Raw genomic sequence first — 57,522 nt, forward strand, 5'->3', positions numbered from 1 at the left:
TTTAACAATTGTAAGTTAAAAGAACTTTCTGCCCTGCGTTTTGCAAAACAGAAAGTGAAGTATATAGAAGTGATGCTTAAATGCAGATAAAAATCAGGCTAATTTTTTAAAAACCCATAAAGAAATTTTGAAGTCCAACTTTTTCATTAAATATAATATCTTTTTTGTTTGGATCATATTTAAATTCGCTTAGCACTTTTTTGCCCTCTTCTTTAAAATATCCAGCAGATATCAAAGTAGGCTCAACAAAAGCTACTTCTGGCACTAGTGTATCAAAAAAATTCGTCAGACTTTCATCGACACTTATTTTTCCACTAAGAGACAATTTATCAAAAATTTCTGACTGATTTGTTCCCTTCTTAAAGCCATTTACTGCTGCATCCAAATTTAGCTTTAAAGTCTTATCTCCTTTTTTAAAGCTTAATGTATCTATTTTTATGCTTGGATTCTTTTCTAAGATTTGATCTATTATCTCATCAAAATTTAATCCAGCTAAAACATTATAATTTTCTTCATTATTTAAATTATTAAGCTTGTTCAATACATTATTTAACACAGGTACATTGATATTTGCGATTTTGCTATCAAAGACAAAATCTGTATATTTTACTTTATCAACTGCTACTATACCTATTTTTATAACATCGTCTGATCTTCCAAGATCATTTGAGATTTCAAATTTTGAGTCATACTTAAAGTCATCTATCAAGATATTACTTACATCATTAGATGCGAAAGACACCCTTTTAAATTTAACTTTTGCTAGATAAGGTACAAGCTGGCTCTCTAAAATTTTTGAAAACTTAACCGGCTCTTTATAACTTGAGTCAATATAAAACCCTTCGATATTTAGATCAACTTTATTGTATTCACTAAAATCTTTCAAAAAAATCTTATCTGCTTCAACTTTTAAGCTGTTTATACTATCTTTTGAATCAAGCGTCATACCAATTTTTATATCTTTTGTATTAACGGCAGTTTTTTGCTTATCATTAAATTCAATATTGCTAAATTTAATATCCATATCTTTATCACCAGTTAGGCTAACTTTTGTTTTAGTTGTTGCAATAACATTTGATCCCATAAATGTTGCGATAATATTTTTAATCATATCGTTTTGGATAGAAATTTTTGAGTCTATTTCAAAGCCATCTATAAAAGCAAGCACTGTATGAGAAATTTCATTTTCTACTTTAAAAACCAAATCCTCATTTACATTTTTACCAAATATATTTTCCAAAAGATCTTTTGAAACACTAAAATCAAATGATCCTTTTGAGCCAAAAAAACCTTTTTTGTAATTGTTATTAGAAATTTTAAAGCCCTTAATATTGTTTAGATCATTCACTATTCTTTGATAGTTTTTCTCCACCTCATTTGAAGCAAAATAAACCGCTCCAATGGCCACCACGATAACCACGATTAAAGCAGATATCACCTTTTTCATGCTTTTCTCCTTTTTGTAATATGTTGTAAAAAAAACCAAATTCCAAGCAACAAACAAACCATGGCAAGAGGCATAATATATCCATGCTCGCCAAGATAGTCGCTTGCACCTACAAAATAATCACCCGCTTTAAAGCTGGCAAATCCGATAATGACCGCCCAAAGCACTGACGAGATCGAATTTATAATGCTAAATTTATAAAATGAATACTTCGTAAGTCCAAGCGCGATAGGAACCAAAGTTTTGACGCCGTAGATAAATTTCTTGATAAATATTATCTTATCGCCATGTTTTTTAGCCAAAATTCCTGCATAAGCAAGCTTTCTTTTATGATTTTTGATATAAGGCATAAGTGAGTTTTTATTAAATCTTGCGACATAAAAAATTAGCGTGTCACCAATTGTATTTGCCACAGCAGCGACAATTATACTAAGAGTGATGTCCATCTTGCCAGCAAAACTTAAAATTCCAGCGGCGATTAATGCAACCATGCCGCCACCAAGGCTATAAAAAAACAATACAATATAGCCGTATGTTGAAACTGAGTTTATGATATCTTGCATTAATCTCCTAAAAGTTTAGATGCAGAGGCTATTAGCTGTTCATAGGCATAGCCACTTTGCTTTAAAATTTCTTCTCTTGCACTGATGACTGCTCCACCAAAGCTAGCACCCGCAAAAAAACCATCATTTGCGGCATATGCGTAGATATCACTTGAAAATTTAAAATCGCTTACTTTACTGTAATTGCGTCCAATATCACCAAAAGCTACTGATAGCTTTGTATCAAGCGTGATCTTGGCATCCTTAATATCATGGATAATACTATCTTTAAATATAAAAAGCACAAGCGAACTATCTTCATAACCAAGCTGTATACCGATGCTGCCGCCACTTATGCTAACTGGTAAAATTTCACTTGGCGAGTTAATGTTGCCAACAACCATGATGCCATCTCCACCCATACCACCAACTACAAAACCGACCTTTTTAACACTTGGAAAGATGATCGTCGCTTTTGACTGCTCGATTAGCTCTTTTATAGGAGCGTTTCTAGCGCCTCTCATCGTTGTTATAAACGAGTTTGCCGAGTCCAGCACGAGCTCCTCGCTGGCAAAGCCAATTGAGAAAAATAATAAAATTGAAAAAAGAAATTTCATATTTTGCCGTTATTTTGCAAAATCAACAGCGCGAGTCTCTCTGATGACGCTTACTTTTATCTCACCAGGATACTGCACCTTGCTCTCGATCTCTTGAGCTATCTCTTTTGCTACAAGCACTGCCTCGTCGTCGTTTATGAGTTTAGCATTTGCGATGACACGAATTTCACGGCCTGCATTTATTGCATAAGCTTGTTTGATACCGTCTTTACTTTTTGCGATATTTTCGATCTCTTCGACACGTTTTAGGAAGCTCTCAAGCACCTCACGCCTTGCACCTGGACGAGCTGCACTTAGTGCGTCAGCTGCGCAAACAGCCGCACTTTCTATACTTGTTGCCTCTTCGTGGCCGTGGTGAGCGTAGATAGCGTTGATGACTACTGGATGCTCTTTGTAGCGTTTACAAATTTCAGCTCCAAGATCAACGTGACTGCCCTCATACTCGTGAGTTAGCGCCTTACCGATATCGTGAAGTATGCCAGCTCTTTTTGCAAGCTTCTCATCTCCGCCACACTCAGCTGCGATGATACCAGCAAGGTGAGCTACTTCAAGGCTGTGAGCCAAGGCATTTTGTCCGTAGCTTGCTCTAAATTTAAGCTTGCCTATTAGTTTTACTATCTCTGGGTGAATTTTATTTAGACCAAGATCCATGACGATGTTTTCGCCCTCTTCTTGTATGCTTTGCTCAAATTCTTCAGTCACTTTTTTGTGAAGGTCTTCTATCCTCGCAGGTTGGATTCTTCCATCCTCTACCAAAAGCTCGATCACTCTTGTTGCGATCGCACGCCTGTAAAGGTTAAAGCTGCTTAGTATGATTGCGTGCGGGGTATCATCGATGATGATATCAACTCCAAGCACCATTTCAAGGGTCTTGATATTACGTCCTTCTTTACCGATGATCCTACCTTTTAGCTCATCGTTTTTGATATTTACTACATTTATCAGACGCTCAGCCGCAAATTCTCCAGCAAATCTTGACGTAGCCTGCGCCAAGATGTAATTAACTCTCTTTTTAGCCTCTCTTTTTGCTTCTTCTTCGTATTTTCTAACGATATGAGCGATATCCGCACGAGACTTCTCCTCGACCTTTTTAAGCACGACCTCTTTTGCTTCTTCTTCTGTTAAGCCAGCAGCGTGCTCAAGCACTCTTATTGCTTCTTCTACTTTGTTTTGATAAGTCGCTTTTAAATTTAAACCCTCTTCGTAAGTGATCTTTGCGTCTTGCTTATCTTTTTCAAAAAGCTCTTTACTCTCGTTTAAAAGCTCTTGCTCATTTAGCAAAATTTTCTCTTTTTTGGCTAGTTCATCAAATTTACTTGCATACTCTTTTTGAAGCTTTGTCGTCTTGTCATCGTATCTTTTTTTGGCTTCAAATTCAGCCTCTTGTACTGAAATTTTAGAATTTTTAAGCGTTAGCTCAGCTTCATACTCAATAGCTTTTGCCTTTGCTTTTGCTTGTTCTAAGAATATGTTGTAGTTTGCATCATTTATTTTTTTGGCGTATAGATACCCTGCTCCAACGCCAGCCACACCGGCTCCTAAGCCTATTAAAACCTCTATCATTTATTCCTCTTTTTATATAATTTTTATTTGGGGTTATATAAAAGTCTGCTACCGCGTCTTGTGTACTTGAAAGCACATCTTTGGTATAAAAGTCTTTTATCTCAAGAAAAACTATCCGTTTTGGCTTAATAGGCAAAGAGTCAAAAAATCTATCATAAAATCCTTTTCCATGCCCTATCCTAGCCATAGCTCCATCAACCCCAATCGCTGGAACTACTGCCATATCAAGTCTAACATTATCCATTTTTTTGCCAGATGGCTGTCTGACATTAAATTTATAAGTTAGAAATGGCAGTCGCAATCTTACCATCTCTAAGCTAAGACCTACCATAAAAGGGGCAAAAATTTCACATTTATGTGATAAATTTCGCCTTATTTTAAGCACATCAACTTCGTAGTTAAGTGGCAAATAAAACAGTACTTTCTTAGAATTTGTAAAATTTATCAATTTTAAAAGAGTTTTCGTAGCTTTATAATGCGAGCATTTGGCCTTAAATTTAGTAAGTTTCATCAAATTTGCTCTTGCATTTTTTCTAAATTCATTTTTTTCTAAATTAACGCTCATTTTATGCTCTTTCTTGTATAATCCTGAAATCTTATTCAAAAGGAAATTTATGACATTAAAACGAGCAATTATAACATCACTTTGCATTTTTGCATTTTTTGGATGCGGCGACGAGAACAAGCAAAAAAAAGAGCAAAATACAAGCGAACAAACGCAAGGCAAAATTTTAGATAAAAATGCTAGCAAAGATGAAAATTTAAGCAAAGACTCACTCACTCCAAAAATGAGTGAAAATGCCCAAGATAGCGAGATAAAAGAGATAAATCTAAAGCTGCTAAGTGGAGCAACTATGCAGATTACAAAAAGAAGCAATGGCTTTGATGTAAAAGATGGTAAAAAAGCAACGCTTTACGTATTTTTTGCCACTTGGTGCCCTCCTTGCAAGGCTGAGATCCCGCATCTAAACAACTTAAGTGAGAAATTTAAAAATGAGCTAGATATCGTTGGTGTGCTACTTGAAGACAAAAGTGAAGATGAAGTAAAAGATTTTGCTCAAAAATATAAAATAAAATATGAAGTCGCGGTTGGCGAGGGAAATTTTTTATTTGAAAAAGCGATGGGCGGTATAAAAGGCTTGCCTGCGTCAGCACTTTTTAAAGCAAATGGCGACTACGTTCAGGGCTACATCGGTCTTGTACCTGAAGAGATGCTTGAAAACGACATAAATAGGGCCACAAAATAATGCTTGATTTTCTAAAAAAAGGCCTTGAGAAGACTTTTGGAGCGATAAGTTCAGCGAAGAAGTCAAAAAAGATAGACAAAGAGAGCTTAGAAGAAATTTTACTTGAAGCTGACGTAGCCTATGAGATCGTAGAAGAAATTTTATACTACTTGCCGCCACAAGATGAAGTGAGTAGAGCTGATCTTAGGCGCGTTATGAGTAGCTATTTTATCTACGAAAATGAGCGTGTGATCGAGCCTGATAAGCCATTTGTCGATCTCATCCTTGGCGTAAATGGCGCTGGCAAGACGACAACCATCGCAAAGCTTGCAAATTTATATAAAAATAACGGTAAAAGCGTTATTTTAGGTGCTTGTGATACATTTAGAGCTGGAGCGATCGAGCAGCTACGCCAGTGGTCAATCAGACTAAATGTGCCAATAGTCGCCACACAGCAAGGGCATGATCCTTCAGCTGTTGCTTACGATACGATTAGCTCAGCCCTTGCAAAAGGCATCGACCGAGTCATCCTAGACACAGCTGGCAGACTTCAAAACCAGACAAATTTGGCAAACGAGCTAGAAAAAATCGTTCGTATTAGCAAAAAAGCTTACGAAAAAGCACCTCACCGCAAAATTTTGATTCTTGATGGCACGCAAGGTAACGCCGGAGTTGCGCAAGCGAAAGCATTTAACGATATTGTCTCGCTTGATGGCGTCATCATCACAAAGCTTGACGGCACTGCAAAGGGAGGAGCGCTATTTGGCGTGGCAAGAGAGCTTGAGCTACCTATATTTTATATAGGCGTTGGCGAGAGCATGGATGATATCATCAAATTTAACCCGGATGAATTTTTAGACGAGCTCATGGACGCCATTTTTGAGTAGAGTGAAATTCCTTAGCAAAATTTGCTTTTTCGCTGCTCTTTTGGCGATCGATTTTCTTGCATTTACTCAAAAAAGTCCCACGATCATCGAAAATTCGTGGGATAAAGCAAATCATTTTTTAGCTTTTTGCGTCCTATACATCCTGCTTTATCTTGGCTATGAGTTTAAAATTTTTAAAAATTTAGCCCTGCTTTTAGCCTTTGGTGTGCAAATAGAGCTCGTTCAGGCATTTTTACCAAACAGGGAATTTAGTCTGCTTGACATCGTGGCTGATATGATCGGAGCGGCTTTTGGAGTGATAGTAGCTAAAATTTTAAAAAGGATAATTTATGGCAAAAGCAAAGCCAGTTTTTGAATGTCAAGCCTGCGGTAATCAACAGGCAAAGTGGCTGGGTAAATGCCCACAATGTGGGGCTTGGGATAGCTTTGTCGAGCTTAGTCAGCAAGAGATAAAGATAAGTAAAGAGATAGTAAAAAGCACTGGAGCGCCTAGTAAGGCTGTAAGCATCGACGAGGTAGAAATTCAAAATTTTACGAGATTTAGCACCAAAGATAGCGAACTAGACCTTGTTCTTGGTGGTGGCGTGGTTGAGGGCTCGCTAGTTTTAATAGGTGGCAGTCCGGGCATCGGTAAATCAACCTTGCTTCTAAAAATTGGCTCAAATTTAGCAAAAGACGGTAAAAAAACACTCTATGTAAGCGGCGAAGAGAGCCAAAGCCAGATAAAAATGAGAGCTGATAGGCTAAATGCGGTGGATAAAAATTTATACCTGCTAACTGAAATTTGCCTAGAAGATATCTTGCTTGAAGTGCAAAAGAGCGATTATAAAGTACTCGTGATCGACTCCATACAAACGCTTTATAGCCAAAATATAAGCTCCGCTCCAGGCTCGATCACACAGGTTCGCGAGATCACATTTGAGCTAATGAGGCTAGCAAAGAGCCAAAATATCTGCGTTTTCATCATCGGACATATCACCAAAGAAGGTTCGATCGCAGGGCCCAGAGTGCTTGAACACATGGTCGATGTGGTGCTTTATTTCGAGGGCGATGCGAGCAGAGAGCTAAGAATTTTGCGTGGGTTTAAAAACCGCTTTGGCTCGACGAGCGAGGTTGGCATATTTGAGATGAGCCAGCATGGGCTGGTTAGCGCAAATGAAGTCTCGAGTAAATTTTTCACACGTGGCGGAGCGATGAGTGGCAGTGCGATCACCATCATAATGGAAGGCTCAAGAGCGCTTAGCATCGAAATTCAGGCGCTTGTTTGCGAAAGTGCCTATCCAAAACGAGCTCAACTGGCTTTGAGAGAAACCGCCTAGATATGCTACTAGCCCTACTTGAGCGAAAGCTAGAAATTCCACTTGGACACTACGACGTCTTTATAAACGTTTCAGGTGGCGTCAAGATAAACGAGACAGCGGCCGATCTAGCCGTCATCGCAGCGATAATCAGTAGCTTCAAAAACCGCCCTATCAGTAAGGACAGCGTCTTCATCGGTGAGCTAAGCCTAAACGGTGAGATAAGAGAAATTTTCAACCTCGATCAGCGACTAAAAGAGGCAAAAACGCAGAAATTTAAAAATGCCATCATCCCAAACAAACCGCTTGACACGCAAGGGCTAAAATGCTTTTACGCAAAAGATATCACGCAAGTGCTTGAGTGGATGTAAATTTATCTTGCCAGCGACTTAATATCAATACTTTGCTGGCTAGTCCATGTTTTTTGAAATTTATCTTTTGCATAAGTCTTATGATATCTATGCTTTTTCTTTGAAATTTAAATTATAAAAATTCCATTCTTTGCTTATAAAACACCTATGCACTCTTATCCACTTTAAGCTTTGCCACTTTTTCTAAAATTTCAAACATGCTCTTGCCACTATCAAATTCACTCTTTATAAATTTATAAAGCTCTTTAAATCTCTCATCGGCTTCAAGCTTATAGGTGTGAGATTTTTTAGTAACTTGTATAGGTATAAATTTCTTCTCTCTGGCATTGTCTTCTTTTTCAAGGTTATCTATATTCTGAACACCTTTTTCGTTTAGCTCTTTTAATATATTAACAGCATTTTTAGCATCTTCGCTAGATAAAGTTATATTAAACCGCTCTTTTAGTGCATATTTAGCCCACTCCTCTTTAAACTCATCAACGCTCATATCACTATCAAGCAGATCAATAGTCCTTGAGTTTTGCATAAATAGCAAATCACTATCGCCACGATATTCATTTAAAAATTCATTTACAGTGTATGGGGTATCTCTTAAAATTTTTGGCTTATCATTGTCTGGTTTTGCTTGCTGACCTTGTATATACTCTACAAACAAACCCTTGCTTTCATTTATGAAATTTTTAAGATCTGATAGCTGCTCGCTTGTAAAGTTAGGATCATAACCTCTAAGCTTTCCTATGATAGTGACTTTTGCTTCATCGCCCTTTGTAAAGCCAGATAGTGGATATATATGTCTATCATAAGACGCAGCTTGAGCTTTTCTATCAAGCCTTGCATATTTAGGAAAGCTCATACCATATCCCATATCGTTACTAAGTATCTCGTTTATATCGTTAAATTTAAAGCCCATCTCTCTTGCTATGTTCTCTCTTGAGAGATGGTTAGTAGTTGGGAGGTTATTAGAAATTCGCATTTTACTATCCTTAGTCTCTTTAGCTCCATTAAATCTTAATTAAAGATATCGTCTTTTCTTTAAAAAATTTTATAAAAATACGTTTTTTAAATTTATCAGAAGTAGTTAAAAGATATTAAAAAGCTTTGTAAAAATGTATAAATTTTAGACAATCATCACTGCAGCTACAGCAAATCCGCCATCGTGAGTTATGCTAAGGCTTGTTTCTTTGATATTAAAATTTGTATAAATTTTTGGGCTAAATTTTATCTTTGGTGCATTTTTTGCGTCTTTGCTAAGCTCAATGTCCAAAAAGCCACACTCTTTGCTGATACCCACACCAAGAGCTTTGCTAGCTGCTTCTTTGGCCGCCCAAAATCCAGCCAAAGTCGCATCATTTTTTGCCAGCGTGATCTCGTCATCACTAAGAAATTTTTTTAAAAAAAGCTCGCCGTAACGAGCTTTGAGTCTAGAAATTCTATCTATTTTAATGATGTCAATGCCTATCATTGAACCACAAAATCAGTAAAAAATATATTTTTGATGTAGCCATCATTTAGCACTTCATTTAGCTTGCCTACAATCTCGTCTTTTAGCCTATCTTTGCCCTTTGTGGTGCTTACTTCTTCGTAAGTTTTTGACGAAAGTGTCCTGATGATAATGTCTCTTAAAAGTGCCTTTTTCTTATCAAGCTCAGGAGTTAGCAACTCATCGCTTTGCTCCATATCGATCTTAGTTTTAAGAAATCTTGAGCCATTTTCGCTAAGCAAATTTACAATAAACTGATCAAGCGGATATATCGGCCCCATATTTGAATAGTCGTTGCTACCATGCTTTGCCTTATTTTGAGCTGGCATGGACTGCGTTTGAGTCTGAGCTGGTGTTTGCGCCATATTTGCCTCTTTTGGCTCATCAGAACTAAGCATCAAAAACGCGACTAGCCCTCCAATAACTAGCAGCAAAACAAATATCGCAATGATAATTATCATTAATGCACCATTGCCACCTTTTTTTGCTTTTTTCTCTTCAACTTCTTCAGCCATCTTTCCTCCTTTAAGTTTTGGCTATAATTATACAAAAAATTCGCAAAAATGAGAAAAAATGATACATAAGACAAATGCTGCCAGAGCTTTAGATAAACTAAAAATTAATTATGAAATTTTAGAGTATGAAGTTGATTTAAACGATCTTTCAGCCCTCCACGTAGCAGCTAGCACTAAGCAAGATATAAAGCAAATTTATAAGACTATTGTTTGTGAGTGCGAGCCTAAAAATTTTGTCGTTGCTTGCTTGCAAGGCGATCTGGAGCTTGATCTAAAAGCACTTGCTCATGCGTGTGGCGCCAAACGCTGCGAACTTATAAATTTAAAAGATCTAGAAAAGATCACTGGCTACATCAGGGGCGGCTGTTCACCGCTTGCTATGAAAAAACACTTTGCCACATTTATCGATGAACGTGCAAAAGAGCAAGAGTATGTGTTGGTAAGCGCTGGAGTGAGAGGCAAACAGATAAAAATAGCACCAAATGATCTTTTAAAGGCTTGTGAGGCAAGTTTTGCCAATATCGCTAGGCTAGCTCTTTAAAAACTCTATAAATTTAAACTTCTCGCCTAAAAACTCGGGCGAGAGTAGAAATTTCGCCTGTTTGGCTGCATTTTCATAGGCTTGCTTGCTACCATTTTCAAGTACTAAAGATAAAATTTCATCCACGCCAAGATCGCAAACTAAAGCTTCGTTTTGTTTTTTAAATTTAAGCATCTCAAAGCCAGCCTCATAAAAAGCCTCTTTTACTTGCTTAAAGCAAAGACTATAAGTTAGATCCGATCTTTTAAAATATGGCTCAAGGTCTGAAATTTCAAATAAAGAAAATACTTGATGGTCTTTAAAAACTCTTAGGCTAAACTCATTTTTTGGCTCAAATTCGCCGTAGTCAAAGCTTAAAAATCTTACCTTTTTTGCCGCATTTGCAAGCTGTAGCGCAAATTTAGCGTAGCTAGTTGATATCTCGCCTTTTTTTATGCCAAATTTCTTTGCAAGAGCTAGCAAGTTTTGATCTGCTTTTTGCCAGTGAAATTTTAGGTCTTCGTCCACAAAAAGCATATTTTGCCCATCTATCACCTCGCAGCTAAATGCGTCAAGCAGCTCATTTGAGATAACAAACATTTCATCAAACGAGCACTCGCCCAAATTTTCATAGTGTTTTATTTTGATATCATCGCCAAAGCGTTTTGCAAAAGTCTCAAGCTGTTTTTTACGTAAAATTTCATGAGGTTCGATGATTATAAACTCTAAATTTGGCAAAATTTCTGGCTCAAGCGTAAAAATTCCTTGCGCAAAATCAGCTAGCATTTCACCTGAGTTTGCACCGATCTCCACAACCTTGCAAGAGCTAGAAATTTCGCCGTTTTTAAGCAGCTTTAAAAAGTAGTTCGCAAGGCAAGCACCAAAAAGATAGCCAACGCTTACATTTGTATAAAAATCGCCCTTTTTGCCGATATCTACGCCAAATTTATAGTAGTTTTCATTGACCCAGATATCAAAAAACTCGCTAAATTTCATAGATCTGGCAGCTTCCAACCCCTGTAAAATGCAAACATCCTAACCGTAATACCAAGAGCAAGTAAAAGCATGGTAAAAAAGATATTACTAAGCCCAAGATGATAAAGCACAAAGTAAGCAAGTCCTACTCCAAGACTTATCGTGCCGTAAAGTCCGGTGCGTAAAAACCAAGGAATTTCGTTTAGTAAAATATCCCTTAAGATGCCGCCACCAACGCCATTAAAAAAGGCCACCATCATGACGCCAAAGACATTGTAATTGTACTCAATCGCAACCATCGCCCCAACGATGGAAAAACAAATAACATCGATCGCATCGGCAAAAATAAAGACAAATTTTTTCTCCAAACCTTCTCTTTTTGTGTGTAAATTTGTAACTCTAGAGACTACAAGCATAAAGATAACGACGCTTATTGGCATATAGTGCGTGAACGAATAAACTGCCCTACCAACGAGCATGTCACGTACAATACCACCTCCAAGTGCGGTCAAAAACGCAGACAAAAAGACACCAAGCCAGTCGCACTCTTTTTTTAATGCAAATAAAAAGCCACTAAGTGCGGCAGATGCGATACCAACATATTCTACAAAAAGTATTAAGCTCATATTTTTTCCTTAAAAATGTCATTTTATAATGAAATCTCATAAAAGCTCATTAATAATATTTTTACCATTGGTTTATTTTAGGCTATAATGGTGAAAATTTTACACAAGGAAATTTGATGAAAAGACTCTTAACTCTGCTTTTAATAAGCTCATTTTTGCGTTAAACTTAAACGCTGATGTGATTCAAAATCAAAAACTAAAAAATGCTATAAATATTTTAAACGCTTTTGGTGCAAGAAATTTAAAGCCAAATACTAAATTTGAAGGCATAAAAGCGATCGCCATAATCCCTGATGTAACAAAAGCAGGCGCTATTGTAACTGGCTCAACAGGTAAAGGCGTTTTTATCGCTAAAAACGATGATGGTGAATGGTCAAGCCCATTTTTTGTAAATTACACATCTGGTAGCATAGGCTTACAACTTGGTTACAGCTCAGCTGATATGATCATATTATTTAAAAATTCAGAAGCTTATGCAAATTTATTTAATGCAAAAGATACGATCAGCCTAAAAGCAGAAGCAACTGGTGGCGTTGGTAATGAAGTAGCGATCACAAGTGATTTGCCTGAAATTTCAGCATTTGCTGAGGAGCGCGGCAAGACAAGTGGTGCTTTTGTAGGCGTCAGCTTAGATGTGGCAAGGCTTAAAATAAATATACAAGATACAAATGATTACTATGAGCGAATGTATGATTTTGAAAATATCTACAACAATAGCCCAAAAGCTAGTAAATACACACTAAAATTTAAAGAAATAATCTCAAAATACTTCTTATAACTCAAATTTCTTGGCTCATTAAGTGAGTCAAGAGCTCTTTTTATTTTTACTTTTTGATTAATTTTATAGAAGTTATGGCTTAGCTTTTTGCTAAACCATAAATAGTGAAACAAAGCGTTTTTTAGGGATTGGAGAAAATTGAGTCATATACTCAAACGCTTCTTCGTAATCGCCATCTGTATATTGTGCAACTTGCTCGATAAGCTCATAAAGCTCCTCATCGTCCATAGAATCAAAACTGCCTCTATTTTCTAAAACCTCTAACAAAACGGCGTCTAATTCAAGCTCGTCGTAAGTCATTTTATTCCTTAATTTTGATTTAAAAAATGCGACACTATACCAAAACAATCTTATAAAATACTTTACTTGAAATTCGTAAGAAATTTTATGCTTTTTTTATAAGTAAAGTTGTAAAATCCTTATATTCATTATCATTTTAGTTAGGTTTTTGTGGATAATTTTGAACTATTTTATAAGCATTTTAAAGAGTTTTTAGAAGCCTTTGGGCAGAAAAGCTCAGAGTTAAAAGAACAAATTTTGCATGTACTTTTCATTAGCAACTCTCATCTAAGTGCTCAAGAAATTTCTTCAGAAATTTACAAAATCCACAAGAATGAAATTTCAATGACATCAATTTATTCTTTTTTAAATTTTCTCGAAATGCATCATCTTGCAAATTGTTTTGAAGAGAATGGAGTAAAGAAATTTGAGTTAAATTTAAAATCCTCGCACGATCATTTGATATGTGAAATTTGTGAAAAGATAGTTGATTTTGAAGATGAGATGATAGAGCAAAGGCAAGAGCAAATTTTCAAAGAAAAAAATTTTAGCGAGCAGTCGCATACGATGATACTTTATGGTATTTGCAGTGATTGCCAAGAGAAAAATGAAAATTAAATTTTATCATTTCATTTTACTTTTTGATAATGAAAAACAAAAAAATTTCAGATTTATTTAAGCTGTGAAATAGATAATACGCAATTAAAAAAAGGATGAAAATGGATATAAAAACACAAACTTTAGCACAAGTTGCAAGCTATTTTTCAATGATAGCTCACACAAACGGCAGACTAAGAGTAAGAGTTAGTCCAAAGATAAAAGAGCTAAGTAGTAGCGTAAATTTAGCTAGCCTAGATGATGTGATAGCTCAGATAAATGGTATAAAAAATGTAAAATTTAACAAGCTAATCGGCTCTGTAACGATCGAATACGATCATGAAATTTTTCCAAAAAACCTTTGGGAGGATCTTTTAAAAGGGCAAAATTTAGAAGAGATTTCAACTAGAGTAAATGAAGTTGCAAAAGAAGTGAAATATGCTTAATGAACTTTTAAATGCATCATACACCAGCGAAAAAAACGCACTTAGTTTATATGAAAATTTAGCTTTATTTGGTGATGTTTTTAACGAGATCGCAAATATCAGAAAAAATGCGATCATCTTGACAGAAAAATTTGCAAGTACACATGATTATGAGCTTGCTTGCGAAAATGAAGCTATATTTTTGCCAGCAAAAAATAAAGAAGATGCACTGATACAAGCTTTAAACTATGAGTTAGAGCTAAATAAAATGTATGAAAAATTTTGTGAAAGCTTAGATGACGAGGAGCTAAAAGATCTATTTTTTAGACTTTGGGCTACTTCAAATAACGAATACATAGCCTCCTTAAAGCAACGCTTAAAAGAAATTTATAGTGGCTGTGAAATAAAAAATGAGCTAAATTTAAATGAAATTTCACAAAATTTTGAGCAAAACGGCATAACAAATATTTTAGAAAACTATCAAAATGACTTTAATGAGATAACTAAAAGCTTGCAAAATATCGCAAGTGGCAAGGCTGATAAAAGCGAGTTAGCAAAGATAACTAATAATCCAAATTTCTCGTTTTTTAGCGGACTTGCGCTTGGGGCATTAGGCATTTCAGTAGTTAGTAAAAATTTTAATAAGGATGAAGAAAATGAATAATTTACAAAATCAAACAAAGAAAGGATTTAAAATGGCATTACCATTTTTAGCAGGTTTAGCAGTAGGCGGTTTAGCAATAGCTGCTTGGAATAAAAGAGATAAGATCAAAGAGTACGCCCAAGATGGCTTTGATAAAGGCAAAGAGGCCGCAAAAGATCTTTACAAAAAAGGTAAAAGTGTTGCAAAAGATGCAAAAGACTTTATAGTAAAAGAAGAAAAAAAAGCAAAACGTGGTGCTAAAAAAGTAGAAAAAGAGGCTGAAAAAGTGGTAAAGAAAACAAGAAAACCACGCGCTAAAAAGCCAGCCGCTCCAAAAGCTATCACACCAAACGATATAGCTTAAGGATAGAGAATGCAAGAAAATAGTCTTTTTACACTTTCAAGCACAAGACTTCCATTTGATCACTTCATCAGCGGTGCTTTAATCGCTGGTATGGGTGCAGCTGCACTTGGCTTTAGCGACTATCTAAATAATAGAGCGACTAAAAAAGATGTCGCTAAAAAGATAGCAAAATACGCTGTAACAGGTGGTTTTGTAGGTGCTGTTGGCATTCATGCTTCAAATTTAATAGCACAAAAAAAATATCTAAATGCGGCAGCTTTTACAGCAGCTGGTATCGGCGGTCTTTTGATAGCAGAAAAACTAATAAAATTGGAGAGTAAATAATGAACAACCCTTACATCAACGAAGAAAACGTAGCAAGTGAAACTGCGGCTAACAATGCAGCAGCTACTCAGCCAAGCGCAATCGATAATGCAATAAACAATGCAGCTCAAAATTTGCCATTTGTACCTGAAAATTTTAATGCTGCTGGCTTTGTAAAAGGTCTAGTTTTAGGTGGTATCGCAGCTTATGTACTAACTAATCCAAAAGCACAAGAGTGCGTATTTAAAGCGATTATCAAAGGTGGCGAGCTTATAAATGCTGGCATAGAAGAACTAAAAGAGCGTTTTGAAGATGTCAAAGCAGAACTTGACTCAAAAAAATAAGATCACTCTAGCTCACAAGAGTAAAAATAGAGCGAGGTTTATTTGCGAGAGCCTAAATGCCAGAAGCGATGTCAGCGCTATCGAGGCTGCGATCTCAGAGCGAACTGATGCACTAAGTGTTCGTGTAAATAAATACGCAAAAAGCATTATTGTTGAATACGATAAAAACTACGATAAAATTTTAAACTTTATCAAGAGCTATGAATTTCCAACAAAGGCTAAAGATCCAAATTTGCCAAGCAAGGCAAATATCTATAAGGCTGCTGCTGCACTTGGTATAACACCATTTATGAGCAATAAAACTCTAAAATCAGCCGTGACTCTTTATGCCACAGCACCAAATTTAATAGAAGGTGCAAAAGAGCTAAGACATGAGGGCGTCACTTCAAAAGTGCTTGAGGCAACTGCCATTGGTACTAGCCTAGCAATGGGCGATCATTTAGCAGCAAATAGCACAAATTTGATGATAAATATCGGCGAATATATGGAAGAAAGTGCTAGTCACAAAAGCGATGATCTCATCAAAGAGCTAGCAAAACCAAATATCGAAGAAGTCTGGGTCGAGAGAAATTTAAATGGTGAAAAGACGCTTGAAAAAGTAAAAACCGAAAATTTAAAAAAGGGCGACATCGTAGTAGTCGGAGCTGGTGAGACGATAGGTGTTGATGGTTATATCGTTGAAGGTAACGCCGATGTAAATCAAGTCTCAATGACCGGAGAGGCTGAGCCTATACCAAAAGCTAGAGGCGATCGTGTTATAAGTGGCACCGTGGTCGATGAAGGTAGGATAAAAATTTGGGCTGAAAATGTAGGTAGCGACACAGCGACAGCTAGGATCAAAGAGTACATACAAACTTCGCTCAATGAAAAATCAGCCATTGGCGTAAAAGCGTTAAAACTAGCTGATAAACTTGTGCCTGTTACGCTCTCGCTTGCTGGACTTTCATACATTATAAATAAAAATATGAATAGTGTTGCTAGCGTACTTCAAGCGGACTACTCTTGCGCATTAAAGCTTGCCACACCAGTTGCTTTTAAATCAAGTATCTCAAAAGCTGGTAGAAATGGCATTCTTGTAAAAGGCGCAAAAGCGATTGAAGCTTTAAGCTCAGTTGATACTTTTGTATTTGACAAGACCGGCACTCTTACACACGGACGCCTAAGTGTAGTTGAAATTTACTCGTTTAAAGAAGGCTTTTCTCAAAATGATATATTAAATTTAACTGCAAGTGCCGAGGAACACTACTTTCATCCAGTAGCTGAAGCAATAGTTGAAGCTGCAAACAAGCGTGGTTTCCACCATATTCATCACGATGAAGTTGAATTTATCGTAGCTCACGGCGTAAAAACTGCGATGCACGGCAAAGAGGTAGTTATCGGCAGTAGACACTTTTTAGAAGATGACGAGATGATAAGCTTTAAAGCTCATGAAGCTTTAATAAGCAAAGCATTAAATAGCGGCTTAACTTTACTCTACGTAGGATACGATAAAGAGCTAGTTGGAGTCATCGCTATGAAAGATGATATGAGAGAAAACGCAAAAGACATGGTGGCAAAACTGCGCAGTCTTGGCGTAAAAGAAGTCGTCATGCTAAGCGGCGACATCAAAAGCAAGGCTGAAGAAGTAGCACGTGAGCTTGGACTTGATAGGGTCTATGCGGAGTGCTTACCAACAGATAAAGCAGCTATCATCGAAGAGTTAAAGAGCGAGGGCAAAAAAGTAGCCTTTGTGGGAGATGGCATAAATGATGCTCCAAGCCTAACTAAGGCAAATGTGGGTATAAGCATGCACAAAGGTGCTGATATAGCTAAAGCGACGGCTGACATAAGTCTTTTAAAAGATGACATCATGAGCGTAGCTCTCGTAAAAGAGCTTGCAAATAAAACAATGGATTTAATTAGCTCAAATTTCCGCTCAACCGTTGGCGTAAACACAGCTATACTAAGTGCTGCGACACTTGGTATGTTAAATCCAATAGCAACTGCCATGCTTCATAATGGCACAACGATTTGGCTTTTATTAAATTCAATGAAGGGCGTAAAATTCAAATCAAAATAAATTTGAAAGGGTAGATGGTGCTTGATAGTTTTTTAAATTTTTTAAACGGCAAAATGGACGTAGCCAACGACTTTTTATATGGATATTTTTTAGTCATTATTCTTGTGGCTACGGGAATTTATTTTAGTTATTTGACTCGTTTTGTGCAGTTTAGGATGTTTTTTGAAGCTTGCAGGGTCTTAGTAGAAAAAAAGGATAAGTACAATAAGCACCATTTAACGCCATTTCAAGCACTTATGATCTCGACTGCTTCGCGCGTTGGCATAGGCAATATCGCTGGAATTTCAGCAGCCATCGTCGCGGGCGGTCCGGGTGCTCTTTTTTGGATGTGCTTGATGGCATTTTTAGGATCAGCTTCAGCTTTTATAGAGAGCACGCTAGCGCAAATTTATAAGACAAAAGATGTTTTTGGATTTAAAGGCGGTCCAGCTTATTACATCAAAAATGGCCTTGGCATAAAATGGCTGGCTTCACTTTTTGCAGTGATCCTCATCATCACCTACGCATACGGCTTTAACGGACTTCAAAGCTACACCATGACATCAGCCTTTGAAATTTACTATGACAAAGCTGGTAGCAACGTTAGCTTTGCACAAAGCGGCCTACCTGTTGGCATCGGCCTTATTCTTACGGCATTTGCGGCGGTAATGTTTTTTAGCAAAAGCCACATCATCGGTAAAGTAAGCTCATACATCGTGCCTTTCATGGCACTTGCCTACATCTCGCTAGCACTTATTGCTATCGTTTTAAATTTCAAAGAAATTCCTGATGTTGTTAAGATGATTTTAGAAAATGCCTTTGATTTTAAAGCGATATTTGGCGGATTTGCCGGCAGTGTGATCGTAATAGGCATCAAAAGAGGCCTTTTCTCAAACGAAGCCGGTATGGGTTCAGCTCCAAACGCAGCAGCCGCAGCACATACTAGCCACCCAGTAAAACAAGGCCTAGTTCAAGCAATGGCAGTCTTTATAGACATGACTATATGTATCGCTTCTGGCATGATCGTGCTATTTTCACAGGCCTATCTTACGAAGCAAACTGGATCAAGTGGCGAGGTGCTAACAGCACTTCCTCTCGTTCAAGCTGCAATGAAAGAGTATTTTGGTGAATTTGGAGTTCATTTTACCACTCTTGCGGTCGTACTTTTTGCCATCACTTCACTTATTGGCAACTACTACTACGCTCAGGCAAATATGAAATTTTTAACCAAAAACCACAAGCTTACATTGCTATTTAAGATAACGGCCGTCGTTATGATATTTATTGGTGCTCAGATGAATTTAAAGCTCGCTTGGAATATCGCTGATATCACAATGGCTGCAATGGCAACTATCAACATCATCGCTATATTCTTACTTTCAAAAGTAGTGATAATAGCAGTCAAAGACTACGAAGCTCAAAGAAGTGCTGGGCAAAATCCAGAATTTGACCCAGAAAGCCTTGGTATAAAAAATACAAGTTGCTGGAATAAAAACTAAATGGAGAAGAATTTGAAAAACGATACAAACATAAGTGGCAAACTACTTGATATAAACACTCATAGGCAAGTATCAAAAGTCGGTATGGGCATCACTTTAGCCTCAGTTTGCTTAAGCGCCCTTTTTATGAAAAGAAATAAAAGCATTAAGAAATTTCACGTTGCTTCAGGCATTGCATTTACTTGCTTTGCTCTTTATCATGCTGGGCTTTATGATAATGGAATATTTAAAAAAATGATAATAAAAGCAAAAAATGAGGTAAAAAAGGCATAAAATGATACTTAGCGACGCAGAAATTCTAAGCTATATAAACGAAGATGTACCTTATTTTGATCTTACTACGTCGCTTCAAAATATCGATAAAAAAGCCTCACTTGAAATTTATTCACGTGATGAAATTTGCGTTAGCTGCGTTGATGTGGCTGCAAGTATTGCAAGACTACTTGGGTGCGAGAGTAAAATTTTTGTGCAAAATTCTCAAATCTGCAAGGCTGGCGATGTGATCATAAAAATTTATGGAAACTACGAAGATGTGCATAAGGCTTGGAAGCTAGCTCAAGTCGCACTAGAATATGCCAGTGCCATTGCAACTTATACAAATAAAATGATAAATGCCACAAAGTGCGTCAATGAAAAATGTGAAATTTTAGCAACCAGAAAGAGCTTTCCATTTGCTAAGAAATTTTGCGTAAAAGCAGTACTTGAAGGTGGCGGTAAAATGCATAGGCTTGGGCTTAGTGATAGCATTTTATTTTTTAAAAACCACATAAAAGCTTATGTGAATTTTGATGAGTTTGTATCTCTTTTGCCAGAGTTTAAAGCCAAAATGGTTGAGAAAAAAATCTGCGTTGAAGCTGAAAATTTAGACGAAGCAAGCAAGCTTTTAAAAGCAAATTGCGACGTTGTACAGTGCGATAAATTTAGCCCAGAGCTTATAAAAAACGTACTCTCTTTAAGAGATGAAATTTCTCCAAATACAATGATACTAGCAGCCGGTGGCATAAATTTAGCAAATGTAAAAGAATACGCAAAAGCCGATGCCGTAGTCACTTCAGCTATGTATTCAAAAGGCACAGCTGATATTAGCGCTAGACTTGAAATTTTATAAATTTTTACAATGACCGATACAGCAAAACATCTATCAAAGTTAAAAATTTACAGAAAATGCATTTTGGCTCTGGAATTTGAACGATACGCAACAAAAAATTAACATTTTTTATTTCAAATTTATCTCATAGCTACAAGCAAAAATACAAACTAATAAAGTTAAATTTTCTAATTTGTTTTCTCTAAAAAATAAGGACACTTATGTCTTGCTTCACACCACGTGTATAAAACTCAATTAAATTTTAAAATTTATAAGCAAATCACGATTTTAAATTCAGTAACAAACGATAACGAGTGAGTAAAATTTAGAATTTGCCTAGAAATTTTCAAATTCCAGGCAAATTTCAGTCAAGTCTACCTTCTAACGACATGCAAGAACTGCATATGTTTGCGGTATTGCTCAATGACGTCATTTATTAGCGTGGCCTCGCTCCAACCAAGCACGTCATAGTCCTGACCGCCCTCTTTTAGATATACCTCGGCTCTGTAATAAAGATCGTCGCCCTCAAGCTCTCTAGTGTAGTCCGGACTCTGGCTTTTGGTGAGATATACGCCGTATCTAAAATCCATCTCATCGCCTAGTCCGACATTTAAATTTACGAAATTTTCAGCTTTTGTTACATTTGCCTCAAGGCCGTTTTTGGCAAATTCCTCTTTTAGCTCGTTAAAGGCTTTTAGCACGACTTCGTTTAGAAATTTACTGCCGTCTTTTTTGCTAGGTAGAGTGATGATCGCACCTAGACGCTCTTGCCAAGGCTTTGAAAGATCGCTAAGAGGCATGTTGTTAAAGTTATTTGTCTCTTTTTTGGTTATATCTACGCGCAGCGCCTTAAATAGCCCGTAAATGGCGCCAAGTAACACGATAGCAAACGGTAACGCCGTAGTGATCGTAAGTGCCTGAAGCGAGCCAAGACCGCCGGCTAGCATCAAAAATGCCGCCACGATGCCCACCGTAACGCCCCAAAAGACCTTTTGCCAAACCGGCGTATCGTCCTTGCCGTTTGAGCAAAGCATGTTAATCACGATCGCCGCAGAATCAGCCGAAGTGACGAAAAATATGACGATCATAAAGACTGCGATCGTGCTTAGCAAGCTTGAAAAGCTAAATTTCTCCAAAAACATAAAAAGCGCCGAAGCCGAGTCGGAATTTACGGTCGTCGCAAGCTCGCTAAATCCGCCCTGAACAAGCGCGATCGCCGAGTTACCAAAAAAGCTCATCCAAGCAAATGTAAAGCCGGTTGGCACGAAAAGTACGCCGATCACAAATTCTCTTATCGTCCTGCCCTTTGAAATTTTAGCTATAAAAAGCCCCACAAACGGCGACCAAGATAGCCACCAAGCCCAGTATAGTAGCGTCCAACCGCCAAGCCAGCTCTCGTTTTGCCTCTCGTAGGCGTAGAGGTTAAAGGTGTTTGAAATAAGCGTCGAGACGTAGTCGCCGCTATTTTGTACAAACGACTTTAAAAGCTGCGTCGTATCGCCCAAAAATAGTATCAAAAACATAAAACATATAGCTAGCGCGATGTTTGCGTTTGATAAGATCTTGATGCCCTTATCCACGCCGCTTGCCGCTGAGATGGTAGCTGCAAAACAAAGCACGATAAGAAGCGTGATATGCATAGTCGGCAGGCCAAAAACGTGCGTAAGGCCGGCATTTACCTGAAGTACGCCGTATCCTAGCGATGTCGCTACGCCAAATAGCGTCGCCACGACGGCAAATGTGTCAATGGCGCTACCTATCTTGCCGTAAATTTTATCGCCGATTATCGGATAAAACGCAGATCTAAGCGTAAGCGGCAAGCCGTGTCTGTACGAGAAAAAGGCGAGAATTAACGCCACGATGGCATAAACCGACCATGCGCCCATACCCCAGTGAAAGAAGGTGATATTCATCGCAAGCTTTTGCGCTGCGATAGTTTGCGCGTCGCCAACTGGTGGGTTTAGATAGTGCATGAGCGGCTCAGCCACGCCAAAAAACACAAGTCCGATGCCCATACCGGCGGCAAAAAGCATAGAAAACCACGAGATATTTTTGTGCTCTGGCTTTACATGGTCAGCTCCTAGTTTGATCTCGCCAAGCTTGCTAAAGCCAAGGATAATGATGCTTAGAAGTATGACGGCGACGGCCAGGATGTAAAACCAGCCAAATTTCGCTGCGATGTAGTTTTGCATACCTTTAAAAAAATCATTTGAGAATTTTGGAAATATCGCTGCAAATGCCGTTATTAAAAATATGACGACAAGCGATGGGATAAATACCGAATTGTTAAATTTCGACCTTTGAAATTTGATCATTTTTCTCCTTTTTTTTGTAAATTTCAGCTTCATTTCAAAATAACAAAAAAGAGTAAATGGGTCAAATTTTCTCTTTAAATTTTTATGAAATTTTAAGCTTTAGCCACCAAAAATAGCCACTTTGAAATTTATCTCAAGTCGCTTTTATCTCTCTTTGGTTTTGCAAGAGTTATTAGCACTATGACGACAAAAGCAATGCCAAATGTGATATACAAAATGATCTTTGGCGAGTCATACTCTATCCTCGACCTTGCGACCTCTTCGCCGCTTGCCTCCACTAGCTCGCCACGTTTTATCATCTCGCTGATATCTTTTGCGCTAAGCTCTTTAGACGCTCTTGTTAAATTTTCTATGGCGCTAAGATCAGCCACCTCATAAACGCTATGCTTTATGCCGTAAAATGGCTTTATTTTGCTAAAAAAATAGACCTTCTCGCCGTTTGCATATACTGCGCCATATTCGCCATCTTTTACCAGCCCTACTTCGCGCCAAGAGCTGCTTGGGGCAAATTTATATAAAGAGACTGTTTGCGCCTCTAAGTGCCTGCCGTGCTTTGAGCGCTGCCACTCTTCGCCTTGCTGTAAAAAATACGCTGAGCCATCATCTACAAAAACGTCAGCAAAGAGCCTTTTTAGCTCGCCTTTTAGCTGGTAGTCTGAAACTTTAGCTTGCTCGTTTTTACTGCCATCCCAAAAGTAAATTCCATCTTTGCTGGCAAAAAGAGGCCAAAAAGAGTGCACATTATCCACGCTATAAATGGCGCTATAAGGCATATTTTGGGCGCTAAATTTGAGCTCATTTGCAAACGCCGCCCCACTTTTTGGCTCAAAAAGATATTCTATATCGTGCTTTGGGTCATAGCAAATCCGGCGCGTCCCATCTGTGTAGCTTGTATCAAGCCTATAAAAGCCTAAAAATAGGCTTTTGCCATCTGTGTAATATCCGCTAGGAGCGCCATTTTCTGCCGCGATGTATCTTAGCTCACTAGGCTGCGCATCTAGCTTTTCGCCCATGTAGTAAAGCGTGTTGCCGTCTTTTGCAAAGCCCATGTCAAAAACAGGCTCTAAATTTACGCTATCAATGCATACATTTTTATAAAAATAAGAGCTGTCCTCATAGCTTTTTATAAAAAGATTAGCAACGCTTTTCATAACAGCGATAAACTCGTTAAATCCTGGCTGCTTTTCGCTTTTTGAGCTGCAAAAGTAGCTTATCTTGCCATCAGTCAAATAGCCGTTTCCAAGTATGCGAGCGCTTTTTGGATCGAGCCCTTGTAAGATCTTCGTTGAGCAGTAGACATTGTTTTTATCAGCCGCTACGTTTGAGTAGTCATACGCGTGTTTTAGCTTTAAGACCCTAAAACTAGCCTCATCAACTCCTTTTAGCTCATACTTGCCACTGCCTGAAATTTGAACGTAAATTTTACCCTCAGGCGAGCGGTAAAACTCGCTACTATCAATGTTTGCAAAGCCTCTTTGATACTCGCCCTCACGCCACAGATAAAGCATAGCCAAAACAAAAAATAGTGTCAAAATGACAAAAAGATAAAGTATCTTAGTCGCAATTTTTCTCATAATCTATAATCATCTACCCTTTTTTTAAGCTTGTTTGCTTGCTTTTTATTTTTAAAAATAGCGCCAACTACCGAGGCCACAAATGCAATGGCAAGAAATATCCAGTAGGCATATTTTTGCGAGTAATCATCAAAGTCGCTTATCGCATCGATCACCACCTCACCATCAGCTGGCGTCATAGCGCCTTGATCTACCATTTTTACTATCTCATCAAGTTTTAAATTCTTAACATTTGGACCATAAGGACGAGTGAGAATTTCAACCACACCAAGGTCGTTTATATCATAAACACTGATGTTAAAATGCCAGCCGTAGCCGACGTTATCAAAATAATATGTCTTATCTCCGTTTGCATAAACCGCTCCGTAGCCATCGTTTCTTACAAGCCCTATCTTTCGCCACTGCTCTTTTGTATCAAGCCTTACGATACACGTGTGGCGTGAGCTTAGGCTGTGATCATTTTTAGTGTTGTGCCAAATTTCATAGGTTTTTAGAAAATATGTCTTGCCATCACTTATCACCACGTCGCCATATAACGGCGTTATCTCGCCTTTAAACGGATCGTCGCCATCTCTTACAAACTCACCCTCATCTATGCTGTTATACCACTGCCACTTTCGCTCCCAGTGATAGATACCGCCTTTGCCACGAAAGAGCGCATGATAGGAATGCTCATCTTTTAGGTTAAAAAGTGGCTCGTATGGGGCAAATTGTGGGTCAAATTCGTGATCGTTTGCATAAACCATGCCAGAATTTGGCTCATAAAGATAGTGAATGCGCCATATCTCACCGATATCACGCATTTGCGGGCTAAATTTGATCCCTAGTTTTGTGCTGTTATAATAGACATTTTCTCCGTCAGTCGTAAAATGCACGCTCTTTCTGCCAGACGTCTCCTCTATATACCGTAGTTTGCTAGCATTTGCACCCTGTAACTCTTTGCCGTCAAAATAAACTTTCACACCGTCGCTTGCATAGCCAAAGCCTAGAATGGGCGATAAATTTAGATTATCGACCTGTCTAAATTTATAGATATGACTTTGTGCTTTTGGTGTGTTTAAAAGTGCGTGCGAGATCATCTGCCACGCTTCTACAACTCCCCTTATCTCAAGATTTGGCACACTTGCACTATTGCAAAAATAAGTCATCTTACTGTCGCTAAAATATCCATTCCCAATAGCTATTACGCTTTTAGGATCAAGTCCGCTCATAACGAGGTTGCCACAATACACCACCTCATCGCTCATGCCGACGTTTCTGTTGTCGTATTTGCCAGTGTCTAGGTATTTGAATTTACTAGCCTTAGCACCGACTAGCTCAAATCTACCGCCACTTGGAACCATGGCATAGACTTTATCATCTTCGGTGGTATAAAACACACTGCCTCTTATCTCTTTAAATTTATCCCTATCTTCATCTATATAGCCAGCAGAAATAAACATAAACGCATAAAGACAAAACAAAATAAGAGCAAAAAATAAGATTATGACGATTATTGGATATTTTTTTATCATTTTAATCCTGCAAATGACTCCATCTTGCGATAATTTATCTTTCATACTCCAGCTCCTCGGCGATCTCAAGCACTTCAAAATAGTCATTTTCTATGCTTTCAAGCTCAGCTTTTGCCTTTTCTAGCTCTTCATAAAGCTTAGTAAGCCCCACTTCTTGATAAATTTTAGGATCACTAAGCCCCTCATTTAGCTCGGCTACCCTTGCTTCAAGGGCTGAAATTTTATCTGGATATGTGTTTAAAATTTGCGTTTGTTTGTAGCTTAGTTTTGCGCCTGTTTTACTCTTTTGTTTGGCTTCGTTTTGACTATTTGAGAGCTCTTTTTCAAATTTATCAAGCTCTTTCATCTCATCCTCAAGCTCCAAATAGACGCTATACTCCTCGTGCAAGACATTTATCTTTGTGCCCTCAAACGCCCAGAGCTTATTTGCCATCTTATCGACAAAATATCTATCGTGGCTAACTAGCAAGATAGCCCCCTCAAAGCTTTGCAAGTAGTCTTCTAAGATGTTGATAGTTGCGATATCAAGGTCGTTTGTCGGCTCGTCAAGCACCAGCACATCGTATGTTTTAGTAAAAAGCATCGCAAGTGCGACACGGTTTTTCTCGCCGCCACTTAAAACGCCTATCTTTTTATCCAGAAATTCCTTTGGAAAGAGGAAATTTTTAAGATAGCCATAAACATGCATATTTCGCCCACGAACTAGCACGTGGTCGCCGCCATTTGGGCAAAAGGTCTCTATAAGGCTCTTATCATCATCAAGGACATTTCTCGCCTGATCAAAGTAGCCAATACTCACCTCGCCCCTTTTTATCTCGCCGCTGCTTTGCTTTTCAAGTCCTAGCAAAATTTTAAGCAAAGTGCTCTTTCCACTGCCGTTTCGTCCGACTATGGCGATCCTCTCGCCCTGCAAGACTCTTGCGTCAAATTTTTCAAAAAGCACCTTGCCGTCTATGCTTTTACCTAAATTTTTAAACTCAAAGAGCATTTTTTTGCGGTTTTGGCTCTGCGTTTGGTTGAAATTTTTACTGGCACGCTCAAGCTCTAGCCTCACTCGCCTTATCACACCTGGATTTTTCTTAGCCTCTTCACGCATGGCGAGCACTCGCTCTTTTCTGCCTTCATTTCGCTTTAGTCTAGCTTTTACGCCGCGCCTTAGCCACTCCTCTTCAGCTTTTAGCTGTTTTAGCAGCGTCTCATGTGACTTTGCAAGGCTTGCTAAAATTTCCTCTTTTTTGGCTAGGTAGTTTGCATATCCACCATCAAAGCTTCTAAGCCCAGCCTCCTCGACCTCGACACACCTCGTAGCGAGCGCATCTATAAAATACCTATCGTGGCTAATAAAAACTATGCTTTGATTTGAGCCCTTTAGCATATCTTCAAGAAATTTGACCATGTAAACATCAAGGTGGTTTGTTGGCTCATCAAGTAGCAGCACATCTGGCTTTTTAAGGATGAGAGCACCCAGTGCCACGCGTCTGATCTCGCCACCACTTAGTGAGCAAATGGGTCTATTTTCATACTCTTTTAGCTTAAATTCTTGCAAAATTCGCTCAATCTTATGCTCGATATTCCAGCCATCTTTTGCCTCTATAAATTTATAAGCCTCTCTTGCTCTTTTAAAATTTCTTTGTTTTCAGGATCATTTGCTAGTAAAACACCGCTCTTTTCATATTCGCTTATCGCATCAAATATCTCTTTTAGCTCGTTATTTAGTGCCTGCCTTACGGTAAAAGTTGCGTTAAAATTTGGAGTTTGAGCTAGCATTTCGACGCTTATTAAGCTTTGCACTATGCGTCTACCACTATCAGCTGCCACTTCACCAGAGATGATCTTCATAAGCGTGCTTTTACCGCTGCCATTTTTACCGATGATCGCTATCTTTTCATTTTCATTTATACTAAAATTTACACCATTTAAAATCTCATTTGCATCAAATTTTTTACTTACGTCTATCAGATCGATTAATGCCATTTTTCTCTCATTTTTTAAATTTCTCGCGATTATATCAAAAGGGAGCTAAAACCTAATTTGGCTATAATTGCCACATAAATTTAGACTTTCAAGCGAGCATTTAATGAATCTTTCTATGAAAAAGTTAGTAATTCCTATATTTTTGGATATGTTTTTACACTTCATTACGCTTATTATCAACACCTACATGGTGACAAAAGTGAGCGTGCATTTAGTTGGTGCCATGGGCGCTGGCAATCAAGTAATGGATCTTTTTATGACTATTTTTAACTTTCTAAGTATCGGCTGCTCGGTCGTCGTCGCCCAAGCACTGGGAGCCAAAAAGAACGAGCTAGCCTCAAATGTCATACACGCCAGTATCACTTCAAACACCATTTTTGGCGTATTCTCAGCCATCATCATCTACGTCTTTGGCTACAACATCTTAAATTTACTAAACGTGCCAAAAGAGCTTATAAATGATAGCTTCTCATATCTTCACATCCTTGGCTTTGCCCTACTTTTTGATGGCATCGGTATGGTGCTAGCTGCGGTGCTTCGTGTTTATAACCTAGCAACTGCTGTTATGCTAACGTCGGTTTTGATGAACGTAATTACAATTTTAGGCAATGCTATCTCCCTTTTTGGCTGGTTTAATCTACCAAATTTAGGCCTACAAGGGGTTGCTATCTCGACACTTGTTGGTAGACTGGTAGGCATTTTTGTGCTAGCTTATATGCTAAGTCAAAAGGCAAAAGTTAAAATTTATTTTAAAAAGCTACTTGTCGTACCATTTGAAATTTTAAAGAAAATCCTCTCAATTGGCCTTCCAAGTGCAGGCGAAAATTTACTCTGGATGGCACAATATATGGTCGCTTTTGGCTTTGTGGCAAGCATGGGCGAGGCTAGCCTTAGCGTGCAGACCATTTACTTTCAGATCACGCTTCTTATCTTGCTTTGTGGAGCGAGCATTAGCGTGGCAAACGAGGTCATTGTAGGACATTTAGTTGGAGCAAGTGAGTTTAACGAGGCCTATACAAGGACATTTAGGGCGCTAAGACTCGGCGTTTTTATAACTCTCATCGTCGTTCTCATAGCCTACGCGCTTAAAAACCAGATCATGGACGCACTAAATTTAGGTGAAAATTTGCGCTCCATCATGCTACCACTTTTTGCGCTCTCAATCGTACTTGAGACTGCCAGGACCTTTAACATCGTCATCGTAAACGCTCTTCGCGCAAGTGGAGATGCAAAATTTCCACTCATAACTGGCCTTATCTTCATGTGGGGACTCTCGCTGCCACTTGGATACTTTTTGGGCATATACATTGGCTGGGGCATTGTTGGCGTTTGGATAGGATTTTGCGCTGATGAGTGGCTAAGAGGCCTTGCAAATACTTGGCGCTGGAGAAGTAAAAAGTGGCAAGAAAAACGCCTAGTTTGAGGCAAAAGAGCCTAAATTTAGACTTTTATGGTCTAAGCGTTTTAATAAATTTTAAAACAAATGTAAAATCCATGCGTTTAAGAGTTGGCAAGGACGCTAAGATCACGCTTTCTATGCCATTTTATAGCACGCAAAAGATGGCTCTTGGCTTTCTTGAAACGCACAGAATTTGGCTTGAAAACTCATACAAAAAAGCTCTTTTAAATTTACCAAAAGATGATGAGATGAAATTTCTTGGGCAAATTTATAAGATCAAATTTGATGAGAGCACAAAAGAGCCTTTTTTTGAAGATAAATTTATCATAACGCCAAATTTAAAGGCGTTTGAGCGCTTTAAAAAAACAAGAGCAAAAGAGCTATTTTTAGAGCTTGTAAGCCATTTTCAGCCTTTTATAAATAAGCCAATCAAGCGCATCGTCATACGAAATAGCAAAACTCGCTGGGGCAGCTGCAATCACAAAAAGGGCTATATAAACTTAAGTCTAAGACTCATAGAAAAGCCCATCTCAGCCGTGCGCTATGTAGTGCTTCATGAGCTTACCCACCTACTCTATCCGCATCATCAAAGCAGCTTTTATAAATTTATAGAACGTATCATGCCTGATTATAAAGAGCAAGAGAGAATTTTAAGAGCGTAATTTATTTTCATCAAGTAAGTGTAAAAATTAATATGCTAAAATTGCATGTTAATTCACAAAAAAGGGAATTTCAATGAAAAAAATGATTTTTATCTCAATCTTAGCTGCTTGTGCTTTTGCAGGTAACTTTGAAGATGGACTAAAGGCATATGGGAGCTCAAATTTCAAAGAAGCTTTAGCTAAATTTGAAGCAGGATGTTTGGCAAATGATGTAAAATCTTGCGTAAAAGTTGGAGCGATTTACCAACTAGGAAAAACAGCTCTACCTAATCCAAGCAAGGCCTTAGAGTATTATAATAAAGCTTGCGAAGCTGGCGAGGTTGAAGGTTGCTCGGCAGCTGGTGGACTTTATCTAAATACTGAGCCACAAAAAGCAAGAGAACTTTTTAATAAAGCTTGTGATAAGAATGATGGATATTCTTGCGAGATGGTAGGTTCTATCTTGATAGAAGCTAAAGAATTTAAAAAAGCTTATGAATTTTTAGTAAAAGGCTGCGAATTAGGCGATAAGATGTCTTGCGAATTTGCAGGTGATCTAAGACGCTCAAAACAACTATAATTTTTAGGCTTTCGAGCCTAAAAATTCTTTTATCCTTAAACAAAAAATCCAAAAAACACTTATTTTAAATAGAAATTATCCAAAGTATAAAGGTAGCTCTAAAAATTTATATTAGAAATTTAGGCAAGAACGCTCTTGCCTAAGATTAGATTATTTTTATTTGATCAAGCGGTTTGTCTTTAATGCCCCATTGAGTCATAAAAACAAATCCATAAAGTACAGCAGCTACGATATAAGCAGTGTATTCGTTTGGTATAAGATTAAATTTCGCACATATATTTGGTACAAGAGCCAGTGGCACAACAGGGATCAAAAGAATACGCTCCCAAATTCTAAGCTTTGTGACATAGTAGCCTTGAAGTAAGCTTGAAAATGCAAACATTCCCACGATCGCCATACCAAAGACAAGTAAAATTTCAAGCGGATTACTCATCCAAACGATCCCTTTAGAGTCAAGCGGATCGCCCTCATTTACGCTTTCTATTAGCATAAGTTTGTTGTTAAAGAAAAAGGCAAATGGCAAGATCGCTGTTCTTAGATCATAAAAGAATCCTTGAACGCCAACGGTTATAGGATTTGCTTTAGCAATGCCAGCTGCTGCATAAGCTGCGATGCCAACTGGTGGCGTATCATCAGCTAAAATTCCAAAGTAAAAGACAAAAAGATGCACGGCAATGGCTGGGATCAAAAAGCCATTTTTATGTGCTAAAAATAAAATGACAGGTGCCACAAGGCTTGAAACTACGATGTAGTTTGCCGTCGTTGGAAGGCCCATTCCTAGTATTAGCGACATCATCGCAGTAAGAAGCAATATCATAACTATATTATCACCAGCAAGTAGCTCAACTAGATCTGAAAGTACTTGACCAAGGCCAGTTAGAGAGATAGAACCCACGATAATACCTGCAAGTGCGGTTGCGATGGCGATCGTTGTCATACTTTTTGCAGCTGTGACCATCGCCCAAAATATATCCTCAAAGCCAAGAAGCACGTCGCTTAGCCCTACTTTTTCGCCTGAAGCTAGCTTTTTAGTTGGCTCTTGAAAGATCATTATCAAAAATAAAAATCCAATCGCATTAAACGCAGCAGCTATGGCTGACTCTTTTGCGATTAAAAGCGTATAAAGCAGGATCAAAATAGGCGTTATATAATGAAGACCACTTACAAAAATTTTAAATCTTGAGTGAAATTCGCTCTGATTTATGCCTTTTAGTCCAAGCTTGACGCTCTCTAGATGCACGATAAAAAATAGTGACAAATAACAAGCAAATGCTGGGATAACCGCTGCCATCATGACATTTGTATATGTCATGCCTAAAACTCAGCGATGATAAAAGCAGCTGCACCCATGATAGGTGGCATGAGCTGTCCATTTACACCAGCTGCGACCTCGATGGCTCCAGCTTTTGTGCGCGAAAGGCCAGCTTTTTTCATAAGCGGTATGGTAAATGTACCAACGGTTACGACGTTTGCTGTTGAACTGCCTGAAACCATGCCTGTTAGGCCGCTTGCGATGACTGAGGCCTTAGCCGGGCCGCCTCTATATTTGCCAAGGAGCGAGAAGGCTAAATTTATGAAATATTGCCCAGCTCCTGCCCTCTCAAGCAATGAGCCAAAAAGAACAAAAAGATAGATAAAACTAACGCTAACTCCGATAGGCACACCAAAGACACCCTCAGTTGTCAAAAACATATGGCCTGCGATCTTTTCAAAGCTGGCACCCTGATGAGCGATGATGTCTGGCATATAAGGGCCAAAGTGATCATATATCAAAAATAATATACAAATAATTGGAAGTGCTGGTCCCATGACACGCCTGCCAGCCTCGAGCAAGACAATGATCGCTAAAAACGATATGACGATATCTTGTATGATGTAGTCCCCGGTCCTATCAGCTAGCTCATAAAAATAAACCGCCGGATAAAGCACAGCAACAACGCCTACCACGCAAAAGACTAGATCGTAAAATGGCAAACTAGAATGTGCCTTTTTATGAAAAGTGACTGGATAAAGCAAAAATACAAGACCAACCGCAAAGGCTAAGTGTATCGAGCGTGAAATGTTAGTATTTAGCGGAAAATAAGCTATATAAAGCTGAAAAACTGACCAAGAAAAGCACACAATTGCAATGAAATAGTTGTAAAAATTGCTATTTATCTCCCTTGTTTTTACCTCGACAAATTGTTCTTCGTTGTCTTTGACTTCGTTCATCTCTCTCCTTTAAAATTTAAATATATAAATTTAAAAGAATTTGTATATTTAAATTTTATCCAGAGGCAAAAGCCTCTGGAAATGGATTATTTTAAAATACCAGCCTCTTTAAATGCAGCCTCTGCAGCTGGGTGAAGCGGAGCTGAAAGACCTTGAACAAGATCTTCTTTGTTTACTGATTTTAGCGCTGGGTGAAGAGTTTTATACTCATCAAAGTTGTCTAAAATAGCTTTTATCACAGCTTTTACAGCCTCGTCCTTTGTATCTTTATTAGTTACCAAAACAGCTTTTACACCGATAGTATTTACATCGTGATCTACGCCATCATATGAGCCTTTTGGGATCACACCTTTTGCAAAGTATGGCTTCTCTTTAAGAAGATTATCGATCTCGCTACCTTCGATATTTAGGATATCGATCGGCAAAGATGTCGCAGCATCAGTGATGTTTGCGGTTGGGTGGCCGACAACAAAGCTGTATCCGTCTATCTTTTTATCTTTTAGTGCGTGTGGGCATTCACCAACTGTTAAAACGCCACGGTAGCCTAGTTTTGAAACGTCAAAGCCTTTTGCTTTAAAGACTTCAAGCGTACTTACTTCATTACCGCTGCCTGGGTTTCCGACGTTGTATTTTTTGCCTGCAAATGAAGCAATATCACTTGTTAGACCACTATCTTTTGCTACAACAAATGCAAGAAGTTCTGGATAGATCGCAACTACTGAGCGTAAATTTTCATCTTTTGCTCCGTCAAATTTGCCAGTGCCGTTAAATTTATCATAGACGACGTCGCTTTGAACAAAGCCAAATGTAAGCTCTTTTTTGAGGACGTTATTTACGTTATAAACTGAGCCGCCAGTTGATTGAACTGAGCATTTTACATTAGTATTTTTGTTTGCCAAACGGCAGATCGCCCCACCTATCGGATAATATGTGCCTGTCATGCCGCCAGTGCCGATACTGATAAATTCTTTTGCTGAAAGAGTTGTTGCCAAAAGCAAGCCAGCAAGTGCCAAAGAAGTAGTTTTCATCTAAGATCCTTTCAAGAAATTTAAGGCTATTTTATTCTATAAATTTAGCTTTTTACCTTATTTAATATGATATTTTCATGCCGTTTTGGTAAAGTTGCAACCATTCTACACAATCAAGACTTAAAAAAATATTTTCTTAAGATTAATTTTATATTTCTTTATTAGCCAAAATAAATTTGATAAACCAGCTATTTAAATATCATTTTTTATTGTATAATCCACCGCAGTTCTAAGTTTAGAAAAATTTATTCAATCACACATTTTTTCAATTTTAACAACAATCAAAAATTTATTTATGGAGGAATTCATGAAAAAATCACTTATGTTGGCCGCTTCTATGCTGCTTTTATCTTTAAATTACGCTTCTGGTGCAGACGAAAAAACGCAAGTTAGCTTTAGTGGCTCATCTACTCTAGCTCCAGTCATCGCTAAAATTTCAACTGACTTTATCGAAAAGTACGAGACGTGGGACAAGGTAGATAGCTCTTTGCCAAACAAAAATATCACCATTTTTGTCTCAGCTGGTGGCTCTGGTGCTGGCGTAAAAGCCGTTCTTGATCATGTCGCTGACTTTGGCATGCTAGCTCGCGACGTAAAAGATAGCGAAAAAGCAAAGATCAAAGATATGAAAGCCTATACGCTTGGCATAGATGCACTTTGCGTGGCTGTAAACCCAGAAAATGAGGTAATAAAGCTAAAGGGCGGAAATTTAAACAAAGATGAGATCGTCAAAATTTTCTCAGGTGAGTACAAAAAGTGGAGCGACCTTGACAAATCCCTACCAAATGACGAAATAGTCGTAGTTACAAGAGATCTTGGCGGCGGTGCTCACGAGGTATTTCAAAAAAAGATTATGAAAGATGTTAAAGTTAGCAAAAACGTCATCCAGTCACCATCAATGGGCGCACTTGTCTCAAAGATCATCGAAAATAAAAACGCAATTGGCTACGCTTCTTTTGGTATCACAAACCAAAACAAAGGCAAGCTAATACCGCTAAACGTTGACGGTGTGGAGCCAACTGTGAAAAATATAGTTGATGGCAAATACTACATCTCTCGCCCGCTCATCATCGTAAAAAGTGGCGATCTAAGCAAGAGCGAGCAAATTTTTGTTGACGTGCTAAATTCGGCCGAAGGTCAAAAGACTATCGAAAAAATGGGATTTATACCAGTAAAATAGTCCAATGACAGGGCAAATTTTTAAAGGCGCGATATATCTTTTTACACTTTTATCCGCCATGCTTTTGCTTTTACTCGTGGGGTTTTTACTGCTAAATTCCACGAGTTTCTTTGCAGAAGTAAGCCTTTTTGACTTCTTGCTAAACAGCGACTGGGACGTTAGCACAGAGCCTTTTAGCTTTGGACTCTTTAATATCCTAGTCGCAAATTTCGCAGTTGCGTTTTTAGCTTGCATATTTTCATTTTTTATCTCGCTTGGCGTTACTATATTTATATGCTTTTTTGCGAGTACCTGGCTTAGGCACGTGCTAGACTGGATGATACGGATACTAGCTGGCATACCCTCTATCATATATGGATTTTTCGCGCTTTACACGGTTGTAAAAATTTTAGAGTCAGGGTTAAAAATGTCCGCTGGCGAGTCGGTCTTAGCAGCTAGTCTCATCCTTAGCGTCATGATACTGCCCTTTTTTACCTCGCATTTGCTCCAAAGCGTGGATCTGCTAAAGCAAAATTTCAAGACAAACTCAGACGCTCTTGGCGTAAGCACTGGATATTTTATAAGAAAAATAATTTTAAGAAAATCTATAAAAGCTAGTATTTCAGGCTTTATACTCGCATTTTCCAGAGCAGCTGGCGAGACGATGGCTGTGATGATGGTCATAGGCAACACCCCGCTTTTTCCGCACCTGCTCTCAAAAGCTCAGACCATACCATCTCTAATAGCCCTTGAAATGGGTATGAGCGAGGCTGGCAGCTTGCACTATCACGCTCTTATCGCAAGCGGATTTATCCTGCTTGTTTTTATATTTTTGCTAAATATCTTTATCTTTAAATTTGAGAAAAACAATGAATACTTTTAAGGATTTTTTAGTCAAATTTTACGCTTATCTTTGCGTTTTTATCGTCATTACGGTGATATTTTGGATATTTTATTTCATCTTTGCAAATGGCATCTCTCAGATAAATTTAGACTTTCTGACCAAAAACCCGCAAGGTTTAAATTTAGGTGAGAGCGGCGGCATAAGAGACGCTATCATAGGCTCATTTTTACTGATAATACTATCTATGATATTTTCTGCACTCCTTGGCGTTAGCTGCGCTATTTATAGGCAAATTTACTGCACTTCTAGCACAATCAAACTTGGGCTTAAATTTATCATCCAAACGATGGCTTCTATTCCTTCTATCTTGCTTGGGATGTTTGTTTATGGGCTTTTTATCGTTAGTCTTGATATCCCTAAAAGCCTACTAACAGCTAGCATTACGCTTGCTTTGATGGTCTTTCCGTTTGTTGAAGTAAGCGTTGAAAAGGTGATCTCGCAGATAGATGAAAAGATGTTAAGAGATAGCTTCGCGCTTGGCGTTGATAAAAATTTCATGGCCAGAAAGCTTGTTTTGCCAACTATTAGAAAAAATATTATATCGATCTTGATACTAGCTGGCAGCTACGCCATAGGGGCAACTGCGCCACTACTTTTAACAGGGGTCGTCTTCATGGCAAAAGTAGAGGGGCTGCTCTCGCCAGTTATGGCACTGCCTTTTCACCTGCACATGCTCCTAAGCCAGTCAGTCGCAACGCAAAATGCCTACGCTACAGCGCTCGTGCTCATCTTTATACTTATCATTTTGCACCTGCTTTCAGCCGTAGTTTTATTTGATATAGGAGAGAAAATTGCCAGATATTTTAAACATAAAAGATCTTAGTATCTTTTACCAAGATAATGAAATTTTAAAAGATCTAAATCTTAGCGTCGCCAAAAACGAGATCATCTGCCTAATGGGTAGCTCAGGATGTGGCAAATCGACATTTCTTTCAGCACTAAATGGCTTTTTAGAGCAAAAGGGCGGCAGATATAGCGGAGAGATCCTATTTAAAGGCGAAAATATCAAAAATAAGGGCGAAATTTGGCTAAGACGAAAGTTAGCCATACTCTTTCAAGACGCCACGCTCTTTCCCTTTAGCGTCGAGAGAAATTTGACCTATACGATGGAATTTTATGAGGGCAGCATAAAAGACAAGCAAAAAAGAGTAGAGGGGCTGCTAAAAAGCGTAAATTTACTAGATGAAATAAGTGACTTAAATATGCCAGCTAGCAAACTTTCCGGCGGTCAAAAGCAAAGACTTTGCATCGCAAGGATGCTAACTACAAAGCCTGAAGTGCTCATGCTTGATGAGCCTTGTTCGTCGCTTGATATGAAAAATATCTTGATTATAGAGGAGCTTTTAAAAAGCTTGTCGCAAAAATATACGATCATCATTACCACACACAACGAAGAGCAGGCGAAGAGGCTTGGCGGTAGGATAGTTCGCATAGTGGATAAGAAATTTACATTTTAAAAGAGCTAGAAATTCTAGCTCCAAATTTAGTCGATAAATCTCTTTGTGATATTTGCGTAGGCATCGATCCTGCGGTCTCTTAAAAATGGCCAAATTCTACGCACTTCTTCACTTCTTTTCATATCTATTTCAACGATCTTGCAAAGCTCATCTGTGCTATTTGCGCGGAAAAGCTGCTCGCCTTGTGGCCCAAAGACAAAACTATTTCCCCAAAATTTGATCCCATCCATCACGCCGCTATCATCTTTTTCAAAGCCCACACGATTTACTGCGACCACTGGCAGGCCATTTGCCACGCTGTGACCTCTTTGCACCGCCACCCACGCCTCAAGCTGTCTTGACTTTTCATCCTCGCTATCGCCCTCAAACCAGCCAATAGCCGTTGGATAGATGAGAATTTTCGCCCCTTTTAGCGCCATTAGCCTTGCTGCCTCTGGATACCACTGATCCCAACACACCAAAACGCCAAGCTTACCAAGGCTAGTCTCAACTGGCTCAAAGCCAATGTCGCCAGGCGTGAAGTAAAATTTCTCGTAAAATCCAGGGTCATCAGGGATGTGCATTTTTCGGTATTTGCCAGCTACGCTGCCGTTACGCTCGAAGACAAAGGCGGTGTTGTGATAAAGTCCGTCAGCTCTCTTTTCAAAGAGCGAAGTGACTAAAACCACGCCATTTTCTTTTGCCACCCTACCCCAAAAAGCGACGTCCTCTTGCCAATCATTTGCGTGATCAAAGAAATTTGTATCCTCGCTTTGGCAAAAGTATTGCGTCTGGTGCAGCTCTTGACAGACGACTAGATCAGCGCCACCTTTTTTTGCCTCGGCGATTAGCTCAAGCGTCTTTGCGATAGTTGCCTCTTTTGTCCCTTTAAATTCTTGTTGAAGTAGTGCTACTTTCATCTCATCTCCCTTCTTTGTCGTTGTATGGGTCTAAATGCGTGGTTATCTGCCACGAAAATTCCTTAAATTTCTCTCTTATCTCAGCTTCAAGCGAGTCGGCCACCTCGTGCGCGTCGTAAAGCGAGATATCTTTGTCAAAAACTAAATGTAGCGTTAAAAATATGGTATTTGCGCTCTGCCTTGTGTTTAGGTAGTGAAAATCAGAAATTCTCTGCTTAGCCTTTATCATTTTGATGATCTCATCTGTGACCTCAGGGCTTGCCGCGTGATCTAGCAAGACACCAAAGGCGTCTTTGCCAAGACTTATGGCGCTTTGAGCGATGTAGCCACTTATCACGATGCCAAAGATCGCATCTATCATCACAAATCCGCTAAATTTAATGATAAGTAACGAGATAATGACTGCTAGGTTGCTAAAAAGGTCGATCTTATAGTGCAGCGCGTCTGCTTTTATGATAAGGTTGCCACTTTTTTTAGAAATTTGGTTTAAAAATAGCACCAAACATAGCGTCACAACTACCGAAAATACCATCACACCAAGGCTTAAGCCAAGGTCTATCTCTAAATTTGGCTCGCTAAATTTCTTAACACTCTCATAAAATATATATCCAGCAGCCACAACAATAATGACGCACTCAAATAGCGCTGCCAAGGCCTCCAGCTTTGTGTAGCCAAAGTTAAATCTCTCATCGGCTTGCTTTCTTGACTTTCTAAGCGCAAATAAATTTAAAAGCGAAACGATAAAATCAAGCATCGAATCAATCGCCGAGCCAAGCACAGCGACTGAGCCGCTAAAAAGTCCAGCTGCAAATTTCACAAGTGCGAGCAAAAAAGCGCATGCTCCAGCTGCGATAACTGCCTTATTTTCACCCTGCGTGCACTCCTGTTTATTTATGCGGTTAAACTCATAATCAAACGGACTTGACAAGACTAAGACCTCTTGTATCTATTTTGGCTTGAGCAGTGAAGCGAGCCATTTTGACGGACAAAAACTAGTGAATTTACACCGATGATCTTTCTATCTGGCAGTGCTTGGCAAGTAAATTTAGCACCTTTTCGTCGTTTTCGTCGTTATATGTTGGCACGATTAGTGCGCCATTTATAAAGATGAAGTTTGCATAGGTGCAGCCAAGCCTTTTACCCTCATAAAATTTAGGCTTAGGAAGCGGCAGAGCAAGTAGCTTAAAGCCAGTTTTTTTAAGCTCATCTTCCATCCTTTTTAGCTCATCAAAGTGCTCATCACTCTCGTCATCACAAGCTGCGTAAGCGATAGTATCAGGCGTGATAAAACGCGCTAAAGTGTCGATGTGGCTATCTGTGTCATCGCCTTTTATAAAGCCATTTTCAAGCCAAATGATACGCTTTAGTCCAAATAAATTTTTTAGTTTTTCTTCGATCTGCTCTTTGCTAAGTGCTTTGTTTCTATTTTCATTTAGCAGGCATTTTGAAGTGGTTAAAAGCACGCCATCTCCGTTAAACTCGATGCTCCCACCCTCTAGTATCATATCAACTGGTTCAAGCTTGGTCTTGTAAATTTTAGCTAGATCTAAATTTATCGCATCATCTTTTGAGCTCTTAAATTTACCGCCCCAAGCGTTAAATTTAAAGTCGTAGCTCTTTACACCATCTTCAGCACAAACGTCGATCATGCCGTAGTCTCTGATCCAAGTATCATCAGTCTCAAGCTTAACAAACTCTACATTTTTAAATTTCTTAAATCTATCAAAATTTGCCTCATCAGGCAGATGAGCACCACCTTCTCATACGGCGTAACAGCAGCCACGATCTCCTCATAGCCCGCTAAAATCTCCTCTAAATAAGGCTCCCAGTCGCTCTTGCTATGTGGCAGCGATAAAAACAAAAGCTCCTGCTCTTCCCACTCTGCATACGCTCTCACGCTCTCTCCTTATAAATTTTATAAATTCCATAAATCGTAATGAATATCCAAAAGACCTCTATCAAAAATGAGCCAAGGTTAAAGTGCACAAAAAGCGAGATGATAAGTAGCACCGCACCTACTAAATTTATTATCTGATAGGCTAGATCGCGGCTATTTAGGCGGCCGATCTGAAGTAAAAAGTAGCCCATCACGATGCAAATCATCCCTAAAAAGCCGATGATCTGAAAAAGATCAATCAAATTTTATCCTTTTTGCAAGCTTAAATTTAAAGCAAGATCATATCTAATTAGTTTTAAATTTATGATTATAAGATAAAATAACTCCATTTTTCAGATTGGATTAAAGTTTTATGGATTTTGAGTTTATTGAGAAATTTTATCCGCTTTATGTTAAGGCCGGAGTGCTTACCTGTGAGATTGCCTTTTTAGGGATCATTTTTTCTATTTTAATCGGTATTTTTTGTATGGCTGTGAAATTTTACAAGCTAAAATTTCTATCAAAAGTGATTGACTGCTACGTTGAGCTTTCAAGAAATACGCCTCTTCTTATACAGCTTTTCTTTTTATATTATGGCTTGCCAAAGCTTGGAGTGTCGATGAGCGGCTTTGCCTGTGCGGTCGCTGGTCTTAGCTTTCTTGGTGGTAGCTATATGAGTGAGAGCTTTAGGCTTGGTTTTGAGGCGGTTAGAAAGTCGCAGATCGAAGCGGGACTAAGCATCGCACTTAGCAAAAATCAGCTCCTAAGATATGTTATCTTGCCTCAAGCATTTAGCGTAGCAGTGCCAAGCATCAGTGCAAATATTATCTTTTTACTAAAAGAGACAAGCATCGTTAGCATCGTGGCACTTGCTGATCTAGTTTACGTCGCAAAGGATCTCATTGGGCTTTATTACAAGACAGACGAGGCACTTTTTATGCTAGTAATTAGCTATCTTATCATCATCTTGCCAGTCTCACTGGTGCTTAGCTATATCGAAAAAAGGGTAAGAAATGCAAGGAGTTAGTATATTATTTGACACGCAAAATTTACTAAGGCTCTTTGAAGGTCTAGTCGTTAGCACAGAAATTTCATTTATCTCTATCTTTATCTCTATAATCGGTGGCTTAGTGCTTGGCGTGCTTATGAGCATGAAAAACAAATTTATCTATTTTATTTTAAAAATTTGCCTAGAAATCGTTCGCATAATGCCTCAGATCGTTTGGCTATTTTTATTTTATTTTGGTGTCAGTAAGGCGTTTGATATTCACATTTCAGCATTTACAGCCTCACTCATCGTCTTTAGCTTGTGGGGAATTTTTGAAATGATGGACATCGTGCGTGGCGCAATAACATCAATACCAAAACATCAATTTGAATCAGCCGCCTCACTTGGGCTTAGTAAATTTCAAATTTACTCTCACGTCATCATCCCACTTGCCACGAGAAGGCTAGTACCTGGAGCTGTAAATTTACTAAGCCGTATGATAAAAACGACATCTATCGTCGTTCTAATCGGCGTTGTAGAGGTAGTCAAGGTCGGCCAGCAGATCATCGAGCGAAATGTATTTACAAATCCTATGGCGCCATTTTGGATATACACGCTCATATTCTTTTTATATTTTGTGATCTGCTATCCAGTCTCAAAACTATCAAAAAAATTAGAAGAAAAATGGAGCTAAAATGAGCGAAAACATCTTGGAACTTAAAAAAATAAATAAATTTTATGGAGAGCTTCACGCCTTAAAGGATATAAATTTAGATGTAAAAAGCGGCGAAGTAGTCGTGCTCCTTGGACCATCGGGCTGTGGCAAGAGCACAACTCTTAGATGTATAAACGGACTTGAGAGTATCGCAAGCGGCGAGATAATAATTGATGGCGAAGTAATTGATGCTAAATTTAATGATTGGCAAAGGATCCGCCAAAAAGTCGGCATGGTCTTTCAAAGCTACGAGCTCTTTGATCATATGAACGTCATAGACAACGTCCTTCTTGGGCCTTTAAAGGTGCAAAAAAGAGATAGAGCTGAAGCCGAAAAGACTGCTGATATGTGGCTAAGCAAGGTTGGACTGCTTGATAAGAAATTTGCCTATCCAAAGGAGCTAAGTGGTGGCCAAAAGCAACGCATAGCAATAGTAAGAAGCCTTTGTTTAAACCCTGAAATTATGCTATTTGACGAGGTTACAGCTGCGCTTGATCCAGAGATCGTTAGAGAAGTGCTTGATGTTATACTAAATTTAGCCAAAGATGGAATGACGATGCTAATAGTCACCCATGAGATGAGCTTTGCAAGGGCGGTTGCAAACAAGATCGTATTTATGGATGCTGGGGCGATCGTGGAGATCAGCGAGCCAGAGGAATTTTTTACAAACCCAAAGAGCGATCGCGCGAAGAAATTTCTAAATTTATTCTCGTTTTAGAAAAAATAAGAGATAATTTGCCGTTTTTTCAAAATGCGTTTAGAGCGAAATTTTAACGCTCTTATTTATTTAACTTTTTTACAAGGAGAAAGAGTGAGAAAATTTAAATTTTTCTTATTAGCATTAATCGCTACCGTCTTTCTAACGGGTTGTGGTAATGACAAAGGTGCCGACACGGCAAAAGCTGCTTCAAACGAAGCTGATGCGATCGCAAAGATCAAAGAGCGCGGATATGTAAGAATTGGCGTTTTCAGCGACAAACCACCATTTGGCTATGTCGATAAAGACGGCAAAAACCAAGGCTATGATATTTACTTTGCAAAACGTATCGCAAAAGACCTACTAGGCGATGAGAGCAAGGTAAAATTTGAGCTAGTCGAGGCTGCTGGTAGAGTTGAAGTTTTAGTAGCAGATAAAGTAGATATCACGCTTGCAAATTTTACAAAAACACCTGAGCGCGCACAAGTTGTTGATTTTGCGCTTCCATACATGAAGGTTTCACTTGGCATCGTAAGCCCTGAAGGTGCGGTGATAAAGAGCATCGATGAGCTAAAAGACAAAACCCTAATCGTAAATAAGGGCACAACCGCAGACGCGTTTTTTACAAAAAATTATCCTGATATCAAGCTTGCAAAATACGACCAAAATACTGAAACATTTGCAGCTTTGGTTGATAAAAGAGGTGCCGCACTAGCACATGATAATGCCCTACTTTTTGCCTGGGCAAAAGAGACTCCTGGTTTTGTTGTAGGCGTTGAAGCACTTGGTGATGTGGATGTGATAGCACCAGCTGTTAAAAAAGGTAACAAAGTTTTACTTGATTGGCTAAACAATGAGATCATTGAGTTAGGCAAAGAAAATTTCTTCCACAAAGACTATGATGCTACACTAAAACCGATCTACGGCGATAGCGTAAATCCAGAATCACTTGTCGTTGAAGGCGGCAAACTCTAAAAATTTAATGGCGTAAATTTTTACGCCATCTCTCTATCTTTTAAATTTAACAAATATACTTGTAAAGTTTTTTGCCGGCAGGTTACACTGCATAAAATCCATAAAGGACGGATATCTTACATATCTGAGCAGCAAGCTAGTAGACGACCTCTTGCAAAATAATGAGCTATTTTAAAAAGAACGCCGACATTAGATAAGATTATATTATCCGCATGAATATTCAAAAAGGCTAAGATGAGCATATACTTAATAAATTTAAATTGTAGATGGTATGTATGCAAAGTTTCCAAAAAATTCGCGAAAGCTAGACGAGAAAGATAAATCTTAGTTTTCGAATGTCTAAATAAAATTTTAAAAGGCATTTTGGAGTAAATTTAGCCTAAAATGCCTTTGCAAGCTACATTAAACTCTTTAACAAATTTGTCACTTTTTGCTCGATCTCTTCTAGAAATTCCTTGCTCTTAGCCTCAAATCTAGTGACGACAACTGGCGTTGTATTTGATGCACGTACCAGCGCCCAGCCATTTTCAAACTGAATTCTAATGCCATCAATGTCGATGATATTTTTTATCTTTGGCAGGTCGCAGCCTTCGTTTTTCACGCACTCTTTTAGCTTGGCAACTATCTTAAATTTAGCCTCATCAGTCGTTTTTGCCTTGATCTCATCGGTACTAAAGACAAGTGGCATCTTATCAAGCTCGCCGTCAAGTTCAAAGCCTTTATGAACTAGCTCAAGCACCCTCATCATTGCATAAAGCGCATCATCAAAGCCAAAGTATCGCTCTTTAAAGAAGATATGACCGCTCACTTCGGCTGCTAGATCTACGTTTAACTCTTTCATCATTTTTTTGATGTTGCTATGCCCAGTCTTGCCCATGAAAACTTCGCCGATCTTTGCGATCTCATCGTACATATTTTGCGAGCATTTAACCTCACCAAGCACCTTTGGATGATCCATATTTAGTGCATAAAGATAGGCTAGCTCATCGCCTTTTATATCTCTTTTTGGCGTTATAACCGCAATCCTGTCGCCATCTCCGTCAAAGCCAAATCCAAGGGCAAATTCTTTCTTTTCGATGAGCGAAAACAGCTCTTTTAAATTCTCTTTTTCACTTGGATCTGGATGGTGATTTGGAAAATTTCCATCTGGATCTTCATATAAAATTTTTGCATTTAGCCCAAGCGCTTTAACGATCGGCACCAAGCTCACGCCAACAGCGCCATTTGCGCAGTCAATAACAAAAGGTTTTTTGAAATTTTTAAGCTCACTAAATTCTTTTACAAAAAACTCAACATATTTTTCTAAGATGTTAAATTTCTCGCAACTCTCATCGTCTATGATCTGCTCACCAGAGGCGATTATCTCATTAACTTTATCTTTTAAAATTTGCAGATCTTTGCCAAAAAAACTATCTTTTTTGATAGTAATCTTAAAGCCATTATACTCTTTTGGGTTGTGAGAGCCCGTGATCATGATATTTGCGTCAAAATAGTCAGCATAGACGCTAAAGTAGCCAACAGGAGTTGGAAGCAAGCCAATGTTGTAAATTTTAAAGCCACCAGCCTTATTTAGACCACTTAGCAGATACCTAAAAAGCGTGCTAGCACTAAGCCTTGCGTCAAAGCCAACGCTTAAAGTTTTTACGCCAAATTCGTTAAATTTCTTACCCAAAGCAAGCCCTATAGCCTTGACGCTATCCTCTGTCAAGTCTTTCTCAAAAATGCCGCGAATGTCGTATTCTCTAAAAATTTCATCATATTTCATTGTAAATTCTCCCTAAAAGAAAGCAAAATGATACAAGAATAAATTTAAAAAGGAGTAAATAATTTTATAAATTTAGTGAGGTTAAAGTTTAGATAAAAATTCGAGCTAGAAAAGGCTCTAGCTCGAAAAGGGCTGCTACATCATGCCGCCCATACCACCCATTCCGCCCATGTCAGGCATTGCAGGCATTGCTTTTTCTTCTTTTATCTCGCTGATAGTTGCCTCAGTTGTTAGTAGTAAGCTAGCCACACTAACAGCGTTTTGAAGCGCAACTCTCTCAACTTTTACTGGATCGATAATGCCAACTTCAAACATATTTACATATTCGCCAGTTGCAGCGTTAAAGCCAAAATTTGCATCTTTGCTTGTCTCAACTGCGTTTGCTACTACGCCTGCGTCAAAGCCAGCGTTTTCAGCGATTTGGCGAAGTGGAGCACGAAGCGCTCTTCTAACGATCTCAGCGCCGATTGCCTCATCTCCTTGTAAATTTAGATTTACACTCTTTGAAGCAAGGATAAGAGCTGAACCGCCACCTACTACGATGCCCTCTTCAACAGCTGCACGAGTAGCACTTAGAGCGTCATCTACGCGGTCTTTTTTCTCTTTCATCTCAGTCTCAGTCGCAGCACCTACTTTGATAACTGCCACGCCACCGCTTAGTTTTGCAAGGCGCTCTTGAAGTTTTTCTTTGTCATAGTCGCTTGTAGTCTCTGCGATTTGCGCTTTGATCTGAGTTATTCTAGCGTCGATCACTGACTTCTCGCCTGCGCCATTTACGATAGTTGTGTTATCTTTGTCGATAACTACGCTTGAAGCTTGTCCAAGGTCGTTTATAGTAGCGCTTTCTAGTGTTCTGCCTAGCTCTTCGCTGATGACTTCGCCACCTGTTAAGATAGCAATATCTTCAAGCATCGCTTTTCTTCTGTCGCCAAAGCCAGGAGCTTTAACAGCTGAGATGTTTAGCACGCCGCGAAGTTTATTTACAACAAGCGTTGCAAGTGCCTCGCCCTCGATATCTTCAGCAATAATTAGAAGTGGTTTGCCACTTTTTTGTACTTGCTCAAGCACTGGAAGCAAGTCTTTTAAATTTGTGATCTTCTTGTCAAATAGCAATATGAATGGATTGCTTAGCTCAACTTGCATTTTTTCAGGGTTTGTGATGAAATATGGGCTTAGGTATCCGCGGTCAAACTGCATACCCTCAACAACGCTTAGCTCGTCTTGGATAGACTTTGCCTCTTCTACTGTTATAACGCCATCTTTGCCGACTTTCTCCATCGCATCAGCGATAAGCTTGCCGATGCTCTCGTCTGAGTTTGCAGAGATAGTAGCGATCTGAGCGATCTCCTTTGAGCCTGATACTTTTTTAGAGATATTTTTTAGTGCATCTATAAGCGCTGCTACTTCTTTATCCATGCCGCGTTTTACTTCGATAGGATTTGCGCCAGCAGTTACGTTTCTAAGACCCTCTTTAAATATCGCATGAGCTAGTACAGTAGCTGTTGTAGTGCCGTCACCTGCTTGGTCATTTGTCTTGCTCGCTACTTCTCTAACTAGGCTTGCACCCATGTTTTCGATAGTATCTTTTAGCTCAACCTCTTTAGCCACACTAACGCCGTCTTTTGTGATGTTTGGCGCGCCAAAGCTCTTTTGGATAAGGACATTTCTGCCTCTTGGTCCCATTGTCACTTTTACAGCGTCATTTAGTTTTTTTACGCCCTCGTATAGGCGGTTTCTTGCATCATCAGAGTAAAAAATTTCTTTTGCCATTGTTTTTCCTTTTTAAATTATTTAATCACACCTAAAACATCGTCGATATTTAAAACAAGATATGTTTTATCATCTAAATTTATCTCAGTGCCACCGTATTTTGCAAATACAACTTTATCACCAACTTTTACGCCCTCTACTTCAGTCCCGACTGCTTTTACCTCACCGCTTAAAGGTTTTTCTTTTGCGTTATCAGGTATAATAATGCCCGAAGCTGTGGTCTTTGTCTCCTCTACGCGTTCGACTAGAACACGCTTGCCTAATGGTTGAAAGTTCATTGTTCATCCTTTTGGTTTAATTGTCTTTTTTAGCACTCTTTATTTTTGAGTGATGAAATCCTAGCACTTTTTTCTAAAAAAGTCAATAATTTATAGTTAAATTTTATTAAAACTTTAGTCACTTGCACTAAAGTTTTATGATATATAAAACTAATATAAAGGAAATTTATGAAAAAAATAGTCTATTTAGTAGTGGCTTTGGGGCTGATAATCCTTTGCATTTTTGGCTTTATCTTTAGCTCTTTTGGTAATAAATTTATAGCCAGCAAAATAGAAAAAGAGGCACTTGCTCGCGGTATCGATATGAAATTTAAATATTTTAGTTTAGGATTTAGCACGCTAAATTTAGAAGCGACCGTGATGAATGCCATAAATTTAAAGGCAAATGGCGAGCTTTCACTACTTGCTCAAAATATGAATTTGAACATAGATATAAACGCTGACAAGGCAAGGGCTAGCGAGCTTGGACTAAAAAAAGATGTCGCACTTAAAGCAAACGTGACTGGTAAATTTAGCGACTTCAAACTAGTGGCAACTGGCACGGCGCTTGGCTCAAATATAAATTTAAATGCAATTTTAAAAGATTATCTGCCAAAAGCCTTAAATCTTGACGCAAAAAATATTGAGCTTTCTGAAATTACAGCCCTAGCTCAAAAGCCAAATTTAGCTAGCGGCAAGCTTGATCTAACGAGCAATATGCAAGGGATTGATGATAAAAATGAGCCCATTATGAATGCTCAAATTTTAGCAAGTGATGGCGTAATAAATAAAGAAATTCTTAAAAACGAATTTGGGCTAAATTTAGCAAAAGATATAAGCTTTAAAGGCGGCATAAATGCTAAATTTGCAAATGAAAAAGTAGTGGCAAAAACCCTTATCATTGCGCCTGAAGCCACTTTAAAAGCAAATGAGACGACTTATGATCTAAGTAGCAAAAATTTAAAGAGCGACTTTTTGCTAAACGTTCCTGATCTTGCCCTTCTTGGCAAGCTTTTGGGGCAACAGCTAAGCGGCTCTGTGGACGCAAACGGCGAAATTACAATGCAAGAAAACGCTCTTAAAAACCTAAAAGCTGAGATAAACGGCCTTGGTGGCAAGATAAATGCAAATTTTGATAGTAAAAACTTGGCCCTAAATGCGGCCAGCATAAAGCTAAAAGAGCTTCTAGCGCTTGCCTTGCAGCCTAGCTACGCAGACGGAGAGATAAATTTAAACGCAAATTTTAGCGGCTTTGACGAGCTAAAAAAGCTTGCAGGCGAGACTAAATTTGAGATAAAAAACGGCCTTATAAATAATGGTCTTACAAAGCTTAAAAATGCGGCGAAATTTGAGCTAAAAGGCGGCGCCACTGCAAAAAATGAACTTGTAAATTTTGACGCAAACGTGCTTAGTGATCTTGGCGAGCTAAAGGATGTAAAGGGCGTTTTTGACCTAAAAAACAGCCAAATTTTTAGCAAATTTGCCCTGCTCATTAGCGACCCTGAGAAATTTAAAGCGGTTAGCGGCTTTGAGGTTGGCTCAAAGATGGCGCTTGCGGGCGATGTGAAGGTTAAAGCAAGCAAGATAGATGAGCTAAATTTAGGCGGTGATGCCTTTGCTGGCAAGCTAAACGCCACCATAAAAAATGAAAATCTTGATCTTAGCCTAAAAGAGGCGCAGCTAGGAGAGATCTTGGCACTTAGCGGCAATGATAGACTGGCAAACGCTAAGGCAAATGTCCAGGCAAAAGGGCAAAATATCTTTAGTAAAAGCCCAAACATCACCGCAACGATCGCTTTAAACGAGGGCAAATTTAACGCAGCAGCACTTAGCAAAATGCTTGATAAAAAATTCCCAGAAAATGAGAAATTTAGCTCAAATTTGAGCCTAGACTATAAAGGCGAAATGGCAAAATTTAGCGGCGACTTTCTTAGCTCGCTAGCTGATATAAAGGGCATAGACGGCAGCTTTGACGTGGGTAAAAGCACGCTAAGCTTAAAGCTTCAAGCGGTAGTTTCAGAGCTAAATAGGCTTGCATTTTTAGCTGGTCGCGAGCTTCACGGTAAATTTGCAGCCCTCGTAACGGCAAATGGCAAAGTGGATGATCTAAGCGTGAAAGCCACTTCAGATGATCTATTTAAGGGCAAACTAGAGGCAAACTACAAAGGCGGCACGCTTGATGCGATGCTAAAAAACTTCGAGGTCAAGGGGCTAACGCAGACTTTGGGGTTAGAGCATCTTTATGATGGCAACGGCGATGCTAAATTTGACTACGAGACAAAGCAAAAGCTCGGTAAATTTGACATCTTGCTAAAAGAGGGGCACCTAGCCAGCACAAATCTCACAAACAATATAAAAACCTTCACCGGCAAGGACATCACAAAAGAAATTTACAAAGATGGCAAAATTTACGGCGATATAAAGGGCGATAACGTCATTTTTAACGTAAATTTAAGCTCGCCAAAGAGCGACATAAAGGTTGCAAACGGCACTTATAATACCGCGACAAAAATGCTTAATGCGCCGCTTGTTTGCAGGCTCGAAAAGACCGATCTAAACGTGCAAATCTCAGGCACGACAGACAAGCTAAAATACGACGTCAGATCGCAGTATCTCGAAAATAAGGTCAAAAAAGAGATAGGTAGATTTTTAGATAAAAAGCTTGGCAAAGATGATGACGCAAGCGGCGAAAAGCAAAATTTAAAGGGGCTTTTAAAAGGGCTATTTTAGATGAAAAAGGCGGAAAATTTAAAGTATCTAATGGGGCTTGGGCACTTTTGTAGTGACATAAACCAAAGCGCGCTTGGTGCGATGCTGCCCTTTTTCATCGCGAGCTACCACTACGACTACGCCACAGCCGCCTCGCTCGTGACCGCCACAAATTTAGCAAGCTCGCTCATCCAGCCACTTATCGGCCGCCTAAGCGACAAAAAAGAGCTGCCCTACGTCATCCCGCTTGGGCTACTGCTTGCGGGCGGTGGCATGAGCCTAACTGGCTTTGTCACAAACTACTACATCATCTTGCTTTGCGTGATGATAAGCGGTATCGGCGCCGCGCTCTTTCACCCAAGTGCCGCAAGGATCGTAAACTACGCCTCAAACGCCAAAAATAGAGCCAAAAGCATAAGCATATTCTCTTTTGGTGGCAACGCGGGCTTTGCAGTTGGGCCCATTTTAGTCGCCGTTTTTGTGGGAAATTTTGGCCTAAAAGGGACGCTGGTCTTTATAATCCCTCAAATTTTTCTAACACTTTTATACCTTAAAAAGGGCAAATTTATAAAAGCACTAGAAGACAATCACAAAAAGCAAATTTCACAAAAAACAAGCGCTCTAAAAGACGATCTGGGCGCGTTTTTAAGGCTTTGTCTGTGTATATTTTCACGCTCGATCGTCGCATTTGGCTTTGCGGCATTTTTTAGCATCTACCTCATCAAAATTTTTGGTCTTAGTAAAGAAGCTGCAAATGTAAATTTAAGTATGTTTTTTGCTGCAGGTGCGATCTCTACGCTATTTGGCGGAGCACTAGCGGATAAATACGGCCTAGTTAGACTCATCAAAATAAGCCTAAGTATCGCCGCGCCGCTAGTCGTGCTAATGCTCTTTATCGACAACTACGCGCTATTTCTCGCGGCCTCCATGTGCGTGAGTGGCTACATCAGCCTATCTTTTAGCCCCTCAATCGCCCTTGCACAGCTTTATCTGCCAAATCAAATCGGCCTAGCCTCTGGCGTAACGCTTGGGCTTAGTATAACAATCGGCGGTATATTCGCAACAGTCATCGGCAAGATCGCTGACATCTTTAGCCTAATACACTCATTTTACTTTATCGCCGCAGTATCGCTCATCTGCGCGGCTTCTAGCTATTTTTTAAAGCCGGTTAGCAAAGCTTAAATTTATAAAAATAGCTTGCTAACAGCGTAGAGCAACGAAAGACGCAGTCAATTTTTTCGCCTTCAGCGCTGATTTTGTAAATTTTACTTTTTGTGCTTTAAATTTGCTTGGTAGGCGAAATTTTATGTGAGTTGAAATTTAAACAAACTTGCCAAAGAGAGGAAAAATTTGCTTCGATACAAGGCAGTAAGACTAAATTTAAAGATATAAAAGAGTCAAGCCATGGCATTTGGCAGCGGTATTTTGTGACAGATTTAAATTGTTGCGCAGTTAAAATTTGCGCAGACTAGACAAATATAAATTTAAATTTTAGTCACAAAGCATCAAGGCAAAGTATCTTGTGATGATTTTAAATATTTTGCTTTGCAAGCTCGCAACTGCAAGCAGAAACGAAGAAATTTTCGACTGAAAATAAAGCAAGTAATTTTAAAACCCAAGATGCAGTATTTTTTTGCTAGACGAGGCGAAATTTTACGATACAAAGGAGCATACATATAGTATGTGACTGAAGTAGAGTGAAATTTCAACGACGTATAGCAGAAAAAGACAAATTGCCAAAGACAAGAAATTTTTTGTTTTAGACAAGACGGATGAGCAAAAAACAAGGGAGCATATATAATATTAAATGTGAGCAACATTAAAATTTAAATTTATATAACGGCAGTATTTTGTGTTAGATTTAAATGTTGCGCAGTTAAAATTTGCGCAGACTAGACGCATAGTCTGTCGAGTAAAATTTTAGCAATCTCATTTAAAAATATACAAAAGACAACGCTTATAATTTTCTCATCTTTGCTATCTCATCTCTCAGCGCCGCCGCCTTCTCAAACTCAAGCTGCGCCGCTGCTTCAAGCATCTGTTTTCTCAGCTCTTTTACGATCGCAGCTCGCTCGCTAGCTGGCATCTTCTCTAAATTTTTACCACGTTTATAAATTTCACCATCATCTTCGACATGCAGGCTCTCTTCGATATTTCTACTTGCAGAGTGCGGCGTTATGCCGTGAGCTTTGTTGTACTCATCTTGAAATTTACGCCTAGCTGTCGTCGTATCGATCGCCTCTTTCATCGAGTGCGTGATCTTTTTGGCAAACATTAGCACCTTGCCATTTACATTTCTAGCTGCACGCCCCATCGTCTGTATAAGGCTCGTGGTCGAGCGTAAAAAGCCCTCTTTATCGGCATCCATTATCGCTATCAGGCTCACTTCAGGTAGGTCAAGCCCCTCACGGAGCAAATTTATACCTATTAGCATGTCAAACTCGCCACTTCTAAGCCCTCTAATGATTTCATTTCGCTCGATCGCGTCGATGTCTGAGTGCATGTACTTTACCTTGACGCCAAGCTCGATGTAGTAGCGACTTAGCTCTTCAGCCATCTTTTTAGTTAGCACCGTGACAAGCACACGCTCATTTCTAGCGATGACCGCCTTTGCCTCGTCAAATAGTACCTCACTTGATTGTCACTATTTTTTATCTCAATGAGCGGATCTAGTAGTCCAGTAGGACGCAAAATTTGCTCATATACATGTCCCTGACTGATACCAAGCTCGTACTCGTTTGGCGTGGCTGAGACAAAGAGAAATTTCGCCTTTTTGCTTATAAACTCGTCAAATTTAAGAGGTCTGTTATCAAGCGCTGATGGCAAGCGAAATCCATACTCTACAAGCACCTCTTTACGGCTCCTATCGCCTGCGTACATACCCCTAAACTGTGGCAAACTCACATGGCTCTCATCGACGATAACCAGATAGTCTTTGCCGCTTATCTCAAAGTAGTCAAACATCGAGTATGGCGTCTCTCCGGGCTTTTGACCAGTTAGGTGGCGCGCGTAGTTTTCTATACCTTTGCACATACCCGTACTTGCCATCATCTCAAGGTCAAACTCCACCCTTTGCTTTAGCCTCTGCGCCTCGACTAGCTTGCCCTGCTCGTTAAATTCTTTCAAACGCGCATCAAGCTCCTCTTCGATCTCCTTCATCGCGATCTTTAGTCTATCAGCGCCCACGATAAACTGACTGGTGGCATAAAGCGTAAATTTAGAGATATCCTTTAGGCGTTTATTATCAAGCACGTCAAAATGATACATCGCATCGATCTCATCACCGAAAAACTCAACTCTCAGGCTTCGTCGTTGTAATAAGCTGGGTAAATATCCACCACATCGCCATTTACACGAAAATCCCCCCTGTCAAAGTAGTTGTCATTGCGCTTATAGCCCATATCCACAAGCTGTTCTAAAAGCTTTCTTTGGCTTATCTTCTCACCAACGCTAAGATATGCCACCATCCCCTTATACTCGCTTGGATTACCAAGTCCGTAGTTTGCAGAGACTGAGGCGATACAGATCACATCATCAAAGCTTAGCAAACTAGCCGTCGCAGAGAGACGCAGGCGCTCAAGCTCCTCATTCACCGAGCTATCCTTTTCTATATATAGGTCGCTTCTTGGGATGTATGCCTCTGGTTGATAGTAGTCGTAGTAGCTTATGAAGTACTCGACATGGTTTTTTGGGAAAAAGCCCTTAAATTCGCTGTAAAGCTGAGCAGCAAGGGATTTGTTATGCGTCATTATAAGCGTTGGCATGTTTAGCTCACGTATGACATTTGCCATGGTGAAAGTCTTACCTGATCCTGTCACGCCTAGAAGAGTTTGGTATTTATTGCCTGAATTTATGCCTTTTACTATCTCTTTTATCGCTCTTGCTTGGTCGCTGCTTGGGCTAAATTTAGATGAAATTTCAAATTTACTCATTGATTGCCTTTAAATTTGGGCGAATTTTATAGCAAAGATAGTGCTTTGTCAAATGAGAATTTTAATAAGAATTTAGCCTCTGCGTGTTAGAATACGAGCCTAATTATTATTTTAAAGGAACTTTTATGTTTGAAGATAATGCGATCTTAACCACACTAAGCGATAAAGTAAATGACCTAATCACAAAATATGACGAACTTTGCAAAACGAACGAAGAGTTGCGTAATGAGATCGTAACTTTAAAAGCACAAAATGAGGCGAAAAGCAATCAAATCATGCGTTTAGAAGAGGATCTTGACAAGAAAAATACCGAAGCTGACGATGTAATGAGAAAAATCGAAGCTGTCCTTGGCAGATAAGCTTGGCTAAAATATGAAAAAAATTACGCTCACTATATCATCTCGCGACTACACGATCACGCTTGATGATGATTTTGCTAAATTCTTTGAAGATGACTGGCAAAATTTAATGGGCGGACGCCAATTTATCGAGCCAAAAGAGCTTTTAAACGCCTTTATAGAAAAATGTTATGAGAATTATGCTGTGATAAAGGCAGTAAAAAATTTAACTGGCAATGTTGATGAGATATTAAAGCGAGAAGAGAGATGAAAAGACGAGCTTACACCTTGCTTGAGCTAATATTTATAGTAGTTATACTAGGTATTTTAAGCACAGTCGCTATACCTAGGCTATTTTTTTCTAGAAGTGATGCTACCATCTCAAATGCCAAAACTCAACTTGCCGCTATAAGAAGCGGAATTTCACTAAAATACAATGACAATATCTTGCAAGCAAAGCCAGAATTTCCACAAAAACTAGACGATGGCGATCCAAGCAGACTCTTTAAAAATGTTATAAATATACCGATAAAAGATAGCGGCAGCAAAAATGGCTGGCACAGAATAAGCGATGACAAATACACATTTAGGCTAGATGGCAAAGTAGCAAATTTCAAATACGACAAAAATACTGGTGATTTTGGTTGCAGTGATGAAAATGAAATTTGCAAATCACTTCAATAATGCACTATTACATACTCGCATTTTATGGGCTAAATTTAGCCCCACTCACTTATGAAAGCGATCAAAAACTAGAAAAATTTCAAGGCGTAAAAGCTTCTTTAAGAGGCAAAATTCTTACTGCTTTTATCGTAAACGAGACTGGCAAGCCAGAGTTTAAAACAAGTAAAATTTTAGAAATTCTACCGATTAATTTAACTTCAATGCAAAGCGAATTGGCAATATTTATCTCAAAATATTACACATGCGAGCTTGGCATCAGCCTAAATTTATTTGAACCAAATGACACTATTGCAGCAGATAAATTTTATGAAAATCAAAATTTTAATGTGGCACCCAAACTAAGCGAAAAACAGCAAGAGACTTTGGATTTTATAAATAAACGTAAAATTTCACTCATCTTTGGCGACACTGGAAGCGGAAAAAGCGAGATTTACATCGCTAAGATCAGAGAAATTTTAAACGCAGGCAGCCAAGCGCTATTTTTAATGCCTGAAATTTCACTCACGCCACAAATGCAAAAACGCCTTGAGAGCTTCTTTGGCGAGGCAGTAGCAGTCTGGCACTCAAAGATAACATCAAAGAAAAAAGAGCAAATTTTAAAAGATATAAAAAGTGGCAAAGTTAGGCTAATCGCAGGTGCAAGATCTGCTTTGTTTTTACCACTTGAGAGGCTAAAACTCATTATCATCGACGAAGAACATGACGATAGCTACAAAAATACAGGCTCAAAGCCACACTACAACGCAAGAGATCTTGCCCTCTTTCTAACTAGTAAATTTGATCTACAAGTGGTGCTTGGAAGTGCCACGCCAAGTCTTACTAGCTTTTACAAGCAGGAGCATTTTCGCTTAAAAGGGACATATTTTGATTCGCAAAAAAATTACATTTTCGATGAGAGCGAGACTGGAATTAGTGAAATTTTAAAAGATGAAATTTCAAAAACACTCGCAAATAAAAAGCAAGCTGTCATCTGCCTGCCAACAAGGGCAAATTTTAAATATCTAGTCTGCAAAAACTGCGGCGAAACGCTAAAGTGCCAATTTTGCAGCATCGGTATGAGCTATTACAAAAAACAAAACGTGCTAAAGTGTCAATACTGCGAGCATAAAATGACTGTGCCAAAGACCTGCCATCAGTGCGGTAGCGAGATGATAGAGGCCAAAAAGATCGGTACGAGCGAGCTACTTGAGAGGTTGCAAGCTGAGTTTGCTAATGCCAGAATAGCTAAATTTGACAGGGACGAGATAACGACGCAAAACAAGCTCGTAAAGGCTTTAAAAGAATTTAACGACGGCAAAATAGACATCTTGCTTGGCACGCAGATGCTAAGTAAGGGGCATGATTATCACAACGTTGAGCTTGCTGTCATCATGGGATTTGACGAGCTTTTAAATTTTCCTGATTATAAAGCCAGAGAGCGAACGCTTGCCCTTGCCATGCAAGTAGCCGGAAGAGCTGGCAGAAACGGGGTTGGCAGAGTTATCATTCAAAGCAAACAAAGAGAATTTTTTGAGAGCTACATCAGTGATTATGACGCATTTTTAAAAGATGAGATAGATTATAGAAAAGAGCTTTATCCGCCATTTACCAGGCTTCTTCGCATTATCATCTCACATAAAGATGAAAAAATAGTAAAAAATACAATGAATGAATTTGTACAAAGAATAGAACCTTTAAGAAGCGATGAGCTTGAGATCATAGGATACGGAAAGTGCCAGATAGAGTATCTTGGAAGTAAATTTAGATATGAAATTTTACTTCGCTCAAACTCTCACATGCCTCTTTTAAAAGCTGCAAATCTCTGCAAAAGCGAACTTAGCGATATTGATATAGACCCGGTAAATTTTAGTTAAAAATGCTAGTCTAAAAACCATCCAACAAAGACATGGTAAATTTTAAAATAGATAATAGAGAAACCTAAGGCTTATGAAAGCATTATGAAATTTGATAAGTTGGCTATAAAGAGTAAGTAAAATTTTAGAAACTACATCCAATAAAAATACTAATTTTTATAAACTATTAAAAATAAATTTTCAAGCCTTTTAAAAGCCATTTTTCTTTATAATCCCCAATAAAAATTTAAAGGCAAAATTTTGCAACGATTCCCAACAAAACAGATAAAAATTCGTAATGTTCTAATAGGTGGCGACGCGCCAATATCCGTGCAATCAATGACTTTTTCAAAGACAAAAGACGTAAAAAGCACGCTTGAGCAGATACAAAGGCTATATTTTGCAGGCTGTGACATCGTGCGCTGCGCAGTTTTTGATAAAGAAGACGCAAGCGCGCTCAAGCAGATAGTTGCAGGCTCACCTATTCCAGTCGTTGCAGACATTCATTTTAATCACACCTACGCGCTTATAGTTAGCGAATTTGTCGATGCTATCCGCATAAATCCAGGCAACATTGGCTCAGCCAAAAACATAAAAGCGGTCGTTGATGCCTGCAGACAGCGAAATTTACCTATCCGCATAGGTGTAAATTCTGGCTCGCTTGAAAAGCAGTTTGAGGATCGCTATGGCCGCACAGTTGAGGCGATGGTGGAGAGTGCGATGTATAACATCAAGCTTCTTGAGGATTTTGACTTTACAGACATTAAAATTTCGCTCAAATCAAGCGACGTCGAGCGCACTATGCAAGCTTATAGGGCGCTTCGCCCAAAGACAAACTATCCGTTTCATCTTGGTGTTACTGAGGCAGGTACCACTTTTCACGCCACTATCAAGTCCGCGATCGC

Annotated in this window: 55 protein-coding genes and 5 pseudogenes (1 of these 60 only partly in view); 34 read left to right on the top strand and 26 right to left on the bottom strand. The window is 38.9% G+C overall.

Annotated elements, in window-relative coordinates; all coding sequences use genetic code 11:
* Positions 1-106: 106 nt before the first annotated feature.
* The 5 genes from A3835_00795 to A3835_00815 are packed head-to-tail and all read right to left on the bottom strand — an operon-like array spanning position 107 to position 4,734.
* On the bottom strand, positions 107-1,447 hold the full coding sequence (locus A3835_00795; protein ID ORI09090.1) for a hypothetical protein: 1,341 nt from the start codon (positions 1,445-1,447) through the stop codon (positions 107-109).
* On the bottom strand, positions 1,444-2,010 hold the full coding sequence (locus A3835_00800) for a hypothetical protein (GenBank protein ID ORI09091.1): 567 nt from the start codon (positions 2,008-2,010) through the stop codon (positions 1,444-1,446). The genes A3835_00795 and A3835_00800 overlap by 4 nt, the downstream gene beginning before the upstream one ends.
* A complete protein-coding gene (locus tag A3835_00805; GenBank protein ID ORI09092.1) occupies positions 2,010-2,606 on the bottom strand; it encodes a hypothetical protein in 597 nt (198 codons plus the stop codon). The genes A3835_00800 and A3835_00805 overlap by 1 nt, the downstream gene beginning before the upstream one ends.
* A gap of 9 nt (positions 2,607-2,615) precedes the next feature.
* A complete protein-coding gene (locus tag A3835_00810; protein ORI09093.1) occupies positions 2,616-4,169 on the bottom strand; it encodes a ribonuclease Y in 1,554 nt (517 codons plus the stop codon).
* Positions 4,090-4,734 (bottom strand): 5-formyltetrahydrofolate cyclo-ligase, encoded by a 645-nt coding sequence (locus tag A3835_00815; protein ORI09094.1) that lies wholly within the window; start codon positions 4,732-4,734, stop codon positions 4,090-4,092. The genes A3835_00810 and A3835_00815 overlap by 80 nt, the downstream gene beginning before the upstream one ends.
* A gap of 49 nt (positions 4,735-4,783) precedes the next feature.
* Between A3835_00815 and A3835_00820 the strand changes: the two genes are divergently transcribed.
* From A3835_00820 to A3835_00835, 4 genes and pseudogenes are all read left to right on the top strand, one after another.
* The gene (locus tag A3835_00820; GenBank protein ID ORI09095.1) at positions 4,784-5,416 is read left to right on the top strand and encodes a thioredoxin; all 633 of its coding nucleotides are present in this window, start codon (positions 4,784-4,786) and stop codon (positions 5,414-5,416) included.
* Positions 5,416-6,282: a signal recognition particle-docking protein FtsY gene (locus A3835_00825; GenBank protein ID ORI09096.1), complete on the top strand. Its 867-nt coding sequence runs from the start codon at positions 5,416-5,418 to the stop codon at positions 6,280-6,282. Before A3835_00820 ends, A3835_00825 begins: the two co-directional genes overlap by 1 nt.
* Entirely contained in the window at positions 6,275-6,637 is a 363-nt protein-coding gene (locus A3835_00830) for a teicoplanin resistance protein VanZ (GenBank protein ORI09097.1), read from the top strand. The genes A3835_00825 and A3835_00830 overlap by 8 nt, the downstream gene beginning before the upstream one ends.
* Positions 6,612-7,951 (top strand): annotated as a pseudogene (locus A3835_00835) (DNA repair protein RadA). Before A3835_00830 ends, A3835_00835 begins: the two are co-directional and overlap by 26 nt.
* A 145-nt stretch (positions 7,952-8,096) precedes the next feature.
* On the opposite strand, the gene A3835_00840 reads toward A3835_00835, so the two are convergent.
* From A3835_00840 to A3835_00850, 3 genes are all read right to left on the bottom strand, one after another.
* Positions 8,097-8,924, bottom strand: a complete 828-nt coding sequence (locus A3835_00840) for a polyribonucleotide nucleotidyltransferase (protein ID ORI09098.1) — start codon at positions 8,922-8,924, stop codon at positions 8,097-8,099.
* 144 nt (positions 8,925-9,068) lie between these two features.
* A complete protein-coding gene (locus A3835_00845; GenBank protein ID ORI09099.1) occupies positions 9,069-9,413 on the bottom strand; it encodes a holo-ACP synthase in 345 nt (114 codons plus the stop codon).
* On the bottom strand, positions 9,410-9,946 hold the full coding sequence (locus A3835_00850; protein ID ORI09100.1) for a flagellar basal body protein FliL: 537 nt from the start codon (positions 9,944-9,946) through the stop codon (positions 9,410-9,412). The genes A3835_00845 and A3835_00850 overlap by 4 nt, the downstream gene beginning before the upstream one ends.
* Positions 9,947-10,004: 58 nt before the next feature.
* Here A3835_00850 and A3835_00855 point away from each other — a divergent pair, with 58 nt between their 5' ends.
* Positions 10,005-10,487 (top strand): aminoacyl-tRNA deacylase, encoded by a 483-nt coding sequence (locus tag A3835_00855; protein ORI09101.1) that lies wholly within the window; start codon positions 10,005-10,007, stop codon positions 10,485-10,487.
* Here A3835_00855 and A3835_00860 read toward each other — a convergent pair.
* On the bottom strand, positions 10,476-11,462 hold the full coding sequence (locus A3835_00860) for a dihydrodipicolinate reductase (GenBank protein ORI09102.1): 987 nt from the start codon (positions 11,460-11,462) through the stop codon (positions 10,476-10,478). The two genes, A3835_00855 and A3835_00860, sit on opposite strands and share 12 nt — an antisense overlap.
* The gene (locus tag A3835_00865) at positions 11,459-12,067 is read right to left on the bottom strand and encodes a hypothetical protein (protein ID ORI09103.1); all 609 of its coding nucleotides are present in this window, start codon (positions 12,065-12,067) and stop codon (positions 11,459-11,461) included. Before A3835_00865 ends, A3835_00860 begins: the two co-directional genes overlap by 4 nt.
* Before the next feature lie 151 nt (positions 12,068-12,218).
* On the opposite strand from A3835_00865, the gene A3835_00870 reads away from it, so the two are divergent.
* Positions 12,219-12,845, top strand: coding sequence for a hypothetical protein (locus tag A3835_00870; GenBank protein ID ORI09104.1), 627 nt, complete (start codon positions 12,219-12,221; stop codon positions 12,843-12,845).
* Between the two features lie 90 nt (positions 12,846-12,935).
* Here the strand turns inward: A3835_00870 and A3835_00875 are convergent, their stop codons facing one another.
* A complete protein-coding gene (locus A3835_00875) occupies positions 12,936-13,145 on the bottom strand; it encodes a hypothetical protein (protein ORI09105.1) in 210 nt (69 codons plus the stop codon).
* Positions 13,146-13,295: 150 nt separating this feature from the next.
* Between A3835_00875 and A3835_00880 the strand changes: the two genes are divergently transcribed.
* The 10 genes from A3835_00880 (at position 13,296) to A3835_00925 (ending at position 20,445) form a co-directional block, all read left to right on the top strand.
* Entirely contained in the window at positions 13,296-13,742 is a 447-nt protein-coding gene (locus A3835_00880) for a transcriptional repressor (GenBank protein ORI09106.1), read from the top strand.
* A 101-nt stretch (positions 13,743-13,843) separates the two neighbouring features.
* Positions 13,844-14,167, top strand: coding sequence for a hypothetical protein (locus A3835_00885; GenBank protein ID ORI09107.1), 324 nt, complete (start codon positions 13,844-13,846; stop codon positions 14,165-14,167).
* Complete coding sequence (locus tag A3835_00890; protein ORI09108.1) at positions 14,160-14,810, top strand: aminotransferase; 651 nt, start codon at positions 14,160-14,162, stop codon at positions 14,808-14,810. The genes A3835_00885 and A3835_00890 overlap by 8 nt, the downstream gene beginning before the upstream one ends.
* Positions 14,811-14,841: 31 nt before the next feature.
* A complete protein-coding gene (locus tag A3835_00895) occupies positions 14,842-15,153 on the top strand; it encodes a hypothetical protein (protein ORI09154.1) in 312 nt (103 codons plus the stop codon).
* Positions 15,154-15,162: 9 nt separating this feature from the next.
* Positions 15,163-15,477, top strand: coding sequence for a hypothetical protein (locus tag A3835_00900; protein ID ORI09109.1), 315 nt, complete (start codon positions 15,163-15,165; stop codon positions 15,475-15,477).
* On the top strand, positions 15,477-15,800 hold the full coding sequence (locus A3835_00905; protein ORI09110.1) for an oxidoreductase: 324 nt from the start codon (positions 15,477-15,479) through the stop codon (positions 15,798-15,800). Before A3835_00900 ends, A3835_00905 begins: the two co-directional genes overlap by 1 nt.
* Positions 15,769-17,859, top strand: a complete 2,091-nt coding sequence (locus A3835_00910) for an ATPase (protein ORI09111.1) — start codon at positions 15,769-15,771, stop codon at positions 17,857-17,859. The genes A3835_00905 and A3835_00910 overlap by 32 nt, the downstream gene beginning before the upstream one ends.
* Positions 17,860-17,873: 14 nt before the next feature.
* Positions 17,874-19,337 carry an amino acid carrier protein gene (locus A3835_00915; GenBank protein ORI09112.1) on the top strand — a complete coding sequence of 488 codons (1,464 nt, stop codon included), beginning with the start codon at positions 17,874-17,876 and terminating at the stop codon, positions 19,335-19,337.
* Positions 19,338-19,610, top strand: coding sequence for a helicase (locus tag A3835_00920; GenBank protein ID ORI09113.1), 273 nt, complete (start codon positions 19,338-19,340; stop codon positions 19,608-19,610). It begins immediately after the preceding gene.
* Position 19,611: 1 nt separating this feature from the next.
* The gene (locus tag A3835_00925; GenBank protein ORI09114.1) at positions 19,612-20,445 is read left to right on the top strand and encodes a ModD protein; all 834 of its coding nucleotides are present in this window, start codon (positions 19,612-19,614) and stop codon (positions 20,443-20,445) included.
* A gap of 353 nt (positions 20,446-20,798) precedes the next feature.
* Here the strand turns inward: A3835_00925 and A3835_00930 are convergent, their stop codons facing one another.
* From A3835_00930 to A3835_00945, 4 genes and pseudogenes are all read right to left on the bottom strand, one after another.
* A complete protein-coding gene (locus tag A3835_00930; protein ORI09115.1) occupies positions 20,799-22,739 on the bottom strand; it encodes a choline transporter in 1,941 nt (646 codons plus the stop codon).
* 128 nt (positions 22,740-22,867) lie between these two features.
* Positions 22,868-24,313 carry a hypothetical protein gene (locus A3835_00935; protein ID ORI09116.1) on the bottom strand — a complete coding sequence of 482 codons (1,446 nt, stop codon included), beginning with the start codon at positions 24,311-24,313 and terminating at the stop codon, positions 22,868-22,870.
* Entirely contained in the window at positions 24,310-25,827 is a 1,518-nt protein-coding gene (locus A3835_00940; GenBank protein ORI09155.1) for a hypothetical protein, read from the bottom strand. Before A3835_00940 ends, A3835_00935 begins: the two co-directional genes overlap by 4 nt.
* Positions 25,828-25,861: 34 nt before the next feature.
* Positions 25,862-27,801 (bottom strand): annotated as a pseudogene (locus A3835_00945) (ABC transporter ATP-binding protein).
* A gap of 103 nt (positions 27,802-27,904) precedes the next feature.
* On the opposite strand from A3835_00945, the gene A3835_00950 reads away from it, so the two are divergent.
* The 3 genes from A3835_00950 to A3835_00960 all read left to right on the top strand — a co-directional run bounded on the left by A3835_00950 (position 27,905) and on the right by A3835_00960 (position 30,421).
* The gene (locus tag A3835_00950; GenBank protein ORI09156.1) at positions 27,905-29,224 is read left to right on the top strand and encodes an MATE family efflux transporter; all 1,320 of its coding nucleotides are present in this window, start codon (positions 27,905-27,907) and stop codon (positions 29,222-29,224) included.
* Positions 29,200-29,862, top strand: a complete 663-nt coding sequence (locus A3835_00955; GenBank protein ID ORI09117.1) for a zinc metalloprotease — start codon at positions 29,200-29,202, stop codon at positions 29,860-29,862. Before A3835_00950 ends, A3835_00955 begins: the two co-directional genes overlap by 25 nt.
* 73 nt (positions 29,863-29,935) lie before the next feature.
* Entirely contained in the window at positions 29,936-30,421 is a 486-nt protein-coding gene (locus A3835_00960) for a hypothetical protein (GenBank protein ID ORI09118.1), read from the top strand.
* Positions 30,422-30,566: 145 nt separating this feature from the next.
* Here the strand turns inward: A3835_00960 and A3835_00965 are convergent.
* Both A3835_00965 and A3835_00970 read right to left on the bottom strand, forming a co-directional pair.
* Positions 30,567-32,632, bottom strand: a pseudogene (locus A3835_00965) (C4-dicarboxylate ABC transporter).
* Positions 32,633-32,718: 86 nt separating this feature from the next.
* The gene (locus tag A3835_00970; GenBank protein ID ORI09119.1) at positions 32,719-33,660 is read right to left on the bottom strand and encodes a C4-dicarboxylate ABC transporter substrate-binding protein; all 942 of its coding nucleotides are present in this window, start codon (positions 33,658-33,660) and stop codon (positions 32,719-32,721) included.
* Positions 33,661-33,967: 307 nt separating this feature from the next.
* Between A3835_00970 and A3835_00975 the strand changes: the two genes are divergently transcribed.
* Genes A3835_00975 through A3835_00990 form a run of 4 tightly spaced genes read left to right on the top strand, consistent with a single transcriptional unit; the run spans position 33,968 to position 37,180 of the window.
* The gene (locus A3835_00975; protein ID ORI09120.1) at positions 33,968-34,840 is read left to right on the top strand and encodes an ABC transporter substrate-binding protein; all 873 of its coding nucleotides are present in this window, start codon (positions 33,968-33,970) and stop codon (positions 34,838-34,840) included.
* 4 nt (positions 34,841-34,844) lie between these two features.
* Positions 34,845-35,702, top strand: coding sequence for a phosphate ABC transporter permease subunit PstC (locus A3835_00980; protein ORI09121.1), 858 nt, complete (start codon positions 34,845-34,847; stop codon positions 35,700-35,702).
* The gene (locus A3835_00985; GenBank protein ORI09122.1) at positions 35,689-36,546 is read left to right on the top strand and encodes a phosphate ABC transporter permease; all 858 of its coding nucleotides are present in this window, start codon (positions 35,689-35,691) and stop codon (positions 36,544-36,546) included. The genes A3835_00980 and A3835_00985 overlap by 14 nt, the downstream gene beginning before the upstream one ends.
* Positions 36,515-37,180 (top strand): phosphate ABC transporter ATP-binding protein, encoded by a 666-nt coding sequence (locus A3835_00990; GenBank protein ORI09123.1) that lies wholly within the window; start codon positions 36,515-36,517, stop codon positions 37,178-37,180. The genes A3835_00985 and A3835_00990 overlap by 32 nt, the downstream gene beginning before the upstream one ends.
* Before the next feature lie 26 nt (positions 37,181-37,206).
* Here the strand turns inward: A3835_00990 and A3835_00995 are convergent, their stop codons facing one another.
* The 4 genes and pseudogenes from A3835_00995 to A3835_01010 all read right to left on the bottom strand — a co-directional run bounded on the left by A3835_00995 (position 37,207) and on the right by A3835_01010 (position 40,215).
* On the bottom strand, positions 37,207-38,079 hold the full coding sequence (locus A3835_00995; protein ID ORI09124.1) for a carbon-nitrogen hydrolase: 873 nt from the start codon (positions 38,077-38,079) through the stop codon (positions 37,207-37,209).
* Position 38,080: 1 nt separating this feature from the next.
* Positions 38,081-38,974: a cation transporter gene (locus tag A3835_01000; protein ID ORI09158.1), complete on the bottom strand. Its 894-nt coding sequence runs from the start codon at positions 38,972-38,974 to the stop codon at positions 38,081-38,083.
* Between the two features lie 35 nt (positions 38,975-39,009).
* Positions 39,010-39,976 (bottom strand): annotated as a pseudogene (locus tag A3835_01005) (peptidyl-arginine deiminase).
* Positions 39,973-40,215, bottom strand: coding sequence for a hypothetical protein (locus tag A3835_01010; GenBank protein ID ORI09157.1), 243 nt, complete (start codon positions 40,213-40,215; stop codon positions 39,973-39,975). Before A3835_01010 ends, A3835_01005 begins: the two are co-directional and overlap by 4 nt.
* Positions 40,216-40,328: 113 nt before the next feature.
* On the opposite strand from A3835_01010, the gene A3835_01015 reads away from it, so the two are divergent.
* From A3835_01015 to A3835_01030, 4 genes are all read left to right on the top strand, one after another.
* Positions 40,329-40,982, top strand: coding sequence for a polar amino acid ABC transporter permease (locus A3835_01015; protein ID ORI09125.1), 654 nt, complete (start codon positions 40,329-40,331; stop codon positions 40,980-40,982).
* Positions 40,969-41,637, top strand: a complete 669-nt coding sequence (locus A3835_01020) for an amino acid ABC transporter permease (GenBank protein ORI09126.1) — start codon at positions 40,969-40,971, stop codon at positions 41,635-41,637. Before A3835_01015 ends, A3835_01020 begins: the two co-directional genes overlap by 14 nt.
* Position 41,638: 1 nt before the next feature.
* On the top strand, positions 41,639-42,376 hold the full coding sequence (locus tag A3835_01025) for a glutamine ABC transporter ATP-binding protein (protein ID ORI09127.1): 738 nt from the start codon (positions 41,639-41,641) through the stop codon (positions 42,374-42,376).
* 93 nt (positions 42,377-42,469) lie between these two features.
* Entirely contained in the window at positions 42,470-43,330 is an 861-nt protein-coding gene (locus A3835_01030; GenBank protein ID ORI09128.1) for an ABC transporter substrate-binding protein, read from the top strand.
* 116 nt (positions 43,331-43,446) lie between these two features.
* Here A3835_01030 and A3835_01035 read toward each other — a convergent pair whose 3' ends face one another.
* The 4 genes from A3835_01035 to A3835_01050 form a co-directional block, all read right to left on the bottom strand.
* Entirely contained in the window at positions 43,447-43,692 is a 246-nt protein-coding gene (locus A3835_01035; GenBank protein ORI09129.1) for a hypothetical protein, read from the bottom strand.
* A 35-nt stretch (positions 43,693-43,727) separates the two neighbouring features.
* Positions 43,728-45,095 (bottom strand): phospho-sugar mutase, encoded by a 1,368-nt coding sequence (locus A3835_01040; GenBank protein ID ORI09130.1) that lies wholly within the window; start codon positions 45,093-45,095, stop codon positions 43,728-43,730.
* 135 nt (positions 45,096-45,230) lie between these two features.
* Complete coding sequence (groEL, locus tag A3835_01045; GenBank protein ORI09131.1) at positions 45,231-46,865, bottom strand: molecular chaperone GroEL; 1,635 nt, start codon at positions 46,863-46,865, stop codon at positions 45,231-45,233.
* Positions 46,866-46,882: 17 nt separating this feature from the next.
* Positions 46,883-47,143: a co-chaperone GroES gene (locus A3835_01050; protein ID ORI09132.1), complete on the bottom strand. Its 261-nt coding sequence runs from the start codon at positions 47,141-47,143 to the stop codon at positions 46,883-46,885.
* Positions 47,144-47,311: 168 nt separating this feature from the next.
* Between A3835_01050 and A3835_01055 the strand changes: the two genes are divergently transcribed.
* Together A3835_01055 and A3835_01060 are read left to right on the top strand one after the other, a co-directional pair.
* On the top strand, positions 47,312-49,852 hold the full coding sequence (locus A3835_01055) for a tryptophanyl-tRNA synthetase (GenBank protein ORI09133.1): 2,541 nt from the start codon (positions 47,312-47,314) through the stop codon (positions 49,850-49,852).
* Positions 49,853-51,013 carry a prop protein gene (locus A3835_01060; protein ORI09134.1) on the top strand — a complete coding sequence of 387 codons (1,161 nt, stop codon included), beginning with the start codon at positions 49,853-49,855 and terminating at the stop codon, positions 51,011-51,013. It begins immediately after the preceding gene.
* A 775-nt stretch (positions 51,014-51,788) separates the two neighbouring features.
* On the opposite strand, the pseudogene A3835_01065 reads toward A3835_01060, so the two are convergent.
* Positions 51,789-53,763, bottom strand: a pseudogene (locus A3835_01065) (excinuclease ABC subunit B).
* A 125-nt stretch (positions 53,764-53,888) separates the two neighbouring features.
* On the opposite strand from A3835_01065, the gene A3835_01070 reads away from it, so the two are divergent.
* The 5 genes from A3835_01070 to A3835_01090 all read left to right on the top strand — a co-directional run.
* Complete coding sequence (locus A3835_01070) at positions 53,889-54,122, top strand: hypothetical protein (protein ORI09135.1); 234 nt, start codon at positions 53,889-53,891, stop codon at positions 54,120-54,122.
* 13 nt (positions 54,123-54,135) lie between these two features.
* Entirely contained in the window at positions 54,136-54,372 is a 237-nt protein-coding gene (locus A3835_01075) for a hypothetical protein (protein ID ORI09136.1), read from the top strand.
* Positions 54,369-54,785: a prepilin-type N-terminal cleavage/methylation domain-containing protein gene (locus A3835_01080; protein ORI09137.1), complete on the top strand. Its 417-nt coding sequence runs from the start codon at positions 54,369-54,371 to the stop codon at positions 54,783-54,785. The genes A3835_01075 and A3835_01080 overlap by 4 nt, the downstream gene beginning before the upstream one ends.
* Positions 54,785-56,638: a primosomal protein N' gene (locus A3835_01085; protein ID ORI09138.1), complete on the top strand. Its 1,854-nt coding sequence runs from the start codon at positions 54,785-54,787 to the stop codon at positions 56,636-56,638. The genes A3835_01080 and A3835_01085 overlap by 1 nt, the downstream gene beginning before the upstream one ends.
* Before the next feature lie 240 nt (positions 56,639-56,878).
* Positions 56,879-57,522, top strand: the 5' portion of a protein-coding gene (locus A3835_01090; GenBank protein ID ORI09139.1) for a 4-hydroxy-3-methylbut-2-en-1-yl diphosphate synthase. It continues 415 nt past the right edge of the window; the window shows 644 of its 1,059 coding nt (coding positions 1-644); its start codon is at positions 56,879-56,881; its stop codon lies off the right edge, out of view.

The sequence above is a fragment of the Campylobacter concisus genome (assembly GCA_002092835.1).
GTDB lineage: Bacteria > Campylobacterota > Campylobacteria > Campylobacterales > Campylobacteraceae > Campylobacter_A > Campylobacter_A concisus_K.

What these genes read in the sequence shown, in the direction of transcription:
- A3835_00795 (ORI09090.1), bottom strand. Translation starts at nt 1,447, where the DNA reads ATGAAAAAGGTGATATCTGCTTTAATCGTGGTTATCGTGGTGGCCATT.
- A3835_00800 (ORI09091.1), bottom strand. Translation starts at nt 2,010, where the DNA reads ATGCAAGATATCATAAACTCAGTTTCAACATACGGCTATATTGTATTG.
- A3835_00805 (ORI09092.1), bottom strand. Translation starts at nt 2,606, where the DNA reads ATGAAATTTCTTTTTTCAATTTTATTATTTTTCTCAATTGGCTTTGCC.
- A3835_00810 (ORI09093.1), bottom strand. Translation starts at nt 4,169, where the DNA reads ATGATAGAGGTTTTAATAGGCTTAGGAGCCGGTGTGGCTGGCGTTGGA.
- A3835_00815 (ORI09094.1), bottom strand. Translation starts at nt 4,734, where the DNA reads ATGAGCGTTAATTTAGAAAAAAATGAATTTAGAAAAAATGCAAGAGCA.
- A3835_00820 (ORI09095.1), top strand. Translation starts at nt 4,784, where the DNA reads ATGACATTAAAACGAGCAATTATAACATCACTTTGCATTTTTGCATTT.
- A3835_00825 (ORI09096.1), top strand. Translation starts at nt 5,416, where the DNA reads ATGCTTGATTTTCTAAAAAAAGGCCTTGAGAAGACTTTTGGAGCGATA.
- A3835_00840 (ORI09098.1), bottom strand. Translation starts at nt 8,924, where the DNA reads ATGCGAATTTCTAATAACCTCCCAACTACTAACCATCTCTCAAGAGAG.
- A3835_00845 (ORI09099.1), bottom strand. Translation starts at nt 9,413, where the DNA reads ATGATAGGCATTGACATCATTAAAATAGATAGAATTTCTAGACTCAAA.
- A3835_00850 (ORI09100.1), bottom strand. Translation starts at nt 9,946, where the DNA reads ATGGCTGAAGAAGTTGAAGAGAAAAAAGCAAAAAAAGGTGGCAATGGT.
- A3835_00855 (ORI09101.1), top strand. Translation starts at nt 10,005, where the DNA reads ATGATACATAAGACAAATGCTGCCAGAGCTTTAGATAAACTAAAAATT.
- A3835_00860 (ORI09102.1), bottom strand. Translation starts at nt 11,462, where the DNA reads ATGAAATTTAGCGAGTTTTTTGATATCTGGGTCAATGAAAACTACTAT.
- A3835_00865 (ORI09103.1), bottom strand. Translation starts at nt 12,067, where the DNA reads ATGAGCTTAATACTTTTTGTAGAATATGTTGGTATCGCATCTGCCGCA.
- A3835_00875 (ORI09105.1), bottom strand. Translation starts at nt 13,145, where the DNA reads ATGACTTACGACGAGCTTGAATTAGACGCCGTTTTGTTAGAGGTTTTA.
- A3835_00885 (ORI09107.1), top strand. Translation starts at nt 13,844, where the DNA reads ATGGATATAAAAACACAAACTTTAGCACAAGTTGCAAGCTATTTTTCA.
- A3835_00890 (ORI09108.1), top strand. Translation starts at nt 14,160, where the DNA reads ATGCTTAATGAACTTTTAAATGCATCATACACCAGCGAAAAAAACGCA.
- A3835_00895 (ORI09154.1), top strand. Translation starts at nt 14,842, where the DNA reads ATGGCATTACCATTTTTAGCAGGTTTAGCAGTAGGCGGTTTAGCAATA.
- A3835_00900 (ORI09109.1), top strand. Translation starts at nt 15,163, where the DNA reads ATGCAAGAAAATAGTCTTTTTACACTTTCAAGCACAAGACTTCCATTT.
- A3835_00905 (ORI09110.1), top strand. Translation starts at nt 15,477, where the DNA reads ATGAACAACCCTTACATCAACGAAGAAAACGTAGCAAGTGAAACTGCG.
- A3835_00910 (ORI09111.1), top strand. Translation starts at nt 15,769, where the DNA reads ATGTCAAAGCAGAACTTGACTCAAAAAAATAAGATCACTCTAGCTCAC.
- A3835_00915 (ORI09112.1), top strand. Translation starts at nt 17,874, where the DNA reads ATGGTGCTTGATAGTTTTTTAAATTTTTTAAACGGCAAAATGGACGTA.
- A3835_00920 (ORI09113.1), top strand. Translation starts at nt 19,338, where the DNA reads ATGGAGAAGAATTTGAAAAACGATACAAACATAAGTGGCAAACTACTT.
- A3835_00925 (ORI09114.1), top strand. Translation starts at nt 19,612, where the DNA reads ATGATACTTAGCGACGCAGAAATTCTAAGCTATATAAACGAAGATGTA.
- A3835_00930 (ORI09115.1), bottom strand. Translation starts at nt 22,739, where the DNA reads ATGATCAAATTTCAAAGGTCGAAATTTAACAATTCGGTATTTATCCCA.
- A3835_00935 (ORI09116.1), bottom strand. Translation starts at nt 24,313, where the DNA reads ATGAGAAAAATTGCGACTAAGATACTTTATCTTTTTGTCATTTTGACA.
- A3835_00940 (ORI09155.1), bottom strand. Translation starts at nt 25,827, where the DNA reads ATGATAAAAAAATATCCAATAATCGTCATAATCTTATTTTTTGCTCTT.
- A3835_00950 (ORI09156.1), top strand. Translation starts at nt 27,905, where the DNA reads ATGAATCTTTCTATGAAAAAGTTAGTAATTCCTATATTTTTGGATATG.
- A3835_00960 (ORI09118.1), top strand. Translation starts at nt 29,936, where the DNA reads ATGAAAAAAATGATTTTTATCTCAATCTTAGCTGCTTGTGCTTTTGCA.
- A3835_00970 (ORI09119.1), bottom strand. Translation starts at nt 33,660, where the DNA reads ATGAAAACTACTTCTTTGGCACTTGCTGGCTTGCTTTTGGCAACAACT.
- A3835_00975 (ORI09120.1), top strand. Translation starts at nt 33,968, where the DNA reads ATGAAAAAATCACTTATGTTGGCCGCTTCTATGCTGCTTTTATCTTTA.
- A3835_00980 (ORI09121.1), top strand. Translation starts at nt 34,845, where the DNA reads ATGACAGGGCAAATTTTTAAAGGCGCGATATATCTTTTTACACTTTTA.
- A3835_00985 (ORI09122.1), top strand. Translation starts at nt 35,689, where the DNA reads ATGAATACTTTTAAGGATTTTTTAGTCAAATTTTACGCTTATCTTTGC.
- A3835_00995 (ORI09124.1), bottom strand. Translation starts at nt 38,079, where the DNA reads ATGAAAGTAGCACTACTTCAACAAGAATTTAAAGGGACAAAAGAGGCA.
- A3835_01015 (ORI09125.1), top strand. Translation starts at nt 40,329, where the DNA reads ATGGATTTTGAGTTTATTGAGAAATTTTATCCGCTTTATGTTAAGGCC.
- A3835_01020 (ORI09126.1), top strand. Translation starts at nt 40,969, where the DNA reads ATGCAAGGAGTTAGTATATTATTTGACACGCAAAATTTACTAAGGCTC.
- A3835_01025 (ORI09127.1), top strand. Translation starts at nt 41,639, where the DNA reads ATGAGCGAAAACATCTTGGAACTTAAAAAAATAAATAAATTTTATGGA.
- A3835_01035 (ORI09129.1), bottom strand. Translation starts at nt 43,692, where the DNA reads ATGCCTTTTAAAATTTTATTTAGACATTCGAAAACTAAGATTTATCTT.
- A3835_01040 (ORI09130.1), bottom strand. Translation starts at nt 45,095, where the DNA reads ATGAAATATGATGAAATTTTTAGAGAATACGACATTCGCGGCATTTTT.
- groEL (ORI09131.1), bottom strand. Translation starts at nt 46,865, where the DNA reads ATGGCAAAAGAAATTTTTTACTCTGATGATGCAAGAAACCGCCTATAC.
- A3835_01050 (ORI09132.1), bottom strand. Translation starts at nt 47,143, where the DNA reads ATGAACTTTCAACCATTAGGCAAGCGTGTTCTAGTCGAACGCGTAGAG.
- A3835_01055 (ORI09133.1), top strand. Translation starts at nt 47,312, where the DNA reads ATGAAAAAAATAGTCTATTTAGTAGTGGCTTTGGGGCTGATAATCCTT.
- A3835_01060 (ORI09134.1), top strand. Translation starts at nt 49,853, where the DNA reads ATGAAAAAGGCGGAAAATTTAAAGTATCTAATGGGGCTTGGGCACTTT.
- A3835_01070 (ORI09135.1), top strand. Translation starts at nt 53,889, where the DNA reads ATGTTTGAAGATAATGCGATCTTAACCACACTAAGCGATAAAGTAAAT.
- A3835_01075 (ORI09136.1), top strand. Translation starts at nt 54,136, where the DNA reads ATGAAAAAAATTACGCTCACTATATCATCTCGCGACTACACGATCACG.
- A3835_01080 (ORI09137.1), top strand. Translation starts at nt 54,369, where the DNA reads ATGAAAAGACGAGCTTACACCTTGCTTGAGCTAATATTTATAGTAGTT.
- A3835_01085 (ORI09138.1), top strand. Translation starts at nt 54,785, where the DNA reads ATGCACTATTACATACTCGCATTTTATGGGCTAAATTTAGCCCCACTC.